Raw genomic sequence first — 47,497 nt, 5'->3', positions numbered from 1 at the left:
TCGAGGGGAGACACCTCTTGTTTCTTCAGAAGCGTGACAGCTTCCCTGGCAGAAAGTTTAACGAGTTCGTTCATCGATTAATCCCCAAGTTGTTTGTAACGGGCTTCGCCGACTGTATTTTTCTTGATGCCGACACTTGTTAGGCTCACTTTCTAAATAAATAGCAATACCATTGACCTATATCAAAGAGCTAATAGCGGCTTCCACACCCCCTGGCTCATAAGAGATTTTTTGCTTTTTTAATGTCATCTCCACCCCAGCAAGGGTCCCAAGGATCATGGGTTCGTTNAGGTCTCCCAGGTGGCCAATTCGAAAAACCTGTTTTGCCAATCGCTCNANGCCAGCGGCTAATGCAACACTATGTTTTTCTCTACACACTGAACGAAATTCATCTACATCGCATGGTTTGTTGAAAAGAATTGCTGAAATAGAATTGGAATGTTCACGAGGGTCCAGGGATAGAAGCTCAAGAGTTCCTGACTTTCCCCAGTGCGTTATAGCAGATCTCACGGCGGTTGCGATTCTCTGGTGGCGTAAGAACACGTTGTCGAGACCTTCTTCATCAAGCATGACCAGGGCTTCCTGCAAACCAAAAAACATTTGGATCGGTGGGGTTGAAAGAAATCCGGGGTTTTTGCCGTCTGGCATAAACATTTTCCAGTCCCAATAGCGCCGTTCCCTCGAATTTTTTTCCGAGGTGTGCCATGCTTTTTCGCTGATGGCATTAAAGCTCATGCCAGGCGGAAGCATGAGCCCTTTTTGAGATCCTCCTACGGCCACATCTACGTTCCAAGCATCCATGCGGAATTCTATTGAGCCTAGGGAAGAAATAGTATCCACCAGAAAAAGGGCAGGGTGGTTTGTCTGCTTTATAGCGTTTCCAATTTCTTCTAAACGTGAGGTTACACCGGTCGATGTTTCGTTGTGTACTACGGCGACGGCTTTGATGATGTGNCCTCGGTCCGCAGCNAGGCGTTCCGAGATGGCTTCAGGATCGGCCCCGTGGCGCCAATCGCCAGGCAGGTATTCGACTTTAAGCCCAAGAGCTTCTGCCATGTTCCTCCACATATTGGAAAAAGCGCCAGTCTCCGGCATAAGTACTGTATCGCCGCGGGAGCAAGTATTCACCAAAGAGGCCTCCCAGGCTCCGTGTCCAGCTGCGGGGTAGATTATCACTGGCCGCTCTGTTTTGAAGACATCCCTAAGTCGCTCGAAGCATTCCTGAGCCACTTCACGGAAGCCAGGACTTCTGTGATCTAACGCGGGCCGGTCCATTGCTCTTAGAATACGATCTGGCATATTTGTGGGGCCAGGTGTATGGAGGAACTCCCGCCCTCTCTTTACTGCTTTGTTCATTGCCACAATCTTTTAATCAGGGTGAGTGGGGACCACGACCCTAGATATACTGATGTATTATCGTAAGCAACTAGGAGTAGAAAGTTTTCTTTGCTTGGCGTTAACCTAGGTTATCCGACAGGTTATTGCCTGGTTTTTGACGTAAATTCGGTCTAAGTTATACTCACGTAGCGTGTTATCGTATCATTTAAGAAGTGTGGGGTCATAGATGACTAAGGTTCTTACCGAGGATCAGGTGTCTTCCTTTCACCGAGATGGTTATTTATTTCCATTGCCGGCGCTTACTTCTTCAGCGGCGGCTAATTGCTATGCTAATTTTGAGGATGTCGAGAAGATGTGTGGGGGTCAGTTGACTGGCCCAGTCCGCTATAAGCCCCATATACTATTTCCTTGGCTCAACAACCTAATAAGGACTTCTAGTATTTTAGATGCAGTGGAAGACCTTCTTGGCCCTAATATTCTTTGCTGGGCCACCAGCTTTTTTAACAAAGACGGGCNTGACCCAAGCTATGTATCCTGGCACCAGGATTCAACTTATTGGGGCTTGAGTGCCCCTGATGTGGTGACCGCTTGGGTGGCTATCACACCAAGCAAGATAGAGAATGGTTGTATGCAAGTTATTCCCGGAACACATACAATGGATCAGATTGCCCACCGAGATACAGATGCGGCACATAATCTCCTGTCTCGAGGTCAAGAGATAGAGGTGGACGTGGACGATTCCAGGGCCGTGGACTTGGAGCTTAACGCAGGAGAGATATCTCTTCACCATGTACGGCTAATTCATGGATCACCCCCGAACTCTTCGAGCCAGCGCAGGATAGGTTATGCAATTCGTTATATACCTACCCATCTACACCAGTTGTATTCACTAAATGATACTGCGACCCTGGTCCGAGGTGAGGACCGCTTCAATAACTTTGTTTCGGAACCTGTGCCTAGTAGTAATATGGACCCTAACGTATTAGACTTTCATGCTAAGGCAAATGCCGAGGCTGGAAAGGTCTTGTATAGAGGAAGCCCAAAAGAGCCTTACTTTGCCTCCGCAGGCGAGGTCAAGGCTTAAGCGCGGTATAACTTGGAGGTATTAGCTTGATTAGTAAAGAGCAAGTGGAGTCATACGAAGAAAGCGGATACGTCGTTATTAACGATGTGTTGAGCCCTCAGCTCTTGCAAGAGTTGTGTCAGGTTACGGATGATGTTGTTGCTAGCGCGTCCGAGATTAGCCAGTCAAACGAATTGCTGGATTTGGAGCCAGACCATACCAAAACCTCGCCCCGTGTTCGGCGCATAAAGCGTCCCCATTTGGCACATGAATTTTATCGTAGGCTTTCCGCAGAAACCTGTATTACTGACAGTTTGTCAGCACTGCTGGGGCCGAACATAAGACTTCGGGCTGGTGGTAAAGTTAACATGAAATCGGCGAGATTTGGCTCTCCTGTTGAGTGGCACCAGGACTGGGCGTTCTATCCTCATACCAATGACGACGTCCTGGCAGCGGGAATTCTTTTGGATGATATGGATCTGGATAATGGACCATTGTTAGTCATGCCGGGAACCCACCGTGGCCCGGTCTATGATCACCATTCAAATGGCGCATTTTGCGGTGCTATGGATCCAACTTCTGTTGATTTAGATTTTAGCAAAGCTGTGCCGCTCACGGGGAAGGCAGGTTCCATGACCGTTCACCACGTTCGTTTGGTGCACGGCTCGGAACTTAATCGGTCCGGGAAGCAGAGACGATTACTCTTGTACGAATACACAGCGGCCGATGCTTGGCCAATGGCTGGAGTAGAGGGACTGGCCGATTTTGAAGAGTTTAATAGCCGCATTGTGAAAGGGGAGCCCACCCATATTCCTAGGGTCGAGGCTGTTCCCATTCGCATGCCGTTTCCGAAAGCGCCCCATCAGGGGTCTATCTACGAAAATCAACGTACGCTAAGTAATAATTATTTTGATCACCGGGTTGATCAACGGAGAGCTGAAGGCACTTGAATTTTTGGGACGTGAGGGTTGCGTCTGGCCTTTAACTATTCAGGAATACCATTGAATGACGTTTACTTTGTCGGGGTTCCAAGTGCGGCAGTGCTTCGTTTATGAGCAGGGTGTATTTTTCTTAAAAACGGATAGCAAACTTACAGTATTAGGAAGGTAATTAATGCCGAATATAGGAGCCGAGGGGCTACAAAAGTTAATAAAGAAAATGATAGAGGGGGCGGGCTCTGACCCGGAGGAAGCGGAGCAAGTTTCGGCCAATTTAGTGAAGGCTAATTTGATGGGCCATGATAGCCACGGGGTACATCTGGTTCCTCGTTATATAGAGAATGTTAAGAATAAGGTGCTCCAACCTAATGCGCACATAACAGTTGAAAAAGATTCCGGGGCAATTTTGCAGATGCACGGTAACATGGGTTATGGACAAATAATTGGTGCGGAGGCAATGGAATTGGGTATCGCCCGAGCGGCAGAAACAGGAGTTGCCATTGTAGCTCTCCGACACACCCATCATCTGGGCCGAATTGGGGCTTGGGGCGAAATGTGTGCCGAGGCGGGAATGGTATCAATCCATTACGTAAATGTGATAGGCCACCTTCCTTTGGTGAGCCCCTTCGGTGGCTCCGAGGCGCGTTATGGGACTAATCCCTATTGCACCGCTATTCCTTCGCCAAATGGTGGAAAACCTATCGTACTCGACATGGCCACCAGTAAAATTGCTATGGGTAAGGTAAAAGTAGCTTACAATAGGGGCATTGAAGTGCCAGAAGGTAGTTTGATAGGCCCGAATGGTGCTCCGACCCGGGATCCAGGCGTAATGTTCCGTGAAGAACGAGGAGCTCAGTTATCCTTTGGGGACCATAAGGGCTATGGTTTAGCTTTGATCGCCGAGATTTTATCTGGTGCTCTTGTAAATGGTGGCACATGCCTTCCTGAAAACCAAACAAAAAATACAATACAAAACAATATGTTGACCATAATAATTGACCCTGATTCCGTTGGGAGCAAAAGCTTTTTTATGCAGGAACTAGGAGAGATAACAGATTATGTGAAGTCGGCTCGGCCAGCCCAAGGAGTTGACCAAGTATTGGTACCCGGAGACCCCGAGAGGATATCAATTGTTAATCGTGGTCGTGATGGCATTCCGCTGGATAATACGACTTGGAATGAGCTTATTGGATCTGCTCAAACGGTCGGAATTTCGGAGGATGCGGCTAAAAATTTGACAGAAATTGTAGGGTCCACGCCTGATTGAGGTGAATGGTAAGTTGACTGAAGAAGATTTGATAAAGACCCAGGTTTCTCGGGTATGGTGCCTGTATTCTGGATTAGAAATACCTGGAGACTTTTTAGGAATTCTCTAGGAAAACGGAGGGGAAAAGGGGAATCGTGCGAAGCAGTCAGCCGTTACGTCAGGCGTGGTCCAAGTTAAGTCGAGATTTAACCGGCCAGAAATTTCATTTGTTCCTGGATTTTGATGGCACTCTAACGCCAGTGCGGAGACGTCCAGAGCTGGCACAACTGTCTGCAGAGATGTCGGCGAAACTGATTGAGCTAAAGTCCTTCATTCCTCTTGCAATTGTTTCGGGAAGAGACCGCGAAGACGTAAAAAATCTAGTTGGTGTGGAGGATCTGTTTTACGCAGGTTGTCATGGTTTTGATATCCAGGACCCACGGCTTCCCGCTTTGCCAAAATTGGATGGTCAGTGTTCTCAGGAAGACATCAAGGTTTTGGGCAATGTTGTTGCGGATTCGATAAACAAATTTGATGAAGCCGTCTTAAAGATTAAGAAATGGGCGATAGCCATACATTATAGAGCCCTAACTCCTACTAAGGCAGGATTACTTGAGAAGATAGTGAAAGATACAGTAGCTCCCTTGTCAAACTTTCGTGTTGGCCAGGGAGATCAAGTTATTGAGATTACTCCCAGTGTCCCATGGGATAAAGGAGAGGCTGTGCTATGGTTACAAAGTCAATTTGCTCGCCTCTACGGCATAGGTGAGGCAATTTATATCGGTGATGATACCACTGATGAGGATGCTTTTAGGGCCTTGGAGCGTAACGGACTATCAATTCTAGTTGCTGAGAGGTCGCGGCCAAGTAGTGCCGCTTATCGCCTGAATAATCCAGAAGAAGTCGGTTGGTTTCTAGATCAACTACTATGTCTGCTCCGGAAATCTTGATCGGGGGCAACGTTGGTGGGAGGTAATTTATTCAGTGATGCAGGTCGGAGGCAACAGCTCTTAACGGTAGGTTTTGCGAGTGTAGCCCATGCCTATGCCCATTTGGTTATCCTACTTTATGCGACTGTTGTGCTGATCCTGGAGGACAAATGGTCAATGGGCTACGCTGAGTTGTTTGCTCTTAGTATTCCGATGACCATTATGTTTGGGTTGGGCGCACTGCCGGCAAGTTGGCTATCGGATCGCTGGTCTCCATTTGGAATGATGGCATTGTTTTTTTTTGGGGTTGGGATTTCGGCCATAGGAACAGGATTTGCCACCAACCCATTACAAATGGTGTTAGGCCTAGGGGCGATAGGAACATTTGCTTCTATTTATCACCCCGTTGGCATCCCTTGGTTAGTCGATCATAGTCGGAGCCCGGGGAGGGCACTCGGAGTAAACGGAGTGTTTGGTTCTATAGGTACAGCAGTAGCGGCCTTGGTGGCCGCATGGTTAGGTAGCCGTTATGGTTGGGAGTATGCATTTATTGTGCCAGGCTTGGTTTGTGTAGGAACGGGAATGTTATTTTTGTTTGTTGGATGGTTTGGTTGGGTGGGGAATAGAGTAGAACATTCGGTTCGCATAAGTGGGCCAGGAACTTCTGATATCAAAAGAGTTTTTTTGGTTCTGGCTGTTACGGTGCTTTGTACTGGATTGATTTATCAGATTACCGCCTTCTCCTTGCCTAAGATTTTTGATGAGCGCCTGGATTATGGCATTGGAGCCAGTGTTCTTGGTGTTGGTGGATTGGTAAGTGTAGTTTACGCTCTTAGCGCTTTTGCGCAGTTGATTGGAGGGGAACTAGCTGATCGTTTCCCGTTAAAGTACGTTTATTTAGGATGCCAGGTTTTACAGATACCGGTATTAGCATTGGCTTATATACTTTACAGTCCGGTTTTGGTCGTATGTGCAGCATTGATGGTTGGGCTCAACGTTTCCGGGCAACCAGCTGAGAATGCCTTGTTAGCACGTTACGCGCCCCCGTCATGGAGATCGCGTGCCTTCGGTGCAAAATTTGTTCTCACATTAGGCGTGTCGGCTTTAGGGGTTGCCTTGGTTCCGATGGTACATGGTACAGTTGGCTCCTTGGATCCGATGTTCCTAATTATGCTCGTTTTTGTTACTTTGTCGGCCGCTGCGGCAACCACACTTCCTGTTTATCGATTTGGGAATGGGAAACCTAAAGGTGAAACGTTATGAGTTCCANTTGCGAGCAAGCAAATCGCGTATTGCTCTGTAACAGGATTCGGCTATTTTGGGGTCCGTAACTAAGGTCATATGTACCGCTAGGGGAGCGCAAAACTGGAAAATACTGGCCAAATTTTAGATGGTGTTAAACTGTTTGCTGATGTTCCGTCGGGGGATCTCGAGGTGCTCGCTAAGAAATGTGAATGGCTTGCGTTTGTACCTAATGATATCATATTGGATCGTGATGATAACACCCGCGACGTATATTTTTTGACGGATGGCAGGGTTAGGGTAATGAACTTCATTGGGACAGAACATGAAGTGACCCTTGCCGAAATGGTCACAGGAAGCCATTTTGGTGAGTTATCCGCAATTGGGCCGAGGGAGAGAACAGCTAGAATTGTCGCTGTTGATAGAAGCACNGTGGCTGTGATGCCTAGAGAAACCTTTTTAGAAATGTTAATGGAGTTCCCACAGGTATCAATAAACTTACTTCGGGATTTAGCGTATGTAATATCTTCTATGAACGATAGGGTATCGTTGTTGTCGAAGACAAATCCAAGACAGCGCGTATATATAGAATTGCTTCGACTTGCTGTGCCAAATCCACGGGGTGATGGAAGCTGGATTATCGAGCCGATCCCTCATCATACCGATATAGCTGGGTGGGCAGGCACAGAGCAACAGGAAGTGGCAGAGGCAATCGGAAAGTTGGCGCGTGAGAAGATTTTAGAGAGAAAAAATAGAAGTTTTATTATTAATGATCGTGCAAAAATCGAGTCGCTTTCGGGGATGTCGTAGGTATTTAATTAAGTAATTAAATCAGATATCGATTGGAACCATTTAATCGCAATGTACGATATCTTTCTGTTTCTCTTTAGTTCCCTCCTAGTGTTTGCTGCTATTTCTGATCTGCGAACATTTGAAATCCCCAATTTTGTTTCTGCTGTGGGGGCATTTCTTTTCTTTCCTGCCGCTTTTTTCACCCAATTGGATGCCGTCGTATTGGCTTCCCACCTTCTGGTAGCCGGAATGGTGCTTGGTGTTGGGTTTGGCCTATTCGTTGCTAACCTTTTGGGTGGAGGCGATGTCAAAGTGCTATCAGCAGTGGCATTATGGTGCGGGCTAGATGATATTTTGCCTTTGCTCTTTTGGGTTGCAGTGGCAGGAGGTATTCTCGCTGGAATGTTATTTTTTTTCCGACTGGCTAAAATCCCAAAGTGGGCGTTATCCTCAGATTGGCTTGCGAACCTCCACTCAGAGACCGGAGTGCCGTACGGNGTGGCTATTAGCACAGGGGCACTGTGGGTCTTTTTCAGAAATCACTTGGGATTTTAAAATATACCGGTAATCACTTTAGGCGATTCACCCTACTTTGGAACAGCAGACACCTATATGGAGTTCCTTCTTTTCCAAAATCTACGTGTGAATTTTAGTGTGTTGTTTATTAGATACAGGGTGGTAGGAAGATTTGTTCCGATATTTCATGTAGAATACGGGGATGGCTGATTCTACCAAGATATCCACCTATCGTGGAAAACGCTACGGCAATTTGTGTCTTGTGACTGTGGATGATTCTCCTCTGGACAGACGGCTGGATATTGTGGCTGTCCCGCTGGCGGATTTTGAATGGGGATACAATGGCGCGGGGCCCGCTAGGTTGTCGTTTGCGATTTTGGCACATTATTTTAGAGATGATGGTAAAGCTATAGAGGCTTATCGTACTTTTTGCGATTTGGTAGTTTCGGAATTTCGCGAGGATGATTGGTCTATCACTACAAAGACTATCAGCGGTTATTTTCAGAGTACCGTGGAAGTTACTATGACTCTCAGCGAATTGCTGGAGAGGGCACGTGCATTAAGGGAGTAGGGTGAAACTATCTATTTGATTTTTAATATAAAAATCCCGGGCACTTGCGTTGCCTTGGTCTAGGTGGCTAGGTTACATCAGTTTAAGAATTTGCCTAGTATTGTGGGTACCGTTTTCTGGGAATAGGTAGGTGAAAATGCGGAAAGTTCTATGGGGTCTGGGTGCATTGTTTGCCCTAGTGGGGTGTGCGGGAAATGATTTGATCTTGAGCGGACATCAGGACACACTGACTCATGTTGGCCATTGGGAGCGAATGGCGGAAAACAGTGCCATTGAGATCGATGGTTGCCTCCGGGGAGAAACTCGTCCTCTAGATTTCTTTGCGCAGCTAGCTCAAGACAGCAAAAATTTACTGCCTGCCAGGGGGGCAGGTGGTCCTGCTGAGACAACTGCCCAGACTTACGGCCGGTCCGAATCCGCGGTGCCGTATTGCTGGGGTGATACCGATGGCCTCTCAGNACGAAAAATTTTCATAGCCTCTGGTGATAGTAGCACTGGTTTTGGGCGCAATTTTCGACGATTTCTCATGTCTAAGTTAACCTCTCTTGGAAATGATGTAGTTAACGATCCTAGAGATGCTTTGTTAGTAAAGTTTCATCTGGATGCCGTGGTGCGTGGTCAACAGGTTCCTAAGTCTGTTCCTGGTTTTTTCTCTCTAGCCGCGTTTACATCTTGGGTGTTCCGGGGAGATGAGATTGTGACGAGTGTAATCCCAACGAAATTTGCCCGAGTAGGAGTTCCTGTGGCAGCGGGTTTATTGGCGGATAGTTTTTTGGCTCATGAAATTGGAGGGCCACAGTTGGTTATAACCACATCGTTGCTGGATGGATCNCAAGTCTTGATGAGAAGTGCGAATGGATACTTTATTTCTGATGAGGATTTGGCCCAATATGTGGGGCCGCTGGGTCCGTTGCCCGAATCTTCAGTAGAGCAGATTGCTACAGCGCCTGGGGTTGCAACATTAAGTGTCGTGGAGGAGTAGGCCATGGGTTATTTGTTATCACAGTTTCGATTTCCTTTGAGCCTCGTCTTAGTTTGCTCTGTGGTTGGGCTTATAAGTGGGTGTGTTGATAGGTACACCAACGATGCAGCCTTCGTATCGCGTGGGCCGTTAGAGGCTGTTGATTTAGTGGCGGCAAGCCATAAGGTGGTTGACCGGTTGGTCGATTCGTCTCAGCAGGTTTTGGATCATAGTAAGCCCATAATGGTTGCTAGTCTTGTGAATGTTAACGATTTGGAGCAGTCATCCGTATTGGGAAGAATAGTTTCAGAGCAAATCCGTTCAAGATTTACTCAGTTGGGTTACACCACGAAAGAACTACGATATAGAGGGAATATCATGGTTCGCGCTGGGAGTGGTGAGTTGGTTTTATCTAGAGATGTGAAGAATTTAAGTGATGCTCAGCAGGCTCAGGCTGTAGTAGCTGGGGTGTACGCTGTCGCTGAGACCAAGGTATATGTCACCTTAAGAGTTTTAAGGGCAGACGATGGTACGGTAATAAGTTCGGCTGATTACGCACTCCCCAAGGGCGAAGATGTGACAAGTTTGCTGGGGCATGACCCGTTGTCGATTTATTAAACGGCGTCTGGAAAGGGCTAAAAGTGTAAGCAGGTGCTTTTTCCAGAGCTACCTCCACCGCGCGGTTGATTTCTTCGTCAGAACGTGCTTATTTTCGCCCACGGCCACCATACGTTGGTATGGTGCCGCTTTGTTTAAGGCATAGTTTAGTCAATGAGATAGGAGTAAAATGGATGTTGAAGAACCTTTTGAAACGTTTCTCTAAGTCGACCAAAGGTGCGACCGCTATAGAGTATGGGTTGATAGCGGCTGGCATCGCGATTGTTGTGGCTGCAGGCATTGCACTTATTTCGCCTCAGCTGACCACAACTTTTAATGCTATTGCGGCGGCGCTCACGCCTGGCGGAGGTTGATCTCTAGTTATACTCTGAGATGCTGAGGCGGCGAGGCTACCCTTCGTAGGCTTCCTGGGAGTTGCGCCAACCACTACCATGCTGACGTGGGGTATGGTAGTGGCCTGTTGACTTAGTTAAACGGTATGATTGTTGTGAGACGGGGCTTAGCAAATGCCTCGCTACTCATGTTTATTATNGCAGGTATGTTAGCCGCAGGTAGGAACCCCACTATTAGATTGCCGAGTACAGGCTGGTAGGTGTAGGTGACTACAACATGTATGGTGCTAAAGTTGGGGCGTACCAATCCAGCAGCTGGAGCAGGTATCCCTCCGGGCGCGCCAAAAGTCCAACCCACTATGAGGTTTCCAGCTTCATCAGCCTCTATGCTTTGAATGCCAATACGGAGGGTGTTATCAGGGTAGGGGGCCATTATCAGCGTAGCAGCCCTGCGGATATTATTCAAAGATGGAGTGTCAACCGCCTGCGANCCAGCTACTACGTCGGCAATAGATTGGGCGGCCAAGTTTACTTTCCGGCTGGCGTTTTGCATATTAGTGAATTCAACAATTCCTGCCCAAATTGCGATCATAATGGGCACTAAGAGAGCAAACTCAAGACTAACAAGGCCCTTCTTATTTCTTGTGATCGATTTTTTGGGTTGCATCTATATGCCTAGTTCTGAAGGAAGGGCTCAACNCTGAAGATCGCAGACGAAATATGTTCTCGACCCCCGGGTCCAATTAATTGTTGGAGGAAGGGGGTTAGGTAGTTCCATGTGTGTCTTACTCGGACTAGCGTAATTTGATCTGCCGTTCCAGGGTTAAAATTATTTGCTGCGGCCGGGGCTGGGATAGTTGTTGGGTCCGGAAAGGTAGCAAAGTTTTGTACGTCAATTAGTACGCGGCCACAGTCGACTACAATATTAACTTGCTGACACAGCGTGCCACGGAATCGGCCCAAGGGATTCGGGCTCTGCTGGACTATGCCTGTACGGATTTCCCGGCTTGCGGTAGAGACTGCTCCATCAACCACTATATTGGATANTGCTATGTAACCTGTTTCAATGACAGCGAGTAAGACAAAGAGGAAAAGAGGCAGAATCAAAGCAAATTCCACAGCGACACCACCAGTTGTGCAATTAGAAAAGTTTCTGCATTTCTGATTGAGCGTGTTGGCGTAATTCGTTTTGGAGAAAAGGACTTTGTTCACCGGGCTATCCGAAGGGCATTGAGGCTTGCGCCGATAGCACGGAAACTTTCCTGCAACGTTGAAGAATCGGGTGAAGGGAAATATAGTTTAGGTTCTGAAGCGCATCTTCGAAATACTTCCTGTGTGGTAGCATCGTTCAGTTCGAAGGTGATGGTATAGACAGTGATGTCATCTCTTTTTAAATTTGTGCATACGTCGCTAAGTCTGTCATTCAGAACGGCTGTTGCCCCGGTAAATGATTGGGTGCCAAGTCTGTTTTCCGATAGGTAGCCATAACCTGTGTACTGGCTATTGTATCGTGCATCTACAAACCGAGAGCAGTTAGAACGACCAGAAGATACTAAATTGACCCCATCCGTTAGAATAATAACAGCCCTTTTAATCCCTTGTGCACCTCTGCCCCGCCCCTCTTGAAAGGGAGGTCCAGGTGAAAGTACTCGCCATGCCCACACAGCACCAAGGTGGGCCATCGTTCCGTTACCTGACCAAGGTTGCATCTGGTTGATGGCGGCTCTTAGTCTTCCTCTATCGTTATTAAGTGGAGTGATGGGATCTGGACAAGCCTTATTAGGCCCATGAGTGCTTGGAGGGATGGTGTCGACATTAAAAAAGCGGGGTGGNGTACTTCTGTCCGGATAAGTACCAAAATTTGCTCCCGATCGTCCAGTTGCTATCGGTCTCGAAAGCCCGCGGCGCAGATTCGGTAGCCACCACATATTTTCACACACGTTGAAGAAACCCCCAAATCCATCAAGTACCGGTTCAGATTCCCAGTAGTAGGGGTCCCATAATCCTGCCACGTCGCTGTTTATGTCAAACACGTCACTGGTGTCGTGAGGAAATGGCCTTGCTTCCACACAGCCTTTCCATCGCGGATCTCGTGGTGGCGCATAATCATTTTCTGGTATGGGTGTTCTTATGAATCCTACGTTCTCTTGACCAATATTAACCGTAGTGACAAANGGTACCAAAGCGATTCTAACGTTTTCCGGGCGATCCTCATTTTGAAACAAGATATCGACAAGTTCACGAGCCGCTACTTTAAGGTTTCCAATTCGGTTGTTAGCAGCCATAGAGCCTGTGTTATCCAATACTAAAACTACCTCTAGTCCTGTAGTTTCCCGAACAACCTCCGTTGTAACTGTGACCACTATTTCATTTTTGTTTATGATTTTAAGAAACGCCGTATCCACTGAACCTGTGGCCCTCAGTGTAATTCTTGAATCAGTAATATCGCTAGCGATGTTAAGTGTGCGTCCAACTCCATCCGCGTTGAAATTGGCATTGAAATAGTTATTCAGCGTTTGGTTCAAAATTGCCGTGTTTGTGGTAGTTTCTGCTCCAACGGCTAGTGCAGCCTTGTCCAACGCTTCGGCCAGTCGGCTCTGAAGGAGATATGCCCTACCAAAGTCCAATGCACCACCGATAGCCATTATTACAGGAATGGCTGCCAGGGCATATGCAACTGCAATTATCCCGTGTTTAGATGTCACAAATTTTTGTAAACTAAAAATGGTGCACCCCCTAATTTTTGGTTTTCTCAGTATGCGAACTATCGGGCGTTAAATAGTTCGTTAAGGCACGATAGGGGTAGTTGCCGCTTCATCTTTAACCCCACTAACTTCCACGCACTTGGGTCCACAATCGAGTGATTTTGTCCCAGTTGTACCTTGATGGATAGTAACCCGTCGGACATCGTCGTCTCTGGGGATGACTACCACATTTATATCCCTTATTATGTTATCTGCAGAATCTAGTAGTATAAGGCTGGTCTCACCAGTTGAAATTCCAAGTACGAGAATACCTTTATCCGAGGCAACGTTGACGTCTGCGATCTTAGGATTCCCCACCTGCACAATTGAGGGGATCCTGTCGGCTCGAACCATCTCAACTTTATTGACTGCAACGTAAATGGTCTCTTCTGCATGACAAGGGGTTACACTAAGTATTCCTATTTCCCAATTTGTCACAATTAAGGCAGTAAAAATGACCGCAAAGGTGATATGATGGCTACGCACGTTAAATTCTATCCTAATTCTCTGCCTAATTTAGACCTCTATTTGTAGTGACTTTACCCTAGGACAGCCCGGTGAACAATCCCAAGATTGTGAGCAGTAAATGATGATTTCTGATATCATCTTATAAGAATGAAATGAATCCTTTTTTCAGGTGCCTTATGTCCTTAACTAGATTGGTTGCCCCCTTTTTTGTTGCTGTGTGGCTTTCCGGTTGTGCATATGTCGGAGAGACCCCCAGCCGCAGCTTACAAGACGTATTTACGGATGCGGTCGGTAGTTTTGATGAGGCATGGAGTTCAACTCCCGGACAAGAAGGTGAGGGTTTGGATAGCGTTGTGCCAGAATCATCCATTCAGTCTCCTGATAGACACCAAGCTAATATTGATTCTGCTAAGACGCTGAGCCATGAACCTAGTCCAATTCAAGCAGTGTTGCTAGAATCTGCTCTAGCAGCAGAAAACAATTTCGATTATGGATTGGCGACGATGCACTATAGTCGTTTGGTAGAAATGAATCCTGCCGATATCTTATCTGTTTTGGGGTTTGCGCGTAATTTGCGCTATACTGGTAATTCCAAAGAAGCCGTTCTGCTCTTGAAAAAGGCGCTCTCTTCCATGCCTAACCACGTGCCCTTACGGATACAGTTAGTCAAGGCGCAGATCGCTGCAGGATTATTGGAGGAGGCGGAGAATCAGACTGATTATCTTTTGCAAACGGCTGGAGGGGAATGGGAAGTTTATGCTCTTGAGGGAGTAATTTTGGATCATCTGGGGAAGTTCCTTGCTGCGCAGGCTGCTTATGGAAGAGCCCTATCCATTTCACCCAATAATGTTATGGTGTTGAATAATATGAGTTTATCGCTTGCCCAGAATGGAAAATTGGACTCAGCCATTAGCCTTTTGGAGGGTCTAGTTAAAAGTGAATATTCCACTCCGCAAGTTCGGCAGAATTTAGGTCTTTTCTATGCACTTAGAGGTGATCTTCATTTGGCTGAACAACTGGCTAGAGAAGACTTGCCTCCTAGCATCGTTTCAGAAAACTTGTCTTCTTTTCGTGTGTTGCAGGAAAACTGACCTAGTTACCAAACGCAGAAATAATGGCAGGGCCAAGAATGACTGCAAACAAAGCGGGGAGAAAAAAGAGGATCATTGGAACGGTTAATTTTGCCGGCAAAGAAGCAGCTTTCTTCTCGATTTTTGACAGTCGTTCGCCACGATTTTCATCAGACAACGTTTTGAGAGCTTCACTCAATGGTGTGCCGTATTTTTCCGACTGACTTAGACTAGTAGAAAGGGCCCGGGCGGCTGGTAGGTCAGTCCGCTCAGCAAAATTACGATAAGCTGCAGCGCGATCTCCAAGATAAGCGAGCTCTGCAGCGGCCAATCCTATCTCTTCTGACATTGTAGGTGAATCCTCAAATATATCATCGGTAACCCTGTTGAATGCGGATTCAATAGATTGTCCCGCATTTACACAAATACCAAGAAGGTCCAGAACTTCTGGAAAATATTGATCCAATTCCTGTCGGCGTGCTTGGGAAGAGTTTTTTACATACAAATCAGGAAGTTTATAGCCTACAAATATCGCGCCAACGATTATAGGGAAATGAAGTGCCAGAGGTATGTCCACAAGTGAGGAAAAAGATAGGACTAAAAAGGATAAAATGGCAAATAGTGTGGCAATGGTAAACTTGAGAAACACGAAAGTTACGACCGCGGTGCGCCCTCGCCATCCACCGGCGGCCAATCTTTTTCGTATCTCTGCGTTAGCAGTCAAGTTTTCGAGTCGAAAACGTTGCAGTAGTTTTTTCATTAAGCTGACTTGTGTTTCAGTTCTTGCTCGAGCTCTTTTCTCCGCGCGCTCTGCCATTTCGGCCCGTAGCTGTTCACTCAAGTCTGCCCTATGTTGCGAGAGCATTTTAACACGATCTTTTCTTTTATCACGACTAAGAAAAGGCAAGGAAATAGCCATAATGACGCAAAGCACTGCGATGAAGCTAAGTGTGACGATCAGTGTCTCTCTGTCAAAAAGATCTTGCATATCTTCAATCACTTTCTAATCAGAAACCACTGAACCAATCATATTGCGCATGACCAAGATGCCTATGGCCATCCAGCAGAGGCCACCGCCCATTGTCCAGTGCCCAGCCGATGTATTGAAAAGTACCGACATATACTCACCATTCACCAACGTGATGCCGCCCATGACAAAAAATGGGAGAGACCCTATTATAGCTGCCGAAGATTTGGCTTCGCTCGAAAGAGCAACTGCTTTATCTTTCATTTGTTTACGATCGCGGAGCACGGAAGATAGACTTTCTAAGGTATCGGCAAGATTTCCACCGGTTTCCTGTTGAATTTGTAGTACTATCGCAAAGAATTTATATTCTTTAGTGGGCATTCGTTGTAAACCCCGTTGTAAGAGTTCGCCTAGTGTTAAGCCTATTCTTTGGCCTTCTACTAGCTGGCGGAATTCAGCGCCCACCGGATCTGGAATTTCCCTTCCAATTATTTGTAAGCATTCCCCTACAGGTAGGCCTGAACGGACTCCCCGGATGATTACATCCAAGGCATTTGCAAATTCGGCTGTAAAACTTTTCTGGCGTCGTTTGTACAAATGGGAGAGAAGCCACTTTGGTATGAAATAGGCTGCAAAAATGCCTACAGAGCCCCCCACGAGCAACGACATTCCGAATATAATTGCGACACCCATGATCAGGAGCCCTAGAAGCAGGGATNCTACGAAATAGGACTTGAGTTTTGGTTCCAAACCCGCCTGTAACATTTCAGAACGAATTTTATTAATTGGTCCTTCTTTCCGTTTTCGCTTTTCCAGAGATTGTAGTCGGTCTTGGATTCGTTTCTGTCGAGGGTTCAAGCTCTGTCGGTTGGGGCGGTCAGCTTTTCCTTGACCGAGTCCCATATTAGTTAGTCTTTGGTTTATTGTAATTCGAGGGCGTGCTAGGCTCACTAAGCCGATTGCCATTACTCCGAATATGGAAAATATGCATAATGCTGCAGCAGTTGCGATTAGGACGGGACTGTAGGAAGTTAGCAAATCATTTACCCGTTAGTTCAAGGGCTTCTGCCAGTTTTTCTTCTAGGCCAAAATAGAGGGCTTTTTCCCAAAACTTTGGGCGAAGCCGGCTAGATCTATGGGTCCCTTGTATTTTCCCCTCTGTTTCCTCTTCAAACTCATATAAGAGGAGGTCTTGGAGAGTAATTGTATCTCCCTCCATGCCAACAATTTCTGTGACATGAGTAATCTTGCGGGACCCGTCTCTCATTCGAGATGCTTGAACAATGAGATTTATGGAAGATGAAATTTGTTCCCGCATGGCCCTTGCAGGAAGGTTGTATCCACCCATGGCGATCATGTTTTCTACACGGGAAAGAGCTTCCCGCGGATTATTTGCGTGGACAGTTCCCATGGACCCATCATGGCCGGTATTCATTGCTTGCATTAAATCAAAGGCTTCTGGACCTCTAACTTCACCTACAATAATACGTTCGGGTCTCATCCGCAGGCAGTTCTTAACTAGATCTGTCATGCTGATTTCTCCAGCACCTTCCAGGTTAGGTGGGCGTGTTTCTAGTCTGACTACATGAGGATTTTTTAGCTGCAGTTCTGCTGCATCCTCACAAGTGATGACTCGTTCGCCTGGGTCTATTGGATCAGTTAGGCAGTTGAGAAGGGTGGTTTTTCCCGACCCTGTTCCACCTGAGATCAGAATATTGCATCTACTGGCGGATGCCACTTCAAGCAGTCTTGCTCCGTTCTCAGTTATACTTCCAAAATTGACCAAGTCATCTAAGGAAAGTTTATCCTTTCGAAATTTTCTAATCGTTAGAGCAGCTCCATCAATGGACAGGGGGGGTGCTATCACATTTACCCGCGATCCATCAGTTAGACGAGCATCGCAAATGGGGCTGGCTTCATCGACCCTTCTCCCGACCGCAGTAACGATGCGTTGGCAGATGTTCATCAGCTGAGCATTATCACGGAATTTGACATCGGTTAGTTCTATTTTTCCGTCTGTTTCTATGTATACTTTGTTGGGGCCATTCACCATAATATCCGCTATGTCATCACGGGCGATTAGGGGTTCGAGGGGCCCTAGTCCAAGCACATCATTGCAGATGTCGTCGACTACTTGTTGTTGTTCATGTACACTTAGGACAAAGTCCCGCATGCTTATAATTTCACCCACTATGTCCGAAATTTCCTCGCGTACTGCCTCTTCCGATAATTTCCCAAGACCAGCAAGGTCTACAGCTTCTACTAGGTCATTAAATATTTCGATCTTGATGGGTTGCAGGCGTTCTTTATTGTCATCCGGACGGGAAGTTTGGTCGGTTTTGGGNATTGTTTGGTCGTCAGCAGGTCCAAGTACTGGGTGTAATTTTTCTTCTTGTTCGGATTCTGTTGAACGGGCTAGATCTTTTTTCCGCTCATCCTTTTTGCTTGATGGCGGAACCGAGGCGTTGACATTTGCTTCGCGTTTTCCAAACATTTTTTTTACTGACCGGACAATCGTTGTGCTAAGGTAAATAATTGTTTAGAAATCTTATGGCTCTTCTTGGAATCGACCACTAACTTTCCATCATTTTCTGCTANCCCAAACAGTGTTGCGTCATGTGGAATAGAGGCGAGCGGCTTGCTCCCAACTGTTTTCTCAAAATCCTTGCTCCGTAGTTCAGTTCTTTTATGAGCACCTTCTTTATTTAGTATCAGCCTTGTTGGTCTGTTAACGGGCCGAAGTTCAGCGAGGTGCTCCAATAGGCTTTTGGCATTGCGGAGCCCTGAAAGTTGTGGTGTGGCTACAACTACAGCTTCCTCACAGTCCAAAAGGACTTCCTGTATCCACGGACTCCAAGCTCTTGGTAGGTCTAAGACCACATAGGCATTCATCTGTTGTAATAGGGTCATGAGCACTTCAAGGGCAGTTTCGTCAATTTCATTTGACCCGCTAAAACTTCCCACGCTAGGAAGAATTGAAAGATTCTGACTGTAAGACACCATAAAACGTTCCAACAAAGTTTCATCAAGGCGGTCAGGCTGAGCCAAAGCATCCGATACGGACTGTTTGGGTTGGATGTCAAACTCTAATCCNACTGTTCCAAATGTTAGGTCCAAATCAACCAAAGTGACGGGTTGTTTATATTGCTCTGCTAGGCAACGGGCCACGTTCGCCGCAATAATACTGCTACCTGCTCCGCCATTTGCATCCATAAAAGCGATAACCCTCCCTAGGTTAGATGCATCGACCTCCGAAAAAGTTTGTTCTATGGCGGTCACCACCTGGTCGGCGTTGCTACCAGGAGCAAAATAATCGGTTATACCCATTCCAATTAGTCTCTTATAAAGAGAAATATCATTGTTTGCGCCAAACAACATGACCTTAGTTTCAGGGCTACAGTTGGATGATAATATTTCAAGGTCAGTATCAAGTTCTGTNCCGGCCTTGTCCGACTCCACTAATATAAGGTCCGGTTCTCGGGAAGCGCCAAGATGGGCGGCTGCTTGCTGGATGTTTCCTTGTTGGAGTTCAAGTCTGCAACGCCTAAGCTTTGGGTCCTTTTGAAGGGACTCCAACACTTCGCGCGTTCCGGTGCTTTCAAAAAAACCTTCTAGAGTAAGTCTAAGTATTGTCTTTGCTCCCGTTCCGTCCCATGCTCAACGTATTTCGTGCCCGCGCGCATTTTACGTCTGCTTCCTTCCAGGTTTAGTCGTCATTCTTAAAGACGCGGCTATTATATCTTTCGGAGATTGTTGGTTCGCCAGCCTGATACTGTCTTATAACCCTTTGAATTGTATTTGAGTCCAAGGTACTTCTTTGGTTTCCGGATTGAATTAGGTCTTGAGGATCAGAAACCATGAGTCCAATATTACGTTGATACGAGCAACCGTAGCTTTTAATCGGCGTGTTGGCCGGATTAAAGCCACTTTCTCCTGACCAATCTTCACCACAATCTGGTACCTTAACGGCCGAGCCTAAAAAACTCATTACAACGACATTAGATTTCTGGGTTGGATCTGGCGAGATCGTATCGCTTGTTATTTGATGTTTGCTCACTCCCAAGGCTGCAAGTTTTAATCCTATATTACTAAGTAATCTGGCTCTTTGAGATCCGGTTAGTTGCTCTGCAGGCAAGACGAAGAGATTGCTTTGCGCTCTCCTATGAAACTCAGAGACGAATTGGCTTAGGGCAGTCATGTCCTTTGGCACGGGACCCTCACTGCTTTCTGTTACTGCGATGCTGATTTGGAATGTCCGCTCATGAACTTGTAGCGGATGAGCGTTCTGATAATCCAAATTTCCAAGAGGTGGAGGGTTACAGCCGCCCAGGATTATGGACAGAAAAAATAGGATTCCAATCGTTTGAAAAGCACTAGGAATCCTTCTTATAAAATTTTGTGACTTTTCCATACCGTCCTAGCTTTCTGCGGTAACCCGACTACCGTGACCAACACCTAGCGCAACAAGTAGCCTAAGGGGCCCTGTAGCACGGGGTTGGTGTCGCGCATTTTATCACCCCCATACCGTTTGTACAAACGACCAAAAAGAAGCAGATCTAGGTCGCTTGGGCTTACAAAACCATCAGTAGGTAGGGCAAGTTTTTTTTGTCCTCCGTCCACAGGCCTAACGATAAAAGCTTCAACAATCACCACTAGTTCAGACTGGTTTTGCACAAAATTCGGGCTTCTAAATAGTGTCCCAAGGATTGGGACATCCTTTAGCCAGGGAATCCCATCTACAGTGGTGAGTTCGTCATTTTGGAGAAGCCCAGCAATCATTAAGCTTCCGCCGCTGGGTAAATTTATGGTGCTTTCAGCTCTCCTTACAGCGAGGCCGACTACGTCAACAGTAGTGGCGCCTGCATTGACTGGTAGGGTTAAGACGTTTTCAGCAGACACTCGACTGACTTCAGTGGAAATCTTAAGGCTTATTCGGTTTTCAGCCATTACAATGGGAGTAAATGCAAGCGCGACGCCGAACTCGCGGAACTCAATTAAGACGTTTCCTGTGTTATCAATGCCCGCCACTGTAGGAAATTCTCCACCAGCTAAGAAATTAGCGGTTTCTCCTGAAATGGCGGTTAGAGCAGGTTCAGCGAGTGTTTTGACTAAACCCTGTCGTTCTAGTGCTGAAAAAGTAGCTGATGGTATGTTTGCGCTGTCGACGTTAAATCTGGCGGTCCCTTCAGTATTTAATATGCGATTTAGCCCTGAAGTGGAAATGTCAAAAAATAGGGCGCCGTCGCCTCTAATAAGTGAGAAATCAGTATCCATTCCCAGGTCTTTGAGAACGTTTCGTTGCATCTCAGCCATTCGCACTTTCAGCAAGACTTGTTGATCGCCTAGCACTTGAAGCATATTCACTACGGCAGCATTCTCATTATCCGGGTCTAAAAAATTTCGGGCGATTTCTGCTGCGTCAGCTGATTCTTTGGCAGTATGAACGATGCCTTGTATTAGTATATTGTTATTGAGGGCCGAGAGCTCAATCTGGGAAGCATCCACGACTTGCGCGATCGCGGTCGCTGCCGCCTCGATGTTAGATCCGACACGTGCAACGATGTGCTTAATTAGATTGCCTTCTGAGTCGATAAGGAGAATATCTGTATCTCCCGTGGAGCGGCCGATGATGTAAGCTCGGTTTTGGGTTTTTACTATGACGTCGGCAATATCGGCGTTACCAATTATGACTTCTGCTATATTTCGCGATACCCGAAGAGTTTGAACCTTGTCCAGAGGAATTGTGAGTATTTCGCCATCTTTTTGAGCTTCNATTTCTTCNAATGGACGGACCTCCACCTCCGTTTGGCACAAGACTGGGTGAGAGCTCAGGGCCCAAACGACGCCTATGAAGCAGAGTTTTCGAAAGTTCCTTCCTTGCTTATGCATTACAATTGACCTGGTAATGAGTTCACGCTCTCGGTTCCACCTCGGTACACCTTGATCTTTGGCCCACTAGGTGTAGGCGCATTGTAGGTATTCCCTAGCTCTAATTCTTCTTCCTCTTCCACCACAATTGTAAGCGCTTCGAAAATTTCATAATCCGGTGTAAAAACTTCTTGTTCTTTTGACTCNACAGCAGAAAGGCTGCGAAGGGAGAGGTGGATTTTTCCAACCATGGTTCCAAGGGAGATTGTTTCCGCACCTTTAGGAGTAACCTCTAGAGTAATAGTTTTGGCTACTATTGCCTCTTCATTTTCTCCCTGTAATTCCTGGTCCACGGCAACTACACGGACTTCTTCAAGGATTGTTTCTGCTGCCTGACGAGTTCTGCTTCCTTGTCCCTCCTCGGGGGCCGTGAAATTGTAGGTTACTATGACATCCACATAATCACCGGGCATAATAAAGCCCGAGGCTCCAGTTTGGGGCTGTACTGCGACCGAAACAGCTCTCATACCCGGAGACAAAATGCCCGTCAAAAAGCCCGCCTCTGAGCGCCTGAATACCATTTCTCGGGTAAGTGGAACTCCGGAAGGAATGCTAACACGAGCTGTTGTGCCCACAAAGTCAGCCAAACCTGCGTTGTCAGGTGTTTCAGATACCACATAGTTCTTATCCAGCATATCCTCGGGCCACGCCTTAAATAAGATATCTCCTGTAGAAATTTCATCCCCAGGTAACAACATTGCTTTGGCTACCAATACGTGAGTTATTTTTTCAGGTGCGGGAGCCATCTCCTCCACAATTAGGTTTTCTGGACCCGNCCCTTGCTGCGATTCGAGAAAACCCTTAACCAGGGCCGCCGTGCCCGCGGCGGCTATGACTGCTACAAACAAGAGGCTTATAACTAGAATGCGCATAAATTAATTCTGCTAAATAACTAAAATATAAAACAATCCCTGGTTACAGACGACACTATTACAGGCCGTTAACAGGTTAAATCGCCGACCCTCTGAAAACGAGCTATTGCTCTCCTATTCCTCACACAGCCGGATCGGCAATGTACCCTTTTGGTGAAGCTGTATAAAGACTTGTTTCTTAATTTGGTCCNCCTAAAAAACGTCCCATTATCNTAATGTATTCAGGGGCCACCTAATGTCTAATTTTCTAACAGAAAATGCTGCCCGAAGTGACGATTTTAATGTTTGCCTTAATTTTTCAAGGGAAAATAAATGAATAAGGTTCGATGTTTATCGGTTCATACTTGGATGGAATAAGTATATATTTAGTTGTTAAGAAAAATACATAATACATTGTTTAATATATAAAATTTTATAAAGTAATATTCATAAATTTGTGTAATGTTGATTGTCGTCCTTTAATTATTGAGTCCTCCCGTCCAACATCCCTGTATGATGAAGCACCAGGAAAATTCAGCGTTCTCATAGAGTTGGTCGGCGGATTTTCTAATCCATTTTTGGGCTTTTCGGGGGTTAAATGATACACCCCGACCATAATAATACATAAGTCCGAGCCAAAGCTGCGCTCTGGCGTTGCCGGCTTCTGCCAAGGGTTGGAGTTCAGCTAAAGCCTGTTCAAAATTCCCCCGATATTCAGCTTCAAAACCAAAGTCCAACTCCGCTTTTACCGGATTAGAGAGAAGAGCAATTAGCATTAGAACCGAGCCCAAAAGGGCTATATTCGATTTTAACCTTTCTATTATCATGTGTATTTCCAATAGGGCGTGTGAAAACTGAATTAGGTCAACTTGCCTAACCTAAGGTAGGGGGCGATGGGAGAGTTTTCCGTACGATGTGAACATCCAAAAACAAGCCTTTCTTCTTATTTTCATGGCCTCAACTTTTTAAAATAGTTGGAGCAAATCCATATCTCTGCACCCTCTTTTCGGCCGAATCAAACTTATGCTATATGATACAAACGTATGCTATATATTGTTGACGCATCTGGCCAGTGGAGATGTTTTATTATGAAAAGTATTTTTGAGAAATTTCAGAGCCGATTTGGGGAAGGCACCGCATTTGACCTTGATTATGGAAAACTAATTATTTTGATACTGCTTATTTATCTAGCCTTTTTTAAGGACTATGGGATCTAAGTCCTGTTTACCTAAAGTTGTTAAATTGGCAACTAAGAGGTGAAGGTGCGGATCCTCTAGTAGTCACAGGCTGTGCACGAGATTCTTAAGTTGTCTGGTGTCCCGTTGCTCACATCGACGGTTTGTATGCAAATCCAAATGGTCCAGTCAGCCCGAACCGTGTGGATAAAAGTATATTTGGTGTGATCTTCATTTTCTTGGTTTCGCAGCTGCGTATGCATTATCACACCTTTAACCATCATCTCTTGGGCTGCCTCCCCTGAAAGGTATTTCTGTGGACATGTCAGAGGACCCGTTTCATCGGCCATTGGCGTGGCAAGTGCAATCAGAGATAGGATAGCTGAAGCAATTGCTTGAGTGGCAGCTTTTCTCGTCACCCAAGCAAGATGCCTGCTTTGGTCAACTGTAAGCATAGTGCGCTGTTTCTGTCGCCCCGAAAAGCGTCGTAGTAAAAATGCCCAAACCATTNCCGTTTCCTCTCNGTGTACCTGGAATTTTTAGTTAGAACTTGAATTTGTTAATTTCTGGATTTGTTTTACAGCAGACTGAATCTTAAGATGCAGCATTATCTTGCCGATTTTTGGGGATGCTAGAAAGGGGTCTCCATTGCTCCCCGTTGGTTCAGTTATAGAGTGCTGAGTAAGGGTAAGAAGGTGTTTTCGTACTCCATTGGGAAACACGAAGAGGAGTTCGGAGGTATCTCTAATGCCTCCGTGTGTTCCTATCTGACGATTTGTATAACCATTTTTTCTTAGCCAATCTAACTGGCCATTGCGAGAGTAGTAGTCATCGATGTGAAATACTTGCACATCTTCAGCTTTCCATTCAGCAGTAAGTTTCTCAGCAATTTTCTGCTGAGCATCTTGATTGCCGCTGCTGTCTCCGAGAAAAAACATTGTCTTAAATCCATGATGCTTGAAGCTCCGAGCTGTGTGTTCGAGTATTTGNTCAAACACCTCTTCTGGGATAGAAACAGTGCCCGAATATTGCATATGTCCTGTGGGTGGATCGATATTTCCTTCTGGCACGGTTTCTATGGTCGGTGCTACCAGAGCGTTGCCGAGTTCTTTTGCTATGGCGAGGGCCGCTTCTCGGACGATAAAACCATGCTTGCCTAGGATAATATGTGGGCCATTTTGCTCAATCCCAGCTGTGGGGATGATAATGCTAGATTTACCTGTTTGCAGGAGTGACCGCACCTCTAACCAAGTTAGTTTGTTTAATTCAACTTCGTCCGTTGGTTGGGCTGTCAGGAGACGGGGTGTTGGATAAAAAAGATAAACTGCTAGAGCCAGGCTACCAATGATGAGCGCTATGATTAGAGGCCAATATAGTTTCAAGGATCGTGAAGTATTCATAGTTCCAGTCTTTTTGTGTACATCCTAATCAAACGTCCGATTTCCCTAAATGGCAGACAGTACAGTTTCCAGACAGCATCAAAATTTTTTGATTCAGTGCCTGCAATTCCACATTTTACTGGTTCGCGTGTNTTTGGAANATAAAGGGTTCCAACTGCCCAGTCCCAGAAGGAGAAGATGAAGCCAAGATTCTTTCCAAAATGGGCAGGATCCATGCTGTGGTGGATTTGGTGTTGAGCTGGTGAGATTAAAAAGTGGCTGATTATTGGNGGGTATGATAGCCAAATATGGGAGTGTCGNAGATTATAGCCAAAAAGGTAGAAGACCGTAACCCCCATGTTTAGCCCGGCAATGGAGTACCAGCCTATCCCCTCGGCATAGAGGGTTTGGAATAGTCCAATTACTAGGCCCATAGAGATCCCCGCCATACTTCCTGATACTAGATCATCAACTGGATGCATTCTGTATACCGTGATGGGGGTAAGTACTTCGGCGGAATGATGCACTTTGTGAAACTCCCATAAGGGAGGGAGCCGGTGCTGTAGATAATGGGCTAAGTAAATTGCACCATCCATGATAAACAACAACAAAATGGTAAAGAGTATCTGGTCTAAAGTTGACGCCTTGCCCAGTATGTTGCTCAGAAAGGCAAACTGTTCCAGAAACTGCATGCTGAGTTGGCTAGCTCCGACGATTCCAAATGTTAATGGGGCTATGAGCCATGGAAAGGCCATGCGATTAATGATAAAAAAAGTATAGTCGACGCGGGCAGACCTATGTCCGAGTAAGCGCTTCGGAAAGCAAAAATGAATAAACTGTGTAAATTGCTGGAGCTTTGGAATAGTCCCATTTTTCCGGGAAAAATCCGGTGTGTGGACAAATACCCAACCTGCCAGAACAGCAGCCATTAGCAAATACAACCAGTATACTCGTTGATCAACTCTAATTAAATAAAGCAGGGGCTCCGCAATAATTAGAATGGCAGAATTGAAAATGTCATTTACCAATAGTTGCTCCACTCCTGAGAAATCAATAAAACGGGAACCTTATGGTAACAATATAGCATTTATGGAAGATAGTATTAGTGCTGAATTTTGCGAGATATGAGTGGTGTCAGGGATAGGTCTTGCTTTAAGCAGATGGGTTTAATGATGGTGGTGCCGCCGGAGTGAATTGAACACTCGACCCCACCCTTACCAAGGGTGTGCTCTACCCCTGAGCTACGGCGGCTGGTGATAAGGTCTATTAGATGACGGCCGTCTCAGCAACCACTTTATGTTATTGGTTGTGCGGCAAGGCCCTCTTTTGGTCGCTGCGGTGTGCATAAATGCAGTGTTACAACATTAACTTGAGGTAGATTTTGTGGGTCCGGTATAATTGAATGAGAAAATCGAGAAAATTTCTGATGAAGAGTTTTTCTCCGAGTCAGGAGAGAGAAGATAAGAAACGCCAACGTGAAGGAGAACTGCTCCGAGAAAATTTGAAAAAGCGGAAATTGCAGGCTCGTACCAAGGCTCAAATAGAGGAAATNGACCTGGACGNGTGCGAGAGATAAGTGAGTANAAGCGGTTGAAACTGAAGAGTGGCCCCTCAATGCAAAGAGTATGGCTCAGCGGATTAAACCTTTTTCATTGTAAGGTGGTTTTTCTGGAATCATGGATAGGTTAAGAATAATAGGGGGGCAGACTTTATCAGGCTCTGTTCGTATTTCGGGAGCTAAAAACGCGGCGTTACCTTTGATGGCCGCTAGCTTGTTGACTGACCAAACCTTGATACTCCGGAATGTGCCCAAGGTTTCCGATATCGAAGCTATGGCCAAGTTGTTAGCCGAGTTGGGCCTCGATGTTTCTGATCACGAGGCAAACGGGGGTAGCTGCAATATTAAGGGTGATCCATCTATTTGCCTGGCGCTCAGCGGAAGTGGGTTGGAGGGTGTTACTGCGTCTTATGAATTGGTAAGAAAAATGCGAGCCTCTGTTTTAGTTATGGGGCCGTTATTGGCGCGTCTTGGATATGCATGCGTGTCGATGCCAGGAGGATGTGCGATTGGACCCAGACCGGTTGACCTCCATGTTGCTGGATTGCGGCAGCTTGGTGCCACGATATTACTTAAGGAAGGCTACATAGAGGCGTCTGCGCCGAAAGGTCTGCGGGGAGCAGTTATCCGATTGCCCGTTGCATCTGTTGGTGCGACAGAGAATCTAATGATGGCTGCAAGCCTCGCGGAGGGAGACACCATTATTAGTAATGCTGCACGCGAACCAGAGGTGGCGGACCTTGCCAAATGTTTGGTAAAAATGGGGGCCCGTATAAGTGGCGTTGGAACCCAAAGATTGGAGATCTCTGGGGTCTCATCTCTAGGGGGCGCTGACTATACTGTCGTTTCTGATCGCATTGAGAGCGGGACCTACGCTATAGTTGCCGGGATCACCGGGGGAACTCTAGATCTTTTAGGGGCACGGCTAGAACATATGCAGACTGTCGCCGATAGCCTTGCAAGGGTTGGGGTAGAGTTAAGCAATATACCCGATGGGGTGCGTGCCGCCCGGGTTTCTCGAGAGATCTGTCCAGTAACTATAGAAACCGAACCATACCCTGGTTTTCCTACGGATATGCAGGCGCAACTTATGGCACTTGTGACCCTTGCTAAAGGGGTGTCCACAGTTCGGGAGAGAATTTTTGAGAATCGTTTTATGCATGTCAATGAACTAGCCCGCATGGGTGCAAATATTAGTATTAAAGGGAATACTGCAATGGTCGTGGGTGTCAGTGCCCTGAATGGAGCTCCGGTGATGGCAACTGATTTGAGGGCGAGTGTGTCTCTTTTGTTAGCCGGGCTTGCTGCTCAGGGTGAAACAGTGATCAATNGCGTTTATCATTTGGATAGGGGCTATGAAACTATAGTGGAGAAATTAGTTGCTTGTGGCGCAATAGTGGAACGGCTGCGCGAATGAACGCTGAATCATCACATAGGTCCCTGAGCCTCAGAGCTGGGGATGAAGAGGATTTTTCTGTAATTTCGGCTTTGTTGCAAGATGCGGAGGCTAAACTCAAGGACATGACCTTTTTGAGGGATGAGGATCAATTCATAGTTCTTGTTAGTCGATTTGTGAGAGAAAATAATATAGAGAATGTCTCCCAAGCGGGGACCATAAACAGAGTGAGGACGGGTTTATGCTTTGATGGTGTAAAGAGTGTCCGAACAAGAGATATAATCCGTGAGAAGAGGAATATCCTTTTGCGTTTCCTCTCCGTGTCCTATGTTCAGGGAGAAGTGGCACTGATTTTCCGTGGAGGCGGCGCTATAAAACTAAAGGGAGATAATATGGTTTGCTGGTTTAGGGATTTGGATGCGAAACCTGACGTAGGTGAGAGCGGTGTCTGAAATAACTTTTGCTGTACCCAAGGGAAGGATTTTATCAGAGCTTTTGCCCCTTATGAGAAAAGTGGGAATTGAGCCCGAAGCGGATTTTCACAACATCAAGTCGCGGAGGCTCTCGTTTAGTACGAATTTACCATACCTAACCCTAATCAGGGTTAGAAGCTTTGATGTGGCTACTTTTGTGGCATTTGGTGGAGCTCATATAGGTGTAACGGGGTACGATACCCTTTTGGAATTTGAGTATCCTAATGTGTACGCTCCTGTTGATTTAGGCATTGGTAGGTGCCGTATGTCTTTGGCAGAACCACAAGAAAAGTCAGAACGTTCATCCAATTCCTGGGATCATCTAAGAGTCGCCACAAAATATCCAAATGCTACAAAAAGTTTTTTTAATGCGCGAGGCGTGACAACCGAATGTATTAAGTTGAGTGGCGCCATTGAGTTGGCACCCTTGTTTGGTATGTGTAATAGGATTGTTGATCTTGTCGACAGCGGTCGGACACTGGCGGAGAATGGTCTACAGGAAAAGGAAGTAATTGCAGAAATTACTTCTCGGTTGATTGTTAATCAGGCGGCTTGGAAAACACGTAGCCATGAACTTGATCAACTTGTTTCAGATTTTTCTGGTGTAATAAATGCAGAAACCACTTAGAGCGACGGACCCTAATTTTGAGGCTTNACTGGAAGAAGCCTTAAAAAAAAGACAAGTAAGAGCTGTTGGGGTGGCCAGTGTAGTGCAGGAGATANTGCAGCGCGTGCGTGATCATGGTGACCCTGCCTTATTGCAATACACTGANCAGTTTGATGGAATAAGATTGGGANCNGGAGAAGTTGGGGTATCGAGAAAAGAAATTGAAATAGCCTTTGCATCGTGCGAACTTGAAGATATTGCCGCACTAGAATTTGCGGCAGGTCGTATAGAGGATTTTCACAAACGACAAATTCCTAGTGAATTTTCATTTACGGACCAAGCTGGCTTGAAGCTTGCAACCCGCTGGACGCCGATTCAATCTGTAGGCTTGTATGTGCCTGGGGGCCAGGCTGTCTATCCTAGTTCTTTGCTCATGAACGCAATTCCGGCGCGGTTGGCTGGAGTTGAGAGGTTAGCAATGGTCGTTCCTTGTCCCACTGGGGCTGTAAGCCCGTATCTCCTCGCTGCGGCAAAGATTGTTGGGGTTGAAGAAATCTATAAGGTGGGTGGCGCACAAGCGGTAGCTGCCCTGGCTTACGGCACCAAAACTATTAGCCCCGTTGACAAGATTGTAGGGCCGGGGAACGCATTTGTTGCGGAGGCGAAGAGGCAAGTTTTTGGCATAGTTGGTATAGACGCCATTGCAGGGCCAAGTNAAATACTAGTAGTTGCAGATAGGGAGGCGGACCCAAGCTGGATTGCTATGGATTTGTTNTCGCAAGCTGAACACGATAAAGATGCTTTGTGTACTTTGATAACTGATGATATTGCTTTTGCAGAAGCTGTTGAAAAAAATATATTGATTCATTTGAGAAACTTAGAACGGGCGGACATCGCCCGGGAAAGCTGGGAGAAAAATGGAATTAGCATAGTAGTTAATGAACTTTTGGAGGCGGCTGTCCTGATAAATAGATTGGCTCCGGAGCACGTGGAAGTGGCTCTGGGAAACCCAGATCCGCTTCTAAAAAGGATCAAAAATGCTGGTGCTATATTCATAGGGCGCTATACCCCTGAGGCAGTTGGAGACTACGTCGCTGGTCCGAACCACGTATTGCCTACGGCAAGGAGNGCTCGTTATTCCTCTGGTCTGTCAGTTGTAGATTTTTGTAAGAGCACAAATTTGATAGAGTGTGATGCCTTGAGCCTTCAGGCTGTAGCGCAACACGGTATTACGCTGGCCAAACGAGAGGGATTAGAGGCCCACGCCCAATCTTTAGCAATGAGACTGTTGGATGAGTGATCAAGATGGAATTACCAACTCCCTTGATTCTAGAATTATTCCATTAAATGATTTTCAGTAAGAGCGTTGAAAAATATAAAATCTGATGATGTGAACCAAAAATCCTATCGTATTGTTGAGGTTTTTCTTGATGAACGTTCTGTTGTTCGTTGGAATCCAGAAATCGATAGGGAGAGGAAGGTAGCTATTTATGACCTTTTGGAAGAGAATTATTTCCAGCCTGTCGCCAAGATTCCCGGCCCGTATAAATTAATATTGGGAATCGAGGAGAATAGGTTGTTCTTTCTAATTAACAATTACNCCAATAGTGCTGCTCAGGAGCGAATTGTGTTGCCGATGTCAGGATTAAGAAGACTGGTCAAGGATTATTTTACAGTATGTGAGAGTTATCATAACGCAATAAAGTATGCGCGGCCAAATCAGATAGAGGCATTAGACGTGGGCCGGAAAGGACTTCATGACGAGGGATCGCAGATGTTATTAGACTCTCTGAGTGGTAAAGTAACGATTGATTTTACGACAGCAAGGCGCTTGTTTACGTTAATATGTGTCATGCAGCTACGTAATTAAGAGAATAGTTAAATCTAGTATNGAAATTCGGGTTTGTAAGCGCAATAATTTAGAGGATTGGTATNAGTGTGGATGATACGAAAGTTNTTTGTTACAAACATAGAGGATGTACATTGGTTTGTGATGGGTCACGGAGTACAGTTGAATTTGGGCACATATTATATGAGTAATAGGAGATTGAATGGCTAAGGAAGNTGCGTTGGAATTTCAGGGGCAGGTTACAGAGTTGCTTCCTAATGCAATGTTTAGGGTTAAATTAGAGAATGAGCATGAAATACTTGCCCACACTTCTGGGCGGATGCGTAAAAACCGTATACGCGTTTTAGCCGGTGATAAGGTAACCGTGGAAATGACACCCTACGATCTTTCAAAGGGTCGAATAGTGTTTCGGCATAAGTGATAAGATAGTTAGTGTAAGAGTATCGGTGAAATTGGTGGCCTATTCGTGAACGCGAGAAAGTTANTATTGGCGTCGGCATCTGATAGAAGGCACCAGTTGCTTCATCAAATAGGTTGCGCGCCTGATCTAGTTATTCCAGCGGATGTCAATGAAACTAGAATCGTTGGAGAAGGTCCTAAAGATTTGGTTACGCGACTGTCTTTATTAAAGGGAGAAAAAGTCTTTAGACAGCATAAGGAGGCAGTAATAGTGGCTGCCGATACCGCGGTTGCTCTGGGCAAAAGAACAGTTGGTAAGCCGAGAGATATGGCTGAAGCGGCGGCCTTCTTAACCATGCTGTCTGGCCGCANCCATCGAGTGTATACCTCTGTATATATTCGTTACGGGAGCTCAAAGCGGCAACGGTGTATCCAAACAAGAGTTAAATTCAAGAAGTTAACNACTCGCGAAATTTCAAACTATCTTGATAGTGGGGAGTGGGAAGGGAAAGCTGGAGGATACGCGATACAAGGTAGGGCATCAGCTTTTATCATATCCATCACTGGNTCTTACACGAATGTGGTTGGGCTACCACTTTATGAGACTTATAATATGCTGTCCGGTATTGGTTATCCCACGTCATACGAATAATCCTAGGGGTGGACAACCATGGGACAAGAAATTTATGTATTTGATTCTATCTTGACCACCCGTATTTCTCTTACTCGGGATGGCTATCTAGATGTCTTGTATCTTGAACCCAAAAATGCATCTTCTTTAGTTGAGGGTGTTTATCTTGGTAAGATAACTAAAGTGCTTCCTGGTATCGACGCTGCGTTTATAGATTGTGGAATGCAAAAGAACGCATTTCTAAATTTAGCGGGGGAGATAAAACGGAAATATATAGATGGTCAATGCGATTATAAGGCTCGGCTTACGGAAGGTTCCAAAATCCTTGTTCAAGTCAGGAGCGATGAGAGAGATGGCAAGGGACCTAGAGTCAGCAGTGTAATCTCATTAGTAGGTAGATATGCTGTTTTCAGTCCATATTCTGGAACTATTAGCGTCTCTCCTCGAATAACAGGGGACGATGAACGGGCTCGGCTCAATATCGTTGCGAGTNAGAATAAAAAAGGGGATGAAGGTATTTTAGTGAGGACTTCTGCGAGAGGACAAAGCAGTGATGGAATTTCTTATGAGATTACAAAGTTACGACAAATTTGGGCNGAAATTCGAAGGCTACATGGTTCGGCAAAATCAATAGGGTTGCTTTGGCCTGCGCCAACGGCAACTGAAAGGTTTTTAAGGGAACATTTGAGTCCAGAAGTTGTGTCCATCATGGTGAGTGGTAAGAATAAGCTTGATGAGGTGAAAAGCTACTGTAGGACCTACTACCCGGAGGCAGTGGGATTGGTTAAGGCAGTAACTGCCAAACGCGCCATGATTGTAGAGAATAATTTGGAAGAACAGTTGGAGGAAGTCGGTTCCTCGGCGGTCAGTTTGCCTTCTGGTGGTCGTCTTTATTTTGACGAAACCCGATCAATGACTACAGTGGATGTAGATACCGGAGAGAATAGCAGTAAAGGGGTGCGTTCCGGGATTGCTTTCCAAACTAATTTAGAGGCCGCTTCAATTTTAGGGCGACAAATCCGCCTACGAAATATAGGCGGTCTTGTAGTGATTGATTTTGTTAATATGAGACACGAAAAAGATAAAAAAAGAATACTTGATGCCCTAAGAACGAGCCTTAATAGAGATAACTTTCCAGTGAGGATATCAGGGTTTTCGGAGTTTGGAGTTGTAGAACTTACAAGATATCGACGGGGAGGAGCTCACTCTAGCGTGATGAAGGAAGTTTGTTCGAATTGTGATGGTGATGGTAAGGTTCAACACATTCGTGCCGTCATCGATAAAGTTTTTATGGTACTGGAAAGGGAAATTTTCTTTACCCAAGAGACCCATTTCTCGGTTCTTGGTAACGATAGAACCATAGAATTTTTGAAAGCTCATTGTTCGGAAATTATCGACGAGATTGAGAAAAGTAGAGCTGTGAGGATAAATTTAATGGTGGATACTAATGTTGGGGGCGTGGATTTTAGGGTTGTGTCAGGTTGAGTTATAAAGAGGGAGATAAGAAATTAAATTCTGGGAGTAAGCATGGAAAGTGCCCAAGTTGCGGACGGAACCTATTATTGGAACGGGCACCTTTTTGCAGCAGAAGATGTGCCCAAGTAGACCTGGGAAAGTGGCTAACAGGTACATATAAGATAAGCAGAAATATATTGGCGGAAGATGAGGAATAGGTTCATACTATCAGCACTTATATTTTGTGGAAAGATGTCTGTATAGCAGAGATGTGAGAAACTGGCAGCTATGATTAAGCTTTTTGGATTGGTTCAAAATGCAACTTAAAGAAGTTTTAGAAAGGGAGAGCAAGGTGCTTACATCTTCTCAGAGGGAAGAGTATTTTCATCTTGGATATCTTAAGTTAGAAGGGATTTTGGAGACGGCTTGGTTAACAAGGTTGAGATCCGCAAGCATGAGATTTATTGAAAAAAGTCGACCAGTTTNGCAAAATAACGAGATGTTTGTCTTGGAAGATGGTCATTGTTTTGAGGATCCAAAATTAAGAAGNGTAGTTAGTCCGGTATCTTATGACAAAATATTTTGGGAATTTGCTTCAGAGTCTATTATCCCTGACTTGGTGGCGGATGTCGTTGGTCCCAACGTTCGTTTTTTTCACTCCAAGCTGAATTACAAATGGGCAAACGGGGGGCAGAGGTTTGAATGGCACCAAGATATCCAAGCCTGGCCACATACTAATTACAGCCCTGTTACAGTTGGGGTCTTGCTCGAGGATGTTANCATGTCCCAAGGGCCCTTAACTGTTGTTAAGGGGAGTCATATTGGACCATTGTATGACTTATATGATGATCGCGGAAATTTTGTAATTCGTATTGCAAAAGATAAGTTAGACTGGGTAACTGAAGCATTAAAGGATTATATGATAGGGGCTGCTGGTACAGTGTTTCTATTGAATTGTCGGACTATTCATGGCTCTGATGTCAATCACTCCAGATCGTCAAGGCCGCTCCTTTTGAATGTTTACTCGGCAGCTGATGCTTTCCCTTACTCGGCAAACCCTATACCAAGTGTCTACGATGGCACTATAGTGAGGGGAGAGCGTGCTCGTTGGGCCCACCATGACCCCAGGCCTTGCCAGATTCCGCCAGATTGGTCCGCCGGATATGTGGGGCCTTGGTCTCACCAATCTAAGTAGCTATTGAAGAACAGGAATTTTTAAAACTTGCTACCTAACAGGGACCCGTTCTCTTCCAATTGCACAGGTTCCCAGTTTGTGGAGCGAGCAAATTCAGGGCGAGGGTTGTTGACTTCCTGCGGCCTATTGCTAGTGGGATTATAGCAAAAATATACTTGGCGCCTGTCTTCAGCCGACAAGTTTTGGCCAGACGAGTGTAGTAAGTTGCAGTGAAATAATACAGAATCTCCGGGGCGCCCTGTTATAGCGACAGGTTTCCTCCCTTGTTTCAAAGCGCGTTTTATGTCTTCAATCGGCGTGGAGTAGAAGTTGTAAGCCGTGCTTTCGTCCCATTGTGGGTCAATTCTTCCTAGGCGGTGGCTGCCAGGTTGGAAGTGCAAACATCCTCCTAGCTCCGTTGCTTCGTCTAGCATGATCATAAAGGTGACAAGATTGGGCTCTACAATGCCATCAAGTTTCCACTGACCAAAATCTTGGTGCCACGGCCATACGCTTCCTTCAATTGCGCCTTTAATATTAATTTTGCTATGGTGAAGGTACAAAGATCTTGTTCGCAGGATTTGTTGAACTGCACCTAATACCCGCGGTAGGCGTGCCGCCATTACATAAGCGGGAGAGGTTGTGGGTGAATTAGGATCGTGCATTCGCAATATAATTTTGGGTGTGTTGGTTTGACTTTCTCTAACAATCCCCTCAGTGTCCAACTTTGCGATTCTTTCCGCTTCCGCTTGAAGCACAGTAACTTCTTCTTTTGAAAAAAGATTTCNAAGGATCAAATAGCCATCTTGCTCAAAAGATAAAAGTTGTTTTTTCGTCAGGGTCATATTTTTTAAAACCTCCCCGAATGCAGCATTTAATGTGATTTTAAAGTGGTGTAAAATCCTGACGGAGAAACCGTTTGAAGATCTTTCCAGAATCCTCGCGAGGAAGTTTATCATAAAATTTAACTATTTTTGGTACTTTGAATCGTGCCAGTTGATTAGCTAGAAAACTGCGAACTTCTGACTCTTTTATTTTGACATCGGGTATAGGTTCAATTGCCGCTACCAATTTTTCGCCAAACTCTAGGTCTGGAATTCCAAACACGGCACAATCTCTGAGGCCTGGCATAGTAAGCAATAGAGCTTCAATTTCTGCAGGATAGATATTCACACCTCCGGAAATAACCATGTCAGCTTTCCGGTCAGCTAGGTAGAGGTATCCCTCTTCTGTAAGGCTTCCGCGGTCTCCGTTGGTAATTAATCCGCGGATCTCAATGCTTGCACGTTTGGCACTATCTTTGTGATAGGTGAAACCCGGACTCACAGGCATATTCACGTAGATATCTCCAATCTTTCCAGCTTCCAAATTATCACCGTTTTCATCTAGTATATGTACTTCCGTTTCAGGTAATGGCTTGCCTACCGTCCCTTTTCTTTTAAGCCATTCTTGGCTGTCTACTATAGTAATTAAGCTAGCTTCTGTTGAGCCATAGTACTCATAGATTATTGGTCCCCACCAATTTATCATATCTATCTTTACTTGTGGCGGGCATGGTGCAGCCCCATGGACCACACTTTCAAGACTAGATAGGTCATACTTTTGTTTTTGCTCGTTGGTTAGTTGAAGCAAACGGACAAACATGGTGGGAACCATGTGCATATGGGTTATTTCGTAACGTTCGATCAATTGTAAACATTCTTCCGCATCAAATCGTGGCATCAAAATCAGGCTGCCACCCAGTAGAATAACAGCACGTGCATAAGCGTTTGGAGCGCTGTGGTACATTGGGCCAGTCATTAGAGCTCTTATACCTTTGCGCAATGCAAAGCCCAACGTCAATCTCTCCATCATAGACGATTGGAGTTCNGGAGATGCTGGGAATCTTCGTACTCCTTTAGGGTTGCCGGTTGTGCCCGATGTGTAAAGCATGCTTCCACGGGCGGGGAGGGGTGTTCCAGACCACTCGGTTTGGGTATCCCTCCATGAATCCCAGTCCAAAATATTTTTAGAAGGTTGAAAGTCGGCATCTAATCCGGGGTAGGCCAATTGGATTTCAGGGGCTGGGGGCACAACAAAAAGTTTCACGTTTTGAAGAATTTCCCTTCGCAGGTTAGGCAAAAGGTCCGCATGAATGATGAGAGCCTTAGCATCAGAGTTCTCGATGATATAGGTAGTTTCCCGTTCCTTATAGTGCCAGTTTATTGGCACTGAGTATGCCCCGATAAGGCCAGCAGCAAACGTTGCTTCAAGAAACGAGAAGTCATTTCGGAGCATCAGCGCCAAACTATCTCCTTCTTCAATGCCTAGCTCAGCTAGGCCCTGCGCTGTGCACAAAACACGTCTTTGAAACTGGGCAGAATTTAGAGACCGTGCTCCACTTACAATCATATCTTCCATCATTAAATGCTACACAAAACAGGGGAAAAACAAAATAGTGGTNTTAGATTTTGGGTGCAGGATCGCCATAACTCAGCCATAATTAGTCTTAGAATAGACCTGACGATGTGAAGGTTAGGCAGTTCTTATGAATTTATCAGGGAATTATAACAGGGGTGGGACCNGTGGCTTCAGGTTGCTACGTTGGTTGCTTGCTTTCAGCGCTATAGGCGCTCTAGTCTTGATCTTAGGGGGGATGGGTATTTTATTCTTTGCGTTGCACCATTTTAGCAGAGGACTGCCGGAATACTCCCAATTGGCTGACTACGAACCTCCAACCTTGACACGCCTCCATGCTGGCGATGGACGTCTTCTCGCCGAATATGCTCGAGAACAGCGTGTATTCGTCCCAATTGAAACAATTCCGGAGTTGCTTATCCAGGCATTTGTGGCTGCTGAGGATAAAAATTTTTACGTTCATAAAGGGGTGGATCTTGTTGGTGTTGGGCGTGCAGTAATCCAAAACATTATAAATTTTAGATCAGGCCGGAGGCTTATCGGAGCCTCTACAATTACTCAACAGGTAGCAAAAAATTTTCTTCTTACTAACGAAGTTTCTCTCGACCGGAAAGTTCGGGAGGCCATACTTGCCGTACGAATAGAACGCGCTTTATCGAAGGGTAGAATTCTAGAATTATATCTGAACGAGATCTTTTTGGGTCAAAGGTCCTACGGAATTGCTGCTGCTGCTCTGAACTATTTTGATAAGTCTTTGGCTGATCTTGAGTTGGCGGAAATAGCCTTCCTAGCGGGCCTCCCAAAAGCTCCAAACAGCTACCACCCCGGTCGTAATATGGCCGCGGCTTTAGGTCGACGTGATTACGTTTTGGGGCGGATGCTAGAGGATGAGTACATAGGAGAAGAGCAACTGAAGCGAGCGAGTGGTAGTCCTATAGAGTTAGTGCCAAGGAATNAAGCAGAGATAGTGAATGCTCCATTTTTTGCCGAGGAGGTGAGAAGGGAAATCAGTTCAAAATACGGGCCAGATGCTTTGTATATGGGAGGTTTGTCGGTTCGAACTACTCTGGACCCAGCTCTTCAACGCGTCGGAGTTCGTGCTTTGCGGGATGGTCTAATCAATTATGATCGTAAGTTTGGTTGGCGTGGACCGCTTGGAAAGATAGATATAAATTCCGATTGGGCAATGAACTTAAAGAGACTTGATAAACCGCCAGGATTGGGTTCGTGGCTGTTATCGGTAGTTCTCGATGTACAGGCAGTAGAAGTGACTATTGGATTCTCAGATAGCACACAGGGTAAAATTCCATTATCCAATTTAGTGTGGGCCCGGCAGGCCAAGGGTGGACAACGCTTAGGGCCAGTTATCGAGGATGCCAGGGATCTCTTGTCGGTGGGGGATGTAGTGTTAGTACGCGCCTCCCAAGAAGATCCAAATATAGATACAGATGGTCTTAAACATTTTGATTTATGTCAACTGCCCCAGGTTGAAGGTGCGCTGGTTGCTATAGACCCTCATACGGGAAGGGTCTTGGCAATGATAGGTGGATGGAGTTTTGAGGAAAGNCAATTTAACAGGGCAACTCAGGCGCGGCGACAGCCTGGGTCTGCATTTAAGCCCTTTGTTTATATAGCTGCTATAGAAGCAGGGTATACTCCCTCGAGTTTAATTCTTGATGCNCCATTTGTAGTCGATCAGGGCCCTGAATTAGGAATGTGGAAACCGGAAAATTATGGGGGGGAATTTGGTGGTCCTGCAACCATGCGGGTAGGCATAGAAAAATCAAAGAATTTGATGACGGTTCGATTGGCTAATGCAATTGGGATGAGAAATGTGTTAGATGCTGCAGCTCGGTTTGGATTAGGGGGATTCGAGCCACATCTTTCAACCGCCTTGGGTTCGGGCGAGACTACCCTGCTGAAGTTGACATCAGCGTACGCTATGTTGGTTAATGGCGGTAGGANAATTGAGCCTGCTTTTATTGAAAGAATTCAAAATAGGAAAGGTGTCACTATAGAAAGAAGAGATACTAGGGAATGTAGTTTATGCGGTTTTCCCCATGCATCACCTGATGTAGTGCCGCAGTTGAATGATATTAGGAAACAAATTACTGATCCNGCCTCGGCATTTCAATTGACGTGGATGTTAAAAGGGGTGGTTGAGCGCGGAACGGCACGCAAAGTTGGAAAACTTGGACGCCCTTTGGGCGGAAAGACTGGTACTACTAATGATAGCTTTGATGCCTGGTTTATTGGATTTTCCCCTGATCTGGCGGTAGGAGTGTATATTGGATTTGATCAACCTAGAAGTTTAGGTGCCAGACAGACTGGTTCTAATGTTGCGGCTCCGGTTTTTAAGCAATTNATGGAAGGGGCGACAAAAGGGCAACTCGCTGTCCCATTTAGGATTCCGAATGGAATCCGCATGGTCCGTATCGATGCCGACACTGGAACTTTGCCTGGGCCAAGCAGTAAAAGAACAATATTAGAGGCTTTTAAGCCAGGTAATGAGCCTGTTGGGACGGCTCGACCTTACAGAGGGGACAATGGAAATATAGAAAGCATTGAGGAAATGCTGTTGGGAGACGACAGTGGACTATACTAAGTTTACTTTGTTGTAAGCCTATCTAAAAGTCAGTTAATGTTTTAGTTACTAATAAGGTGATTCAATGCTAGTACAACGGGGAGATGATTGGTAATGCGGGCAGAGACAGAGGTAACGGTAACAGAGCTTCGCCAGTCAATGGTGGTGCTAAGGGGGCATCTTTGACCCAGAATCAGCGGCGGAGCGACTGGAAGCGCTAAACAGACAGATTGAACGAGCTGATTTTTGGGATAACCAAGAGACGGCAAAAAAAGTTATGCGGGAGCGCACTAAACTTGAAGATGCAATCAAACAATATGATGGGTTAGATCGGTCTCTTGCTGATTATTTAGAACTAATTGAATTGGCTGTTGCTGAAGATGACGGTGAGGTCTTGGCTGACGCTGAAAAAGGTTTAGCGGAGCTAGCTGCGACTGCCAGGGTTTTGGAACTTGAAACAATGTTGTCCGGGGAGGCCGATGGCAACGATTGTTTTGTCGAGATACATGCTGGGGCCGGAGGGACGGAGAGCCAAGACTGGGCCGCTATGTTACAGCGCTTATATCTGCGCTGGGCTGAGGAGCACAAATTTCAGACAGATCTAGTCGAGCAGGGACCTGGGGAGGAAGCGGGTATTAAAACAGGTGTAATTAAAATATCTGGAACAAATGCATATGGTTGGTTAAAAACCGAAAGTGGCGTTCATCGTTTGGTCCGAATTTCGCCTTTTGACTCGAATTCACGTAGACATACTAGCTTTGCAAGTGTCTGGGTTTATCCACTAGTCGACGATGCCATAAATATAGAGATCGAGGACAAAGACCTACGAGTAGATACATATCGAGCTTCGGGGGCTGGAGGACAACACGTAAATAAAACTGATTCGGCGGTGCGTCTTACCCATGAGCCTACCGGTATAGTTGTGCAGTGTCAAAATCAGAGGTCCCAGCACAAGAATCGTGCTACGGCTATGCGCATGCTTAAGTCGAGATTATACGAAAGGGAGTTACAAAAACGAGAGGCCGATATGGCGGAAAAAGAGGCTGATAAAAAAGAGATAGGATGGGGTCATCAAATTCGGTCCTATGTTCTTCAGCCGTATCAGCTTGTGAAGGATTTACGGACTGGCTTTGAGACGAGTAATACCAGCGCAGTTCTTAATGGTGAGATTGATGAATTTCTTAGTGCAGCGTTAACTAAAAATGTTACTAAGAGGAGTGCTAAGGTCTAGTGGGGGTATTGATGCCATAGGCGCTCGCCCAATCCAATGTCTCTATGGTGCCTTTACTTGGGCGATACTCGCAACCCACCCATTTGCTATAGTTTAAGGACTCAAGAAGTTGAAAGAGGTATGGGTAATTAATTTCACCGTGGTTTGGTTCACAACGCCCAGGCAGGTTTGAGATCTGGAAGTGTGATGTGATATCAATGTTTTCTATTACTAATGTTGTAAGATCTCCCTGCATAACCTGGGCATGATAGAAATCAAATTGAAGCTGCACATTATCGTGAGAGACTTCAGTGATAATGTCGCGGGCAACAGGAATTTTGGTTAGAAAGTAGCCTGGAATGTCTTTTTTGTCGTTAATTGGCTCGATTAATAAATCAATTCCGTGCTTGGCTGCTACGGGCGCTGCTTTCTGCAGGTTGCTCACAAAGGTTAACCTCGATGCGTCCCAGTCGTCAGGAGACTTAACTACCCCGGCCATAACGTGAATTTGACGGCAATTCAGGATGTTGGCGTACTCAATTGCCTGCTGTATATCATCCCAAAAAGCCGTTTCTAGACCAGGTACAGCAGCCCTACCGCGTTCTCCATTTTGGGTGTTTCCGGCAGCCGAGTTTATTAGAACCGCAGTGAGAGAGTGTTCTTTTAACGCATTTGCTATTTTTTGGGCCGGCCATTCATACGGGGATAAGATCTCTATACCCTTAAAGCCACATGCTGCCGCTTTTGCAAAACGATCCATGAATGGGTGTTCCGAAAACAGCAGAGATAGATTTGCGGCAAGTTTTATCATGCGACTTAATTCTCTGCGTGAGGGAGGGCAGCCTCCGCTAGCCTAACAAAAAAACTAGCGCCAACCGGAAGAATATCATCGTTGAAATTATAATGGGGATTATGCAGGTGTGCACTTTCTCCTATAAGGCCATTACCGATCCAGGCGTATGCTCCAGGTAGCTCTTGAAGATAAAATGAAAAATCCTCTGATCCCATGGAGTGTTGCGCTTCTACTGATTCTTGACCAGTTACTTTAATTGCTATTTCGCGGGCAAAATCGGCCTCTTTCTCATGATTAACAGTTGGTGGATAGACTTCGTCATAAGAAAACTCGGCTTTAACATTATGGGCTGATGCTATTCCACCCAACATTTGGTCCATTCGTTTTTTATTACTTGCTCCCAGATCAGTGTCAAAATAACGAACGGTGCCGCCGAAAACAACAGAGTCTGGAATGACATTAAATGCATCTCCGCCGTTGATTTTAGTCACGGAAATAACAAGAGTTTCCTTCGGGTCTGCGGATCTTGAAACTAGGCTTTGCAACCCACTTATCATCAAGGAGCTTGCGATTATTGGATCCACTGCTTTGTGGGGCATGGCGCCATGCCCTCCTTGACCTGTCACTGTAACTGAAAATGTATCTGCTGCCGCCATTATGGGTCCAGGTGAAACTAAAATTTCCCCACTTGGTGCACCGGGCCAGTTATGCAGTCCGTAAACCGCATCAACGGGAAATCTTTCGAACAAACCATCTTGCATCATGGCTTTTGCGCCTGCAAAACCTTCCTCGGCAGGCTGGAATACAAGGACTATTGTTCCTCGAAAATTTTTGGTCTCTGCCAGATATTTTGCTGCGCCCAATAGCATTACAGTATGTCCGTCATGTCCACAGGCATGCATGACTCCTGGATGGACAGAACTGTAGTCAGTTCCTGTTTCTTCACTTATTGGGAGAGCATCCATGTCGGCTCGAAGAGCTATTCTCGGGCCATCACCATTTTTAATAACCGCGACAACACCAGTGCCACCTATGCCCTCCACTATTTCCTTAATACCAAATGATTTCAAAAGTTTAACTACTTGACCAGCAGTTCGCCTTTCCTCATAAGCTAATTCCGGGTGTTTATGTATGTCATGACGCCAGTCCTTCATATCATCCTGATATGCCGAGATGCGATTAACGATAGGCATGCGTTTTTACCCTCTATGCTGAAATAGTATTTGGGAAAATTATAGCATATCATGGGGCTAGACGTCGTTAATAATATGGTTTTTCGGTCAGGGTATTAAGCTGCAGATGGCTTGTTCGGGGGTGAAATAGAGNAAAATGTCGAACATTATACGATCTGGTCAAGCTACAGTGGGTACTCTTCTTGCTGAACAGGCTCGGGTGAGACCGGAATCGGTAGCGGTGGAATGTAGCGACCTGTCCCTGTCCTTCTTGGACTTAAATGAGAGAGTCAATAGTCTTGCTAATGCTCTTGTTAAACGCGGAGTGGAGCAAGGAGATCGGCTTGCGGTGTTATCAGAAAATCGCCTTGAATATATTGTAATTTATTTTGCGGCTGCCAAAATTGGGGCGATTGTATGTGCGCTTAATTGGCGGTTGAGAAGTGTTGAGTTGGGCCATTGTATTGAACTCACTGAACCCAAAGTTCTTTTTGTGTCTCCTAAATATGAGGAAAACATAACATCCCCAGGCGTGGGGAGCGATTTGAAAATAGTTTTAGATGAAACCTTTGAGAGATTTGTAAGCGAGGGATCGCCGAAAGAGCCTGAAGTCGAGATTGATCCGGAAGATCCGTTGGTCATACTATATACCAGCGGAACGACGGGCTTGCCGAAGGGAGCTGTAATAAGTCATCGGGCATTCATCGCCAGAGTTAGTGTTTTTTGTATAGATTATGGAATGACGAGGGATGACACTTTTGTCGCTTGGGCGCCCATGTTTCATATGGCTTCTACCGATTTATCCATTGGTATGCCCTTAATTGGTGGACGTGTTATTATTGTAGATGGTTTTGATGTGGCCCGTTTGGGGGAGGTCATCGCCACTGAAAAATTGGGATGGTTAGTCCTTATGCCTGGGGTTGTTGATAAGCTGATTAGGCACATTGAAAGTGAATCCATTGTCCCACGGGGTGTTCTTATGATTGGTGCTATGGCTGATTTATTACCTCCTAGTCAGGTGCAGAAAATATCACAGCTTCTTTGTAGTCCTTTCCTAAATAGTTTTGGTTCGACAGAAACAGGAATCCCACCTTGTTCTGGTGCCATGTTAGAATTTCATAAAAACTCGTTTTCCTTATCTAAGGTTCAAAACTCGTTTTGCATGGTTAAGATTGTTGATGAAAATGACGGAGAAGTAACAGTGGGTGCTCCAGGAGAAATTGCTGTGCGGGGTCCCACATTATTCAGCGGTTACTGGAATGCTCAAGAGACTAACCGTAGAGATTTTAGAAATGGTTGGTTTCATATGGGAGATATCCTCAGACGTAATGAAAACGGCACGTTCGATTTTGTGGATAGAGCAAAATATTTAATTAAGTCCGGAGGTGAAAATATTTATCCGGCGGAAATTGAAAGGGTTTTGCTGCGTGATGAACGGATTGCTGAAGCAGTGGTGGTAAGGCGTTTGGACCCTCTATGGGGGGAGGTGCCGGTGGCGGTGATTGCCTGTGCCACATTATCTATGACCGAACAGCAGGTTTTGGAGATTTGTCGTCCAAAATTAGCAGGTTATAAACAGCCTAAACAGGTAATCTTTTGTTCTGTAGATGACTTTCCCCGCAGTACAACAGGGAAGATATTGAGGCATGAAATTGAAGAGTTAGTTCAACGAAAGTATTCCAAANCATAACTTGCATGTTTTCAAAGTAGCAAATCTAAATTACAGGTTCTTTCCATTCAAGTTTTCTTGGCTATCCCAAGTCGTAGAAACTCGTCCCGCATACCAAAACCATTCCCTGGTTTAGCGACCATCTCGTCAGGTTTGGTGGGTGTTGATACACTTGGCCATCGCCCTGGTTGTGGTTTTGAACCTTCTAATGCCACTTTTAATGGGTTGCTTTCAAGTATCGCTGGTGCCTCAACAATTTCCAAATAGTTCCAGGAAGCTTCAAGAGGGAGGTTGTTACAAGGGTCAAAAAAATAAATAGACCACAAGGTTCCGTGATCAATTACCTCGGACACTTCGATTTTTGCCGCTAGCAATTTATCTCTCAAACCAAAAAGAGATTCACGAGATTCAACGGTAAAGGAAACATGGTCAAAGCCGATTGGCTCGCTAGTCGGCGATCCATGAGATTTTTCATATTTCATAGGTTTGGCTCCACTGTATTCAAAAAATGCTACGGAGCCCTCACCACACTTAAAAAAATAATGCCGAAATCCTGGATGGCCAATCCCGGAAANTAAATCCATTTCTAAAAGATCTCGGTAAAATTTGATTGTTTCCTCCATGTCGGAGGTTATAAAAGCTAAATGATTTAAGCCACTAAAAATCATATACTGCCTCGGTGTTAGTTTTTGAAAAATCTAAGACATTGTAGTTTATCTTATAAAACAAATAAAAAAAGCGTGCACTTGCATGAAAAATTTCCAGCCAATTCTACCGCAACGGCGTCTTGTTGAATATGGAACATGAGAAGTATAAGTGAAGTTTTCCCCACTGTCCTTGTGNGGAACACCAAAGCTGTTTTGTTTATGGTGTTAGGCACAATTTTTTTTTCTACAATGCATACTCTTATTCGATATATGTCAGATGAGATGCACGCCTTTGAACTTGCTTTTTTCAGAAATCTATTCGGCGCGATAGTGGTTCTTCCATGGCTGCTTCGGTCCGGTTTTGCGCCGTTAAAAACTCAACGATTAGGACTGCACTCTGTCCGTGGGATAGTCAATGGCNTAGGGATGCTGATTTTTTTTTATGCGGTGACCATAACTCCTTTGGCTGATGTNACGGCTCTTTCCTTTACTGCGCCAATTTTTGCAACTGTTTTAGCAATTGTCTTTTTAGGAGAAGTGGTTGGGGCTAGGCGTTGGACAGCAATTTTTATCGCTTTTTTTGGAACTGTAGTAATTCTTCGGCCTGGTTTGATAGAAATTAGTCAGGGACAGATTCTTGCCTTATCAGCGGCGGCCCTATGGGCATGTGCATTGATTATGATTAAGGTCTTAGGTCGGACTGATTCGAGCATCACCATCATTGTCTACATGATTATTTTTCAAGTGCCGGTTTCGGGGTTAGCAGCAGCTGCTGTTTGGGTATCACCTAGTTTTGAGCAGCTTTGCCTGATGGCACTCATGGGTGTCATTGGCACGCTTGGGCAATGGCTTTTGGTAGAGGCATTGAAGGCAGGAGATACTAATTTGGTAATGCCGTTTGACTTTCTTAAGATGATTTGGGCAGTACTTTTCGGCTTTCTCTTTTTTAATGAGTTTCCTGATGCTTTCACCTGGTTCGGGAGTGCTATAATTTTTGGAAGTGCCATATATATAGCCATACGTGAGAGAAAAATTGTTAGGAGAGTTGGTGATAAGATGATCAGCAGGCCCGCAGATCAATCATAATAGCTTGTACTTTTTATTGGTAATATCGGCATGTAGTTCCATATTTTTGGTTATTAGCTATACTCAAAGAGAATTGGCCTTGTGTTTTGGAGAATTATAAATGACCCCAGATGAAATTTTATCGGAACCTGCTCGAGTTTTGAGCCAAGCTCAAAGAGAATTTTATTTTGAGAACGGATATATTTGTGTGGAGGGGCTAATAGAGAAAAACCTTCTTGCGGAACTGCGTGATGTGACTTCGGAATTTATAGAGAAGAGNCGGGGGACTGAAGACAGCAATGACGTGTTTGACATAGCCCCAGGCCATTCTAGTGAATTGCCCCGCCTCCGAAGAATTAAGGAACCAGACTCGCAACATGAGGCATATTGGTCCTTTAGTAATGGAGTGATAGCCGATGTNGCNGCAGATTTGGTAGGTCCNAACGTTTTTTTTCATCATTCAAAATTAAATTTTAAATGGCATGAGGGCGGTGACACAGTGCAGTGGCACCAGGATATCCAATTTTATCCTCATACTAATTATAGTCCTCTGGCTATTGGTTGCTATTTGGAAGATACGGGCCCTGATGATGGGCCAGTTGGAATTATTCCTGGATCCCATGATGGACCATTGTATGAGTTGTATGACGAAGAAGGGAAATGGACAGGGGGCTTGAGGGACGAAGATGTTGCGGACCTTGATACCTCGCGAGCGGTATACCTAAGTGCTCCAGCAGGTTCAATAACCATTCACAATTCCAGAACTGTTCATGGCTCTCCGCCAAGCAAGCGGGCCGAGGGGCGACCCTTGCTAATAAATGCATACGCCTCGGCTGATGCCTTTGCGTATACGCCGAGCCCGGCCGTATCTAAAAACTATCGGGCTATTGTGAGAGGGCAATCTGTTAAATGGGCTCATCATGATCCGCGGCCTTGCCCCATACCACCAGACTGGTCAGGTGGCTATACCTCGATTTTTGCGGCTCAGGCTGGTGACAAGTCTGAGGCAGTCACGGGCTAGGTGCTGGAGGAAGTAGAAACTATTTTTTCCTGCGCTAAGTCTCTTAGAACTGTCCGTTGAATCTTAGTTCCATTAGGACCAGTAGTAGTAGGAAACTTGCTGATCAAAAAGACATAGGCAGGGACTTTGTACTTGGCGAGGCTAGTCTGACAGAATTCTCTGATTTCCTGCGTGCTGACATAGGTTCCTTTTTCCGTCGTTATGAAGGCTGCGCAGGTTGGCCTTTTAGGCCCATTTATTCCCACTACCTGGCAGCCTATGACTTTCGG

General features: G+C 45.6%; 49 protein-coding genes and 1 tRNA gene. 27 read left to right on the top strand and 23 right to left on the bottom strand.

What is annotated here, in order from left to right; translation table 11 throughout:
- Positions 1 to 177: 177 nt before the first annotated feature.
- A complete protein-coding gene (locus tag CMM32_07215) occupies positions 178 to 1,356 on the bottom strand; it encodes a serine--glyoxylate aminotransferase (GenBank protein ID MBT06689.1) in 1,179 nt (392 codons plus the stop codon).
- A 208-nt stretch (positions 1,357 to 1,564) separates the two neighbouring features.
- On the opposite strand from CMM32_07215, the gene CMM32_07210 reads away from it, so the two are divergent.
- The 11 genes from CMM32_07210 (at position 1,565) to CMM32_07160 (ending at position 10,567) form a co-directional block, all read left to right on the top strand.
- Positions 1,565 to 2,422 carry a phytanoyl-CoA dioxygenase gene (locus CMM32_07210; protein MBT06688.1) on the top strand — a complete coding sequence of 286 codons (858 nt, stop codon included), beginning with the start codon at positions 1,565 to 1,567 and terminating at the stop codon, positions 2,420 to 2,422.
- 26 nt (positions 2,423 to 2,448) lie between these two features.
- Positions 2,449 to 3,351: a phytanoyl-CoA dioxygenase gene (locus tag CMM32_07205; protein ID MBT06687.1), complete on the top strand. Its 903-nt coding sequence runs from the start codon at positions 2,449 to 2,451 to the stop codon at positions 3,349 to 3,351.
- 163 nt (positions 3,352 to 3,514) lie between these two features.
- The gene (locus CMM32_07200; protein MBT06686.1) at positions 3,515 to 4,606 is read left to right on the top strand and encodes a malate/lactate/ureidoglycolate dehydrogenase; all 1,092 of its coding nucleotides are present in this window, start codon (positions 3,515 to 3,517) and stop codon (positions 4,604 to 4,606) included.
- A 131-nt stretch (positions 4,607 to 4,737) separates the two neighbouring features.
- Positions 4,738 to 5,535, top strand: coding sequence for a trehalose-phosphatase (gene otsB, locus CMM32_07195; GenBank protein ID MBT06685.1), 798 nt, complete (start codon positions 4,738 to 4,740; stop codon positions 5,533 to 5,535).
- Positions 5,536 to 5,550: 15 nt separating this feature from the next.
- Positions 5,551 to 6,777 carry an MFS transporter gene (locus tag CMM32_07190; protein ID MBT06684.1) on the top strand — a complete coding sequence of 409 codons (1,227 nt, stop codon included), beginning with the start codon at positions 5,551 to 5,553 and terminating at the stop codon, positions 6,775 to 6,777.
- Between the two features lie 102 nt (positions 6,778 to 6,879).
- A complete protein-coding gene (locus CMM32_07185; protein ID MBT06683.1) occupies positions 6,880 to 7,566 on the top strand; it encodes a hypothetical protein in 687 nt (228 codons plus the stop codon).
- Between the two features lie 51 nt (positions 7,567 to 7,617).
- Positions 7,618 to 8,103, top strand: coding sequence for a peptidase (locus CMM32_07180; protein MBT06682.1), 486 nt, complete (start codon positions 7,618 to 7,620; stop codon positions 8,101 to 8,103).
- Between the two features lie 163 nt (positions 8,104 to 8,266).
- A complete protein-coding gene (locus CMM32_07175) occupies positions 8,267 to 8,635 on the top strand; it encodes a hypothetical protein (GenBank protein MBT06681.1) in 369 nt (122 codons plus the stop codon).
- A 130-nt stretch (positions 8,636 to 8,765) separates the two neighbouring features.
- Positions 8,766 to 9,617: a hypothetical protein gene (locus tag CMM32_07170; protein MBT06680.1), complete on the top strand. Its 852-nt coding sequence runs from the start codon at positions 8,766 to 8,768 to the stop codon at positions 9,615 to 9,617.
- Positions 9,618 to 9,620: 3 nt separating this feature from the next.
- Positions 9,621 to 10,214 (top strand): hypothetical protein, encoded by a 594-nt coding sequence (locus CMM32_07165; protein MBT06679.1) that lies wholly within the window; start codon positions 9,621 to 9,623, stop codon positions 10,212 to 10,214.
- A 176-nt stretch (positions 10,215 to 10,390) separates the two neighbouring features.
- Entirely contained in the window at positions 10,391 to 10,567 is a 177-nt protein-coding gene (locus tag CMM32_07160) for a Flp family type IVb pilin (protein ID MBT06678.1), read from the top strand.
- A gap of 112 nt (positions 10,568 to 10,679) precedes the next feature.
- Here CMM32_07160 and CMM32_07155 read toward each other — a convergent pair whose 3' ends face one another.
- From CMM32_07155 to CMM32_07140, 4 genes are all read right to left on the bottom strand, one after another.
- Positions 10,680 to 11,213: a hypothetical protein gene (locus tag CMM32_07155; GenBank protein MBT06677.1), complete on the bottom strand. Its 534-nt coding sequence runs from the start codon at positions 11,211 to 11,213 to the stop codon at positions 10,680 to 10,682.
- A gap of 8 nt (positions 11,214 to 11,221) precedes the next feature.
- Positions 11,222 to 11,842, bottom strand: coding sequence for a hypothetical protein (locus CMM32_07150; GenBank protein ID MBT06676.1), 621 nt, complete (start codon positions 11,840 to 11,842; stop codon positions 11,222 to 11,224).
- Positions 11,755 to 13,251, bottom strand: coding sequence for a hypothetical protein (locus CMM32_07145; GenBank protein MBT06675.1), 1,497 nt, complete (start codon positions 13,249 to 13,251; stop codon positions 11,755 to 11,757). The genes CMM32_07150 and CMM32_07145 overlap by 88 nt, the downstream gene beginning before the upstream one ends.
- An 81-nt stretch (positions 13,252 to 13,332) precedes the next feature.
- Positions 13,333 to 13,776 (bottom strand): hypothetical protein, encoded by a 444-nt coding sequence (locus CMM32_07140; GenBank protein ID MBT06674.1) that lies wholly within the window; start codon positions 13,774 to 13,776, stop codon positions 13,333 to 13,335.
- Between the two features lie 134 nt (positions 13,777 to 13,910).
- On the opposite strand from CMM32_07140, the gene CMM32_07135 reads away from it, so the two are divergent.
- A complete protein-coding gene (locus tag CMM32_07135) occupies positions 13,911 to 14,849 on the top strand; it encodes a hypothetical protein (GenBank protein MBT06673.1) in 939 nt (312 codons plus the stop codon).
- 1 nt (position 14,850) lies between these two features.
- Here CMM32_07135 and CMM32_07130 read toward each other — a convergent pair whose 3' ends face one another.
- From CMM32_07130 to CMM32_07075, 12 genes are all read right to left on the bottom strand, one after another.
- Positions 14,851 to 15,816: a pilus assembly protein TadC gene (locus CMM32_07130; protein ID MBT06672.1), complete on the bottom strand. Its 966-nt coding sequence runs from the start codon at positions 15,814 to 15,816 to the stop codon at positions 14,851 to 14,853.
- A 15-nt stretch (positions 15,817 to 15,831) separates the two neighbouring features.
- On the bottom strand, positions 15,832 to 16,833 hold the full coding sequence (locus CMM32_07125; protein MBT06671.1) for a pilus assembly protein: 1,002 nt from the start codon (positions 16,831 to 16,833) through the stop codon (positions 15,832 to 15,834).
- A gap of 1 nt (position 16,834) precedes the next feature.
- On the bottom strand, positions 16,835 to 18,289 hold the full coding sequence (locus CMM32_07120; GenBank protein MBT06670.1) for a protein kinase: 1,455 nt from the start codon (positions 18,287 to 18,289) through the stop codon (positions 16,835 to 16,837).
- Positions 18,290 to 18,294: 5 nt separating this feature from the next.
- On the bottom strand, positions 18,295 to 19,374 hold the full coding sequence (locus tag CMM32_07115) for a hypothetical protein (protein ID MBT06669.1): 1,080 nt from the start codon (positions 19,372 to 19,374) through the stop codon (positions 18,295 to 18,297).
- Between the two features lie 127 nt (positions 19,375 to 19,501).
- Complete coding sequence (locus CMM32_07110) at positions 19,502 to 20,206, bottom strand: hypothetical protein (GenBank protein MBT06668.1); 705 nt, start codon at positions 20,204 to 20,206, stop codon at positions 19,502 to 19,504.
- A 44-nt stretch (positions 20,207 to 20,250) separates the two neighbouring features.
- Positions 20,251 to 21,684, bottom strand: a complete 1,434-nt coding sequence (locus CMM32_07105; protein ID MBT06667.1) for a hypothetical protein — start codon at positions 21,682 to 21,684, stop codon at positions 20,251 to 20,253.
- Complete coding sequence (gene cpaB, locus CMM32_07100) at positions 21,684 to 22,595, bottom strand: Flp pilus assembly protein CpaB (protein MBT06666.1); 912 nt, start codon at positions 22,593 to 22,595, stop codon at positions 21,684 to 21,686. Before cpaB ends, CMM32_07105 begins: the two co-directional genes overlap by 1 nt.
- 458 nt (positions 22,596 to 23,053) lie before the next feature.
- The gene (locus CMM32_07095; protein ID MBT06665.1) at positions 23,054 to 23,401 is read right to left on the bottom strand and encodes a hypothetical protein; all 348 of its coding nucleotides are present in this window, start codon (positions 23,399 to 23,401) and stop codon (positions 23,054 to 23,056) included.
- 446 nt (positions 23,402 to 23,847) lie between these two features.
- Positions 23,848 to 24,258, bottom strand: a complete 411-nt coding sequence (locus tag CMM32_07090; GenBank protein MBT06664.1) for a hypothetical protein — start codon at positions 24,256 to 24,258, stop codon at positions 23,848 to 23,850.
- A 30-nt stretch (positions 24,259 to 24,288) separates the two neighbouring features.
- The gene (locus CMM32_07085; protein ID MBT06663.1) at positions 24,289 to 25,149 is read right to left on the bottom strand and encodes a creatininase; all 861 of its coding nucleotides are present in this window, start codon (positions 25,147 to 25,149) and stop codon (positions 24,289 to 24,291) included.
- Complete coding sequence (locus CMM32_07080) at positions 25,146 to 26,156, bottom strand: hypothetical protein (GenBank protein MBT06662.1); 1,011 nt, start codon at positions 26,154 to 26,156, stop codon at positions 25,146 to 25,148. Before CMM32_07080 ends, CMM32_07085 begins: the two co-directional genes overlap by 4 nt.
- A gap of 148 nt (positions 26,157 to 26,304) precedes the next feature.
- Positions 26,305 to 26,379 (bottom strand) — tRNA-Thr (locus tag CMM32_07075).
- A gap of 425 nt (positions 26,380 to 26,804) precedes the next feature.
- Between CMM32_07075 and murA the strand changes: the two genes are divergently transcribed.
- From murA to CMM32_07025, 10 genes are all read left to right on the top strand, one after another.
- On the top strand, positions 26,805 to 28,103 hold the full coding sequence (murA, locus tag CMM32_07070; GenBank protein ID MBT06661.1) for a UDP-N-acetylglucosamine 1-carboxyvinyltransferase: 1,299 nt from the start codon (positions 26,805 to 26,807) through the stop codon (positions 28,101 to 28,103).
- On the top strand, positions 28,100 to 28,534 hold the full coding sequence (locus CMM32_07065; GenBank protein ID MBT06660.1) for a hypothetical protein: 435 nt from the start codon (positions 28,100 to 28,102) through the stop codon (positions 28,532 to 28,534). Before murA ends, CMM32_07065 begins: the two co-directional genes overlap by 4 nt.
- Positions 28,518 to 29,183 carry an ATP phosphoribosyltransferase gene (locus CMM32_07060; GenBank protein ID MBT06659.1) on the top strand — a complete coding sequence of 222 codons (666 nt, stop codon included), beginning with the start codon at positions 28,518 to 28,520 and terminating at the stop codon, positions 29,181 to 29,183. The genes CMM32_07065 and CMM32_07060 overlap by 17 nt, the downstream gene beginning before the upstream one ends.
- Positions 29,167 to 30,462, top strand: a complete 1,296-nt coding sequence (gene hisD / locus CMM32_07055; protein MBT06658.1) for a histidinol dehydrogenase — start codon at positions 29,167 to 29,169, stop codon at positions 30,460 to 30,462. The genes CMM32_07060 and hisD overlap by 17 nt, the downstream gene beginning before the upstream one ends.
- Positions 30,463 to 30,552: 90 nt before the next feature.
- Positions 30,553 to 31,032, top strand: a complete 480-nt coding sequence (locus tag CMM32_07050; GenBank protein MBT06657.1) for a hypothetical protein — start codon at positions 30,553 to 30,555, stop codon at positions 31,030 to 31,032.
- A gap of 181 nt (positions 31,033 to 31,213) precedes the next feature.
- Entirely contained in the window at positions 31,214 to 31,432 is a 219-nt protein-coding gene (locus CMM32_07045; GenBank protein MBT06656.1) for a translation initiation factor IF-1, read from the top strand.
- A 45-nt stretch (positions 31,433 to 31,477) separates the two neighbouring features.
- Complete coding sequence (gene maf / locus CMM32_07040; protein MBT06655.1) at positions 31,478 to 32,062, top strand: septum formation protein Maf; 585 nt, start codon at positions 31,478 to 31,480, stop codon at positions 32,060 to 32,062.
- Between the two features lie 18 nt (positions 32,063 to 32,080).
- Positions 32,081 to 33,526: a hypothetical protein gene (locus CMM32_07035; GenBank protein MBT06654.1), complete on the top strand. Its 1,446-nt coding sequence runs from the start codon at positions 32,081 to 32,083 to the stop codon at positions 33,524 to 33,526.
- Positions 33,523 to 33,714, top strand: a complete 192-nt coding sequence (locus CMM32_07030; protein MBT06653.1) for a DNA gyrase inhibitor YacG — start codon at positions 33,523 to 33,525, stop codon at positions 33,712 to 33,714. The genes CMM32_07035 and CMM32_07030 overlap by 4 nt, the downstream gene beginning before the upstream one ends.
- A 98-nt stretch (positions 33,715 to 33,812) precedes the next feature.
- Complete coding sequence (locus CMM32_07025; protein ID MBT06652.1) at positions 33,813 to 34,691, top strand: phytanoyl-CoA dioxygenase; 879 nt, start codon at positions 33,813 to 33,815, stop codon at positions 34,689 to 34,691.
- A 20-nt stretch (positions 34,692 to 34,711) separates the two neighbouring features.
- Here CMM32_07025 and CMM32_07020 read toward each other — a convergent pair whose 3' ends face one another.
- Positions 34,712 to 35,629 (bottom strand): phytanoyl-CoA dioxygenase, encoded by a 918-nt coding sequence (locus tag CMM32_07020; GenBank protein ID MBT06651.1) that lies wholly within the window; start codon positions 35,627 to 35,629, stop codon positions 34,712 to 34,714.
- Positions 35,556 to 37,061: a long-chain fatty acid--CoA ligase gene (locus CMM32_07015; GenBank protein ID MBT06650.1), complete on the bottom strand. Its 1,506-nt coding sequence runs from the start codon at positions 37,059 to 37,061 to the stop codon at positions 35,556 to 35,558. Before CMM32_07015 ends, CMM32_07020 begins: the two co-directional genes overlap by 74 nt.
- Before the next feature lie 136 nt (positions 37,062 to 37,197).
- Between CMM32_07015 and CMM32_07010 the strand changes: the two genes are divergently transcribed.
- Both CMM32_07010 and CMM32_07005 read left to right on the top strand, forming a co-directional pair.
- Positions 37,198 to 39,672, top strand: a complete 2,475-nt coding sequence (locus tag CMM32_07010; GenBank protein MBT06649.1) for a penicillin-binding protein — start codon at positions 37,198 to 37,200, stop codon at positions 39,670 to 39,672.
- A gap of 93 nt (positions 39,673 to 39,765) precedes the next feature.
- Positions 39,766 to 40,882 (top strand): peptide chain release factor 2 gene (locus tag CMM32_07005; protein ID MBT06648.1). Its coding sequence is split into 2 segments (ribosomal slippage): positions 39,766 to 39,834 and positions 39,836 to 40,882, totalling 1,116 coding nucleotides; the frame shifts between segments, so codons are not numbered across the junction.
- Here CMM32_07005 and CMM32_07000 read toward each other — a convergent pair.
- Together CMM32_07000 and CMM32_06995 are read right to left on the bottom strand one after the other, a co-directional pair.
- The gene (locus CMM32_07000) at positions 40,872 to 41,672 is read right to left on the bottom strand and encodes a hydroxypyruvate isomerase (protein ID MBT06647.1); all 801 of its coding nucleotides are present in this window, start codon (positions 41,670 to 41,672) and stop codon (positions 40,872 to 40,874) included. The genes CMM32_07005 and CMM32_07000 overlap by 11 nt on opposite strands.
- Positions 41,673 to 41,677: 5 nt before the next feature.
- Positions 41,678 to 42,847: an amidohydrolase gene (locus tag CMM32_06995; GenBank protein MBT06646.1), complete on the bottom strand. Its 1,170-nt coding sequence runs from the start codon at positions 42,845 to 42,847 to the stop codon at positions 41,678 to 41,680.
- Between the two features lie 136 nt (positions 42,848 to 42,983).
- Here CMM32_06995 and CMM32_06990 point away from each other — a divergent pair, with 136 nt between their 5' ends.
- Positions 42,984 to 44,516, top strand: a complete 1,533-nt coding sequence (locus CMM32_06990) for an acid--CoA ligase (protein ID MBT06645.1) — start codon at positions 42,984 to 42,986, stop codon at positions 44,514 to 44,516.
- Positions 44,517 to 44,563: 47 nt separating this feature from the next.
- On the opposite strand, the gene CMM32_06985 is transcribed toward CMM32_06990, so the two are convergent.
- Positions 44,564 to 45,163, bottom strand: coding sequence for a glyoxalase (locus CMM32_06985; protein MBT06644.1), 600 nt, complete (start codon positions 45,161 to 45,163; stop codon positions 44,564 to 44,566).
- A 135-nt stretch (positions 45,164 to 45,298) separates the two neighbouring features.
- Here CMM32_06985 and CMM32_06980 point away from each other — a divergent pair, with 135 nt between their 5' ends.
- A complete protein-coding gene (locus CMM32_06980; GenBank protein MBT06643.1) occupies positions 45,299 to 46,228 on the top strand; it encodes an RNA polymerase subunit sigma-54 in 930 nt (309 codons plus the stop codon).
- A 100-nt stretch (positions 46,229 to 46,328) separates the two neighbouring features.
- Positions 46,329 to 47,228 carry a phytanoyl-CoA dioxygenase gene (locus tag CMM32_06975; GenBank protein ID MBT06642.1) on the top strand — a complete coding sequence of 300 codons (900 nt, stop codon included), beginning with the start codon at positions 46,329 to 46,331 and terminating at the stop codon, positions 47,226 to 47,228.
- Here the strand turns inward: CMM32_06975 and CMM32_06970 are convergent.
- Positions 47,225 to 47,497 (bottom strand): AMP-dependent synthetase (locus CMM32_06970; GenBank protein MBT06641.1); only part of this gene is annotated, 273 nt, incomplete at its 5' end. The genes CMM32_06975 and CMM32_06970 overlap by 4 nt on opposite strands.

The sequence above is a fragment of the Rhodospirillaceae bacterium genome, from assembly GCA_002728255.1.
In the GTDB taxonomy this organism is placed as follows: Bacteria; Pseudomonadota; Alphaproteobacteria; order UBA7887; family UBA7887.
This window is presented reverse-complemented; position numbering and strand designations above follow the sequence as displayed.

Bases quoted from the DNA above. Each gene is read 5' to 3' on its own strand.
- CMM32_07200 (MBT06686.1), top strand. From the start codon at position 3,515: ATGCCGAATATAGGAGCCGAGGGGCTACAAAAGTTAATAAAGAAAATG.
- CMM32_07000 (MBT06647.1), bottom strand. From the start codon at position 41,672: ATGATAAAACTTGCCGCAAATCTATCTCTGCTGTTTTCGGAACACCCA.
- CMM32_07130 (MBT06672.1), bottom strand. From the start codon at position 15,816: ATGCAAGATCTTTTTGACAGAGAGACACTGATCGTCACACTTAGCTTC.
- CMM32_07065 (MBT06660.1), top strand. From the start codon at position 28,100: ATGAACGCTGAATCATCACATAGGTCCCTGAGCCTCAGAGCTGGGGAT.
- CMM32_07090 (MBT06664.1), bottom strand. From the start codon at position 24,258: ATGGTTTGGGCATTTTTACTACGACGCTTTTCGGGGCGACAGAAACAG.
- CMM32_07165 (MBT06679.1), top strand. From the start codon at position 9,621: ATGGGTTATTTGTTATCACAGTTTCGATTTCCTTTGAGCCTCGTCTTA.
- CMM32_07135 (MBT06673.1), top strand. From the start codon at position 13,911: ATGAATCCTTTTTTCAGGTGCCTTATGTCCTTAACTAGATTGGTTGCC.
- CMM32_07110 (MBT06668.1), bottom strand. From the start codon at position 20,206: ATGGAAAAGTCACAAAATTTTATAAGAAGGATTCCTAGTGCTTTTCAA.
- CMM32_06995 (MBT06646.1), bottom strand. From the start codon at position 42,847: ATGCCTATCGTTAATCGCATCTCGGCATATCAGGATGATATGAAGGAC.
- CMM32_07175 (MBT06681.1), top strand. From the start codon at position 8,267: ATGGCTGATTCTACCAAGATATCCACCTATCGTGGAAAACGCTACGGC.
- CMM32_07095 (MBT06665.1), bottom strand. From the start codon at position 23,401: ATGATAATAGAAAGGTTAAAATCGAATATAGCCCTTTTGGGCTCGGTT.